The sequence below is a fragment of the Clostridium sp. J1101437_171009_A5 genome (assembly GCF_015547905.1).
GTDB classification, from domain to species: domain Bacteria; phylum Bacillota; class Clostridia; order Oscillospirales; family Oscillospiraceae; genus Pseudoflavonifractor_A; species Pseudoflavonifractor_A gallinarum.
Window position 1 is genome coordinate 221,235 of sequence record NZ_JADMVY010000001.1, and the last position, 56,688, is coordinate 277,922.

General features: G+C 61.8%; 51 protein-coding genes, 1 tRNA gene and 1 pseudogene (2 of these 53 running past the window's edge). 28 read left to right on the forward strand and 25 right to left on the reverse strand.

The window, feature by feature from the left end; genetic code table 11:
• Positions 1-960, forward strand: partial view of an N-acetylmuramoyl-L-alanine amidase family protein gene (locus tag I2C21_RS01215; RefSeq protein WP_195278293.1) — the 3' portion only. It extends 624 nt beyond the left edge of the window; only the last 960 of its 1,584 coding nucleotides appear in the window; its start codon lies beyond the left edge, outside the window; it ends in the stop codon at positions 958-960.
• Between the two features lie 72 nt (positions 961-1,032).
• Here I2C21_RS01215 and I2C21_RS01220 read toward each other — a convergent pair whose 3' ends face one another.
• From I2C21_RS01220 to tsaE, 5 genes are all read right to left on the reverse strand, one after another.
• Positions 1,033-2,697 carry a formate--tetrahydrofolate ligase gene (locus tag I2C21_RS01220; RefSeq protein WP_101693477.1) on the reverse strand — a complete coding sequence of 555 codons (1,665 nt, stop codon included), beginning with the start codon at positions 2,695-2,697 and terminating at the stop codon, positions 1,033-1,035.
• A 167-nt stretch (positions 2,698-2,864) separates the two neighbouring features.
• On the reverse strand, positions 2,865-3,947 hold the full coding sequence (gene eutH, locus I2C21_RS01225) for an ethanolamine utilization protein EutH (protein ID WP_195278294.1): 1,083 nt from the start codon (positions 3,945-3,947) through the stop codon (positions 2,865-2,867).
• A gap of 76 nt (positions 3,948-4,023) precedes the next feature.
• A complete protein-coding gene (gene upp / locus I2C21_RS01230; protein ID WP_101694001.1) occupies positions 4,024-4,653 on the reverse strand; it encodes a uracil phosphoribosyltransferase in 630 nt (209 codons plus the stop codon).
• Positions 4,654-4,673: 20 nt separating this feature from the next.
• Entirely contained in the window at positions 4,674-5,399 is a 726-nt protein-coding gene (gene tsaB, locus I2C21_RS01235) for a tRNA (adenosine(37)-N6)-threonylcarbamoyltransferase complex dimerization subunit type 1 TsaB (protein WP_235964259.1), read from the reverse strand.
• Positions 5,396-5,845, reverse strand: a complete 450-nt coding sequence (tsaE, locus tag I2C21_RS01240; RefSeq protein WP_186962788.1) for a tRNA (adenosine(37)-N6)-threonylcarbamoyltransferase complex ATPase subunit type 1 TsaE — start codon at positions 5,843-5,845, stop codon at positions 5,396-5,398. The genes tsaB and tsaE overlap by 4 nt, the downstream gene beginning before the upstream one ends.
• An 85-nt stretch (positions 5,846-5,930) precedes the next feature.
• Between tsaE and I2C21_RS01245 the strand changes: the two genes are divergently transcribed.
• The gene (locus I2C21_RS01245; RefSeq protein WP_286167179.1) at positions 5,931-7,214 is read left to right on the forward strand and encodes an FtsW/RodA/SpoVE family cell cycle protein; all 1,284 of its coding nucleotides are present in this window, start codon (positions 5,931-5,933) and stop codon (positions 7,212-7,214) included.
• Positions 7,215-7,289: 75 nt separating this feature from the next.
• Positions 7,290-8,627, forward strand: coding sequence for an S-layer homology domain-containing protein (locus tag I2C21_RS01250; RefSeq protein WP_193537617.1), 1,338 nt, complete (start codon positions 7,290-7,292; stop codon positions 8,625-8,627).
• Positions 8,628-8,691: 64 nt separating this feature from the next.
• On the opposite strand, the gene gltA is transcribed toward I2C21_RS01250, so the two are convergent.
• Complete coding sequence (gene gltA / locus I2C21_RS01255) at positions 8,692-10,086, reverse strand: NADPH-dependent glutamate synthase (RefSeq protein WP_193537619.1); 1,395 nt, start codon at positions 10,084-10,086, stop codon at positions 8,692-8,694.
• Positions 10,087-10,101: 15 nt separating this feature from the next.
• On the reverse strand, positions 10,102-10,962 hold the full coding sequence (locus I2C21_RS01260; RefSeq protein ID WP_186962791.1) for a sulfide/dihydroorotate dehydrogenase-like FAD/NAD-binding protein: 861 nt from the start codon (positions 10,960-10,962) through the stop codon (positions 10,102-10,104).
• 387 nt (positions 10,963-11,349) lie between these two features.
• On the opposite strand from I2C21_RS01260, the gene I2C21_RS01265 reads away from it, so the two are divergent.
• Positions 11,350-11,892: a beta-class carbonic anhydrase gene (locus I2C21_RS01265; RefSeq protein ID WP_195278295.1), complete on the forward strand. Its 543-nt coding sequence runs from the start codon at positions 11,350-11,352 to the stop codon at positions 11,890-11,892.
• A 10-nt stretch (positions 11,893-11,902) separates the two neighbouring features.
• Here I2C21_RS01265 and I2C21_RS01270 read toward each other — a convergent pair whose 3' ends face one another.
• The 8 genes from I2C21_RS01270 to I2C21_RS01305 form a co-directional block, all read right to left on the reverse strand.
• Positions 11,903-12,814 (reverse strand): sensor histidine kinase, encoded by a 912-nt coding sequence (locus I2C21_RS01270; protein WP_195278296.1) that lies wholly within the window; start codon positions 12,812-12,814, stop codon positions 11,903-11,905.
• Positions 12,815-13,180: 366 nt separating this feature from the next.
• Positions 13,181-13,936: an ABC transporter permease subunit gene (locus tag I2C21_RS01275; protein WP_195278297.1), complete on the reverse strand. Its 756-nt coding sequence runs from the start codon at positions 13,934-13,936 to the stop codon at positions 13,181-13,183.
• A gap of 23 nt (positions 13,937-13,959) precedes the next feature.
• Positions 13,960-14,715 (reverse strand): ABC transporter permease, encoded by a 756-nt coding sequence (locus tag I2C21_RS01280; RefSeq protein WP_195278298.1) that lies wholly within the window; start codon positions 14,713-14,715, stop codon positions 13,960-13,962.
• The gene (locus I2C21_RS01285) at positions 14,708-15,631 is read right to left on the reverse strand and encodes an ABC transporter ATP-binding protein (protein WP_195278299.1); all 924 of its coding nucleotides are present in this window, start codon (positions 15,629-15,631) and stop codon (positions 14,708-14,710) included. Before I2C21_RS01285 ends, I2C21_RS01280 begins: the two co-directional genes overlap by 8 nt.
• 103 nt (positions 15,632-15,734) lie before the next feature.
• Positions 15,735-16,430 (reverse strand): response regulator transcription factor, encoded by a 696-nt coding sequence (locus tag I2C21_RS01290; protein WP_195278300.1) that lies wholly within the window; start codon positions 16,428-16,430, stop codon positions 15,735-15,737.
• 18 nt (positions 16,431-16,448) lie between these two features.
• Positions 16,449-18,176 carry an Rqc2 family fibronectin-binding protein gene (locus I2C21_RS01295; RefSeq protein ID WP_195278301.1) on the reverse strand — a complete coding sequence of 576 codons (1,728 nt, stop codon included), beginning with the start codon at positions 18,174-18,176 and terminating at the stop codon, positions 16,449-16,451.
• A gap of 3 nt (positions 18,177-18,179) precedes the next feature.
• Positions 18,180-18,578: a Mini-ribonuclease 3 gene (locus I2C21_RS01300; RefSeq protein WP_195278302.1), complete on the reverse strand. Its 399-nt coding sequence runs from the start codon at positions 18,576-18,578 to the stop codon at positions 18,180-18,182.
• Positions 18,579-18,590: 12 nt separating this feature from the next.
• Entirely contained in the window at positions 18,591-19,820 is a 1,230-nt protein-coding gene (locus I2C21_RS01305) for a class I SAM-dependent rRNA methyltransferase (RefSeq protein ID WP_195278303.1), read from the reverse strand.
• A 145-nt stretch (positions 19,821-19,965) separates the two neighbouring features.
• On the opposite strand from I2C21_RS01305, the gene I2C21_RS01310 reads away from it, so the two are divergent.
• Positions 19,966-20,589 (forward strand): superoxide dismutase, encoded by a 624-nt coding sequence (locus tag I2C21_RS01310; protein WP_195278304.1) that lies wholly within the window; start codon positions 19,966-19,968, stop codon positions 20,587-20,589.
• A 41-nt stretch (positions 20,590-20,630) separates the two neighbouring features.
• Here the strand turns inward: I2C21_RS01310 and I2C21_RS01315 are convergent, their stop codons facing one another.
• Positions 20,631-21,479 carry a C39 family peptidase gene (locus I2C21_RS01315; protein ID WP_186962795.1) on the reverse strand — a complete coding sequence of 283 codons (849 nt, stop codon included), beginning with the start codon at positions 21,477-21,479 and terminating at the stop codon, positions 20,631-20,633.
• Between the two features lie 215 nt (positions 21,480-21,694).
• Positions 21,695-22,639, reverse strand: a complete 945-nt coding sequence (hprK, locus tag I2C21_RS01320; RefSeq protein ID WP_101693493.1) for an HPr(Ser) kinase/phosphatase — start codon at positions 22,637-22,639, stop codon at positions 21,695-21,697.
• Positions 22,640-22,844: 205 nt separating this feature from the next.
• Between hprK and rpmB the strand changes: the two genes are divergently transcribed.
• The gene (gene rpmB / locus I2C21_RS01325; RefSeq protein ID WP_101693494.1) at positions 22,845-23,033 is read left to right on the forward strand and encodes a 50S ribosomal protein L28; all 189 of its coding nucleotides are present in this window, start codon (positions 22,845-22,847) and stop codon (positions 23,031-23,033) included.
• A gap of 125 nt (positions 23,034-23,158) precedes the next feature.
• On the opposite strand, the pseudogene proC reads toward rpmB, so the two are convergent.
• Positions 23,159-23,971 (reverse strand): annotated as a pseudogene (proC, locus tag I2C21_RS01330) (pyrroline-5-carboxylate reductase); the annotation flags it as partial.
• A gap of 269 nt (positions 23,972-24,240) precedes the next feature.
• On the opposite strand from proC, the gene I2C21_RS01335 reads away from it, so the two are divergent.
• The gene (locus tag I2C21_RS01335; protein ID WP_101693498.1) at positions 24,241-25,434 is read left to right on the forward strand and encodes a coenzyme F420-0:L-glutamate ligase; all 1,194 of its coding nucleotides are present in this window, start codon (positions 24,241-24,243) and stop codon (positions 25,432-25,434) included.
• A 55-nt stretch (positions 25,435-25,489) separates the two neighbouring features.
• Here the strand turns inward: I2C21_RS01335 and I2C21_RS01340 are convergent, their stop codons facing one another.
• Positions 25,490-26,110: a flavodoxin family protein gene (locus I2C21_RS01340; protein WP_195278306.1), complete on the reverse strand. Its 621-nt coding sequence runs from the start codon at positions 26,108-26,110 to the stop codon at positions 25,490-25,492.
• Positions 26,111-26,279: 169 nt separating this feature from the next.
• Here I2C21_RS01340 and I2C21_RS01345 point away from each other — a divergent pair, with 169 nt between their 5' ends.
• The 8 genes from I2C21_RS01345 (at position 26,280) to I2C21_RS01380 (ending at position 32,782) form a co-directional block, all read left to right on the forward strand.
• Positions 26,280-26,591, forward strand: coding sequence for a hypothetical protein (locus I2C21_RS01345; protein ID WP_193537639.1), 312 nt, complete (start codon positions 26,280-26,282; stop codon positions 26,589-26,591).
• Positions 26,592-26,766: 175 nt separating this feature from the next.
• A complete protein-coding gene (locus I2C21_RS01350; RefSeq protein ID WP_186962800.1) occupies positions 26,767-26,976 on the forward strand; it encodes a cold-shock protein in 210 nt (69 codons plus the stop codon).
• A gap of 58 nt (positions 26,977-27,034) precedes the next feature.
• Positions 27,035-27,319 (forward strand): zinc-ribbon domain containing protein, encoded by a 285-nt coding sequence (locus tag I2C21_RS01355; RefSeq protein ID WP_101693502.1) that lies wholly within the window; start codon positions 27,035-27,037, stop codon positions 27,317-27,319.
• Positions 27,320-27,437: 118 nt separating this feature from the next.
• Positions 27,438-27,623, forward strand: a complete 186-nt coding sequence (locus tag I2C21_RS01360; protein ID WP_101693503.1) for a hypothetical protein — start codon at positions 27,438-27,440, stop codon at positions 27,621-27,623.
• A gap of 137 nt (positions 27,624-27,760) precedes the next feature.
• Positions 27,761-28,186, forward strand: coding sequence for a MarR family winged helix-turn-helix transcriptional regulator (locus I2C21_RS01365; RefSeq protein ID WP_101693504.1), 426 nt, complete (start codon positions 27,761-27,763; stop codon positions 28,184-28,186).
• An 18-nt stretch (positions 28,187-28,204) separates the two neighbouring features.
• Positions 28,205-29,950: an ABC transporter ATP-binding protein gene (locus I2C21_RS01370; RefSeq protein WP_195278307.1), complete on the forward strand. Its 1,746-nt coding sequence runs from the start codon at positions 28,205-28,207 to the stop codon at positions 29,948-29,950.
• The gene (locus tag I2C21_RS01375) at positions 29,934-31,757 is read left to right on the forward strand and encodes an ABC transporter ATP-binding protein (protein ID WP_195278308.1); all 1,824 of its coding nucleotides are present in this window, start codon (positions 29,934-29,936) and stop codon (positions 31,755-31,757) included. Before I2C21_RS01370 ends, I2C21_RS01375 begins: the two co-directional genes overlap by 17 nt.
• Before the next feature lie 170 nt (positions 31,758-31,927).
• A complete protein-coding gene (locus I2C21_RS01380) occupies positions 31,928-32,782 on the forward strand; it encodes an undecaprenyl-diphosphate phosphatase (protein ID WP_207730553.1) in 855 nt (284 codons plus the stop codon).
• A 115-nt stretch (positions 32,783-32,897) separates the two neighbouring features.
• On the opposite strand, the gene I2C21_RS01385 is transcribed toward I2C21_RS01380, so the two are convergent.
• Entirely contained in the window at positions 32,898-33,377 is a 480-nt protein-coding gene (locus I2C21_RS01385; protein ID WP_195278309.1) for a phage holin family protein, read from the reverse strand.
• Between the two features lie 240 nt (positions 33,378-33,617).
• Positions 33,618-33,851 carry a hypothetical protein gene (locus I2C21_RS01390; RefSeq protein WP_101693509.1) on the reverse strand — a complete coding sequence of 78 codons (234 nt, stop codon included), beginning with the start codon at positions 33,849-33,851 and terminating at the stop codon, positions 33,618-33,620.
• Positions 33,852-34,092: 241 nt separating this feature from the next.
• Here I2C21_RS01390 and pepF point away from each other — a divergent pair, with 241 nt between their 5' ends.
• The 5 genes from pepF to I2C21_RS01415 all read left to right on the forward strand — a co-directional run bounded on the left by pepF (position 34,093) and on the right by I2C21_RS01415 (position 38,433).
• Positions 34,093-35,898 carry an oligoendopeptidase F gene (gene pepF, locus I2C21_RS01395; protein WP_195278310.1) on the forward strand — a complete coding sequence of 602 codons (1,806 nt, stop codon included), beginning with the start codon at positions 34,093-34,095 and terminating at the stop codon, positions 35,896-35,898.
• Positions 35,899-36,049: 151 nt separating this feature from the next.
• A tRNA-Ala gene (locus tag I2C21_RS01400) sits at positions 36,050-36,125 on the forward strand.
• Positions 36,126-36,322: 197 nt separating this feature from the next.
• Complete coding sequence (locus I2C21_RS01405; RefSeq protein ID WP_195278311.1) at positions 36,323-36,961, forward strand: flavodoxin family protein; 639 nt, start codon at positions 36,323-36,325, stop codon at positions 36,959-36,961.
• A gap of 225 nt (positions 36,962-37,186) precedes the next feature.
• Positions 37,187-37,963, forward strand: a complete 777-nt coding sequence (locus I2C21_RS01410; protein WP_353654757.1) for a threonine/serine exporter family protein — start codon at positions 37,187-37,189, stop codon at positions 37,961-37,963.
• Positions 37,960-38,433: a threonine/serine exporter family protein gene (locus tag I2C21_RS01415; RefSeq protein WP_101693512.1), complete on the forward strand. Its 474-nt coding sequence runs from the start codon at positions 37,960-37,962 to the stop codon at positions 38,431-38,433. Before I2C21_RS01410 ends, I2C21_RS01415 begins: the two co-directional genes overlap by 4 nt.
• Before the next feature lie 83 nt (positions 38,434-38,516).
• Here I2C21_RS01415 and rpoN read toward each other — a convergent pair whose 3' ends face one another.
• Complete coding sequence (gene rpoN, locus I2C21_RS01420) at positions 38,517-39,875, reverse strand: RNA polymerase factor sigma-54 (protein WP_195278312.1); 1,359 nt, start codon at positions 39,873-39,875, stop codon at positions 38,517-38,519.
• Positions 39,876-40,166: 291 nt separating this feature from the next.
• Between rpoN and I2C21_RS01425 the strand changes: the two genes are divergently transcribed.
• From I2C21_RS01425 to I2C21_RS01435, 3 genes are read left to right on the forward strand one after another with little or no spacing between them, the layout of a single operon-like run.
• Entirely contained in the window at positions 40,167-40,760 is a 594-nt protein-coding gene (locus tag I2C21_RS01425) for a TetR/AcrR family transcriptional regulator (RefSeq protein WP_193537653.1), read from the forward strand.
• Between the two features lie 3 nt (positions 40,761-40,763).
• Positions 40,764-43,217, forward strand: coding sequence for an efflux RND transporter permease subunit (locus I2C21_RS01430; RefSeq protein WP_195278313.1), 2,454 nt, complete (start codon positions 40,764-40,766; stop codon positions 43,215-43,217).
• Positions 43,201-46,437 (forward strand): GLUG motif-containing protein, encoded by a 3,237-nt coding sequence (locus I2C21_RS01435; protein WP_195278314.1) that lies wholly within the window; start codon positions 43,201-43,203, stop codon positions 46,435-46,437. The genes I2C21_RS01430 and I2C21_RS01435 overlap by 17 nt, the downstream gene beginning before the upstream one ends.
• A 57-nt stretch (positions 46,438-46,494) precedes the next feature.
• Here I2C21_RS01435 and I2C21_RS01440 read toward each other — a convergent pair whose 3' ends face one another.
• A complete protein-coding gene (locus I2C21_RS01440) occupies positions 46,495-48,033 on the reverse strand; it encodes an O-antigen ligase family protein (RefSeq protein WP_195278315.1) in 1,539 nt (512 codons plus the stop codon).
• A 14-nt stretch (positions 48,034-48,047) separates the two neighbouring features.
• On the reverse strand, positions 48,048-49,151 hold the full coding sequence (locus tag I2C21_RS01445; protein WP_101693518.1) for a glycosyltransferase family 4 protein: 1,104 nt from the start codon (positions 49,149-49,151) through the stop codon (positions 48,048-48,050).
• A gap of 206 nt (positions 49,152-49,357) precedes the next feature.
• On the opposite strand from I2C21_RS01445, the gene I2C21_RS01450 reads away from it, so the two are divergent.
• Entirely contained in the window at positions 49,358-51,691 is a 2,334-nt protein-coding gene (locus tag I2C21_RS01450) for a polysaccharide pyruvyl transferase family protein (protein ID WP_195278316.1), read from the forward strand.
• Between the two features lie 92 nt (positions 51,692-51,783).
• Positions 51,784-52,662, forward strand: a complete 879-nt coding sequence (locus I2C21_RS01455; RefSeq protein ID WP_207730554.1) for a rhomboid family intramembrane serine protease — start codon at positions 51,784-51,786, stop codon at positions 52,660-52,662.
• Between the two features lie 47 nt (positions 52,663-52,709).
• Here I2C21_RS01455 and I2C21_RS01460 read toward each other — a convergent pair whose 3' ends face one another.
• Positions 52,710-53,915: a tRNA(Met) cytidine acetate ligase gene (locus tag I2C21_RS01460; RefSeq protein WP_195278317.1), complete on the reverse strand. Its 1,206-nt coding sequence runs from the start codon at positions 53,913-53,915 to the stop codon at positions 52,710-52,712.
• A 160-nt stretch (positions 53,916-54,075) separates the two neighbouring features.
• Between I2C21_RS01460 and I2C21_RS01465 the strand changes: the two genes are divergently transcribed.
• The 3 genes from I2C21_RS01465 to I2C21_RS01475 all read left to right on the forward strand — a co-directional run.
• Positions 54,076-55,272 (forward strand): acetate/propionate family kinase, encoded by a 1,197-nt coding sequence (locus I2C21_RS01465; protein ID WP_101693521.1) that lies wholly within the window; start codon positions 54,076-54,078, stop codon positions 55,270-55,272.
• Positions 55,273-55,377: 105 nt separating this feature from the next.
• The gene (gene deoD / locus I2C21_RS01470; protein WP_101693522.1) at positions 55,378-56,088 is read left to right on the forward strand and encodes a purine-nucleoside phosphorylase; all 711 of its coding nucleotides are present in this window, start codon (positions 55,378-55,380) and stop codon (positions 56,086-56,088) included.
• A 12-nt stretch (positions 56,089-56,100) separates the two neighbouring features.
• A protein-coding gene (locus I2C21_RS01475) for an NAD(P)/FAD-dependent oxidoreductase (RefSeq protein ID WP_195278318.1) crosses the window boundary here: on the forward strand, positions 56,101-56,688 show its 5' portion. Its footprint extends 1,032 nt past the window's final position; the window shows 588 of its 1,620 coding nt (coding positions 1-588); the start codon lies at positions 56,101-56,103; its stop codon lies off the right edge, out of view.

Genomic DNA, 56,688 nt, shown 5'->3' on the forward strand with positions numbered 1-56,688 from the left:
CCGACTCCCACACCGTCGCCGGAGCATGAGGACCGGGGCACCATCGTGCGCATTGAGCAGGATGACAACGCCCAGTCCGTCTTTATTGCCACAAACCACGTGCCGGAATACCGGGTGGTGGATCTGGGAAGCCGGGTCGCCGTGGATATTCTGGGCACGGTCATCGACCCGGGCAGCGGCAGCATCACCGTGGAAAACGAAGTGATCACCGCCGTCCGCTACGCCCAGCACGGGGACGACCTGGGATACAGCTATCCCCACACGGTGCGCGTGGTCTTTGACCTGGCGGAGGGCTTTACCTACTCGGAAAATATAACCGTAGAGAAGCAGGTGGGCGGCGTTCTGGTGACCTCCCACTATGAGGATGTGGCGCCTCCTCCGGACATTCCCACCGATCCCATCGACCCCTCCACGGCCACTATCGTGATCGACCCCGGCCATGGCGGCTCCGCCTCCGGCGCCTACTACGAGGGGATCATGGAAAAGGATCTCACCTTCCCCATCAGTCTCTATCTGCGGGACATTCTGGAGGACGAGGGCTACAACGTAATCATGACCCGGGAGAGTGACGTCTACATGACCCTCTCCGACCGCTGTGCGGTGGCTAATGAGGTGGACGCCGACCTCTTCATCAGTATCCACTGCAACGCCTTGGCCAACAACACGAATTACCAGGGGCTCATCACCTTCTATTCCACAGGCAGTACCAAGGGCCAAAAACTGGCCCAGGCCGTCCAGGACGCCACGGCGGAGGCCACCGGGGCCATCAACCGCGGCATCCGGAACAACTCCGACTATACCGTCCTGCGGCAGACCAAAATGCCCGCCATTCTGGTGGAGACCGGCTTTATGTCCTCCCATGAGGAGCTCATGCGCCTGTCCGACCCGGCCTACCAGCAGCTTCTGGCTCAGGGCATGGCGGATGGTATCATCCGGTACCTGAACTCTTCTTCCTCATAATTACAAAACAAAAAACCCTGTCCGGGCACTGCGCACCGGACAGGGTTTTTTTATGAACACGGAATGGAACGCTTAGAACAGCCCGGAGATCACGCCGTTCTCGTCGATATCGATCTTCTCCGCCGACGGCACCTTGGGCAGGCCGGGCATGGTCATGATATCACCGGTCAGTGCAACGATGAAGCCGGCACCCGCCGAGACCTTCAGGTTGCGCACTGTGATGCGGAAGCCCTTGGGAGCGCCCAGGAGAGTCTGATCGTCCGAGAAGGAGTACTGCGTCTTGGCCATGCAGATGGGCAGATTGCCGTAGCCCAGCTCGGTCAGCTGCTTGAGCTGCTTCTTGGCGTTGGGGGTCAGATCCACGCCCTCGGCCCGGTAGATCTTGGTGGCGATGGCGTTGAGCTTCTCCTCAATGGAGGCGTCTGACTCATAGCAGTAGCGGAACTGGTTGGGCTGCTCGCACAGACGGACCACTTCCTCGGCCAGGGCCTTGCCGCCCTCGCCGCCCTTGGCCCACACCTCGGACAGGGCCACGTTGACGCCCAGCTCCTTGCACTTGTCCTCCACCAGCTTGAGCTCGGCGGCGGTATCCGTGGGGAAGGCATTGATGGCCACCACGCAGGGCAGGCCAAAGACCTTGGTCACATTCTCCACGTGCTGGAGCAGGTTGGGAAGGCCGGCCTCCAGCGCGGTCAGGTTCTCCTGATTCAGATCGGCCTTGGCCACGCCGCCGTGGTGCTTCAGGGCGCGGACGGTGGCCACGATCACCACGGCGCTGGGCGCGAAGCCCGCGGCGCGGCACTTGATGTCCAGGAACTTCTCGGCACCCAGGTCGGCGCCGAAGCCCGCCTCGGTGACCACATAGTCGCCCAGCTTCATGCCGGTGTCGGTGGCCATGATGGAGTTACAGCCGTGGGCGATGTTGGCAAAGGGTCCGCCGTGGATGAGCGCGGGGGTGTGCTCCAGGGTCTGGACCAGGTTAGGCTTGATGGCGTCCTTCAGGAGGGCGGCCATGGCTCCCTCGGCCTTCAGGTCATGGGCGGTGACCGGCTTGTCATCCCGGGTATAGGCCACGACCATGCGGGCCAGGCGGGCCTTCAGATCGGTCAGGCTGGTGGCCAGGCACAGAACTGCCATGATCTCGGAGGCCACCGTGATGTCGAATCCGTCCTCACGGGGCACGCCGTTGGGCTTGCCGCCCAGGCCACAGATGATGTTGCGCAGCTGACGGTCATTCATATCCACCGCGCGCTTCCAGGTGATCTTGCGCACGTCGATATCCAGCGCATTGCCCTGCTGAATGTGGTTATCCAGCATGGCGGCCAGCAGGTTGTTGGCCGCGCCGATGGCGTGGAAGTCACCGGTGAAGTGGAGGTTGATCTCCTCCATGGGGACCACCTGGGCATATCCACCGCCGGCCGCGCCGCCCTTCACACCGAACACGGGGCCCAGGCTGGGCTCGCGCAGGCAGAGAACGACCTTTTTGCCCAGCTGATTCAGGGCATCGGCCAGTCCCACACTGGTGGTGGTCTTACCCTCGCCTGCCGGCGTGGGGTTGATGGCGGTCACCAGCACCAGCTTGGCCTTTCGAGGCATCTCTCGCAGGGGGTTGAGATCCAGCTTGGCCTTGGTGCGGCCATAGGGCTCCAGCATGTCCTCGGCAACTCCAAGCTTGGCGGCCACTTCTGCGATGGGCAGCATTTTCGCTTCCTGCGCGATTTCGATATCCGTTTTCATCGGAATACAGCCTCCTTTATCCATGTTCGCTTTCCGTTTGTTGTATGTAATCAATGGAATGTCCCGACTCCGGGAAACTCTGTTTCCATACTAGCACGGAAACGGAGGCATTGTCAAGACTTGGCAGTTTAGTTTTTGAAATTTTCTTCTCAAGGCATCCGACCCCCTTATTGTCCCTCCGACTTGACCCGCGGATAGAAGAGGGCCGCTGCGCCCAGCGCACACACGCCGCCCAGCAGCTTGGAGGCCACAAAGGTCGCCACCACCGGTCCCGGCTCCACGCTGGCGATAAAGGCCATCTGTCCCCCCAGGGCAAAGGCGCCCGACACGGAAAAGGCGGCGTTCATGGCCTTTCCTCTGGGGTCCATCTGGCTGAACAGAGGGAGCATGGAGAGACTGGTGGCCAGGCTCAAAATCAGACCCACCGCCGCGGACTCATTCACACCCATCCAGCCCGCAAGGCGCCGGATGGGTCCCTGGCACCAGGCCAGGATCAGCCGGGAGAGCACCATGGCCCCGCAGACCACCGCGGTGATCTTCAGCACCACCACAAGGGCCTCCTCCGCCAACCCCGGCTCCGAGAGATTCCACGCTGGGAGAAAGAGTCCCAGCACCACCAGCGCGAAGAGCACAAAGCTCAGCGCCCGCACCCCGTTGCCCAGCAGCAGAAGTACCCGGGTAGTGGGGCCGGTGGCCTTCCAGAGGGCCAGGCAGAGCCCCGCACAGACCAGCAGAATGGGGGCACAGGTCCTTGCCAGCTCCCCCCATCCCACGCCCAGCAAAATGCCTCCGCTCAGAAGGGCGGTAGGGAGGGTGACGATCCCCAGCACCAGTCCCCGCATCATGGCTCCCACCTCTTCCCGCCCGATCCCGGCCAGAGAGAGGGGCAGCACAAAGCTCAGGGCACAGCCCAATGTGGAGGAGACGATCACACCGGCAAACCGTCCTACCGCCGGATTCCCCGCCATTTCCCGGGCAATGGACCACCCGCCCAGGTCAGGGGCCAGGATGCAGCCCACCAGTACGCAGGGGTCAAAGGGGAGCACTCCGGCGAGAGCCGCCACCGCCTGGGTATTGCCCCGCACCGCGGTGATGCCCAGACAGTACAGCCCCACCAGGGAGATGGCCAGCCTGCCCATGGAGTCCACACCCCGTCCAAAGGGCTCCGCCAGTCCCATCCGGCCGCCCAGCAGCTGATCCAGCAGCCCCAGGGCCGCCAGAACCAGCAGAAACGCAATCAATCCATTCATATTCTCTCATCCCGCCATAAAAAGAGGGACGCCCCGCGCATATACCGGGGGCGTCCCTTCATCCAGTGTGATATTCTTACTTGGTGCCGAAGATACGGTCGCCCGCATCGCCCAGGCCGGGCACGATGTAGCCGTGCTCGTTGAGCTTCTCATCCACAGCGGCCACATAGATCTCCACGTCGGGATGATCCTTGTGGACCCGCTCGATGCCCTCGGGGGCAGCGATGATGTTCATCAGCTTGATGTGCTTGACATCATAGTTCTTGATGAACTGGATGGCCGCGGAGGCGGAGCCGCCGGTAGCCAGCATGGGATCGAGGATGATGATGTCACGCTCGGCAATGTCGTTGGGCATCTTGCAGTAGTACTCCACGGGCTCCAGGGTCTCGGGATCCCGGTACAGGCCGATGTGGCCCACCTTGGCGGCGGGGAGCAGCTCCAGAATGCCGTCCACCATGCCCAGGCCGGCCCGCAGCACGGGAACGATGGCCAGCTTCTTGCCCGCCAGGGTCTTGAACTTGGCGGTGGTGATGGGGGTCTTGATCTCGACCTCCTCCAGCGGCAGGTCGCGGGTGGCCTCATAGCACATAAGGGTGGCGATCTCGGAAACGACCTCCCGGAACTCCTTGGAGCCGGTGCGCTCATCCCGCAGGATGGAGAGCTTGTGCTGCAGCAGCGGGTGGTCCAGAATGTGTACCTTTTCCATGTCCATGGTATCTTCCCCTTTTATCTTGTTTTCTCAGCGGCTTCCTCCGCCCGGAGCCTTTCCAGCCGCTCCCGTTCCGCCTGAGAGAGGCGGTGGTAAACAGGGACCAGGCCCTGCGCGTCGGTCAGCGCCCCGGTTCGGGCCTGCTCCAGTGCCGCCCGGGCAACTCCCCAGGCGCTCTGATAGCGCAGATGGGGCGGCGCCAAATGGACATCCAGCCCCTGTTCCTTAAACGTAGTATAACATAAAAGCGCGCCGTCTCCAACCAGAATTTGCGGATTTTCCCTGTTTTTTAACTCGGCCGCCAGTTCCGGCAGGCCGATGGCCCGGTCGGGCGTGAGGCGCTCCAGTCCCTCTCCCGTTCCCTGGAAGCAGGCATTGTAGACCTGGCTGCGCCGGGCGTCCATCACGGCGCAGATCTCCCCGCCGGTGTGGGCCATGGTCCAGGCCATGGCCTCCAGGGTCGAGACCCCCGCACAGGGCTTTTCCGCCGGCCAGGCCAGTCCCTTGGCCGCCGCCACGCCGATCCGCAGCCCGGTAAAGGAGCCCGGACCAGCCGCCACCGCGATGAGATCGATCTCATCCAGGGTAGAAGCGCAGCTGTCCAGCATATGCTCCAGCATGGGCATCAGCGTGCGGCTGTGGGTCAGGCCGTTGTTCTGGAAGGACTGGGCGATCAGCTTCTCCTCCTCACACAGCGCCACGGAACAGGCCGTGGCCGAGGATTCCAGTGCCAAAATCTTCATGCTCTCCCCTCCTTCTCCGTGAGCGCGGGGGCCCCGGTGATGGTGAGGAGACGCTGGTCCTCTCCCGCTCCCCGGCGGATATCCACCCGGATACAGCCCGCTTCCAGGGCCCGCTCCACATTTTCGCTCCACTCTACGGCACACACGCCGCCCCGGGCCAGATAGTCCTCCCAGCCGATGTCAAAGAGCTCCTCCTCCGAGCCAAGGCGGTACATATCAAAGTGAAACAGCGGCAGACGGCCGCCCTCATATTCGTTGACGATGGTAAAGGTGGGACTGGTCACCCGCTCTGCGATGCCCAGGCCCCGGGCAAGCCCCCGGGTAAAGGCCGTCTTGCCCGCCCCCAGGTCTCCGGAAAAGGCCACCACCGACCCGGGTGTCAGCACCCGCGCCAGGGCCTCCCCCAGCGCCTCGGTATCGTCCACACAATTGGAAACATATTCCATGGATTCACGCTCCTTCAAACCGGGGATATTATAACATATCTTTGAAGAAAGCGCAAAACGGTTTACGTCTCTCCAAAAAGGTGATATGATAAGAGCCGTTCCTCGGAGCTTCCCGGCGGAAGCGCTCCGGATTTCTGATTGGTTCGATTTGGAAAGGAGGCCGTTTTCTCTGTCCTGGCTCACCGATTCCCTGAAAGAGTTTTTCCGCAAGGGCGACCTTGTGCTCCTCTCCCTCTGCCTGGCTGCCAGCGGCTTTGGACTGGTGCTCATTTACAGCGCATCCCGCTATACCGAGAGCACCCGCTTCATGCCGGTCCAGTCCATCGCGATTGTGCTGGGCGTGCTGGTCTATATTGTGATGTCCTCGGTGGATGTGGAGCTTTTTACCGAAAAATCCTGGAAGTTTCTTCTGGCCTTCAACATCGGCTTTGTGCTGCTCACCCGCACTCCCATCGGTGTGGACCACGGCACGGGCAACCGCAGCTGGCTCTCCATCCCCGGTATCCCCTTTGAGCTCCAGCCTGCGGAGATCGTCAAGCTCACCTTTATCCTGCTTCTGGCCTGGCAGTGCAGCCGCATCCAGAGCCGGGGGCATGACATCAGCTCCATTCCCTCGGTCATGCAAATCACAGGACATACCCTGATGATGTTCGGCCTGATCGCAGTGGCCTCGGGCGACTTCGGCATGGGACTCACCTATCTCTTCATCTTCGTGGTGGTGGCCTGGGTGTCCGGTGTCAAGAAGCGTTGGTTTGTCCTGGCCATCCTGCTCTTTGCCGCCATGGTGGTATTGATCGTTCTGTTCTGGGACAAGTTCAGCGGCATCTATTTCTTCCGCCGGATCAAGGTGGTGGTGGACCACATCACCGGCAACCCGGATACCCTCTACGATCAGACCATGGATACCGGGTGGCAGCAGACCAAGAGTATCACCGCCATCGGCAGCGGCCAGCTCACCGGCATGGGTTACCTCAATGGCAACCTGACCCAGAGCGCCTATGCCACCAGCCTGCCCGCCCGGTACAACGACGAGATCTTCGCCGTCTGTGGTGAGGAGTTCGGCTTTATCGGCTGCGTGTTCCTGCTCCTCCTGATGTCTTCCATTATCCTGCGCTGCATCTGGGTGGCCCGGCGGGCCTGTTCCCCCCAGTCGGCCTACCTGGTGATGGGATATGCCGGAATGCTCCTGGCTCAGGTGGGCGTCAACATCGCCATGTGCCTGTATATCTTCCCCGTGGTGGGTCTGACCCTCCCCTTCGTGAGCTACGGCGGCTCCTCCATCATCACCATGTTTGCCGCCATGGGCATCGTATCCAGCGTAAAAATGCGCTCCCTCCCCAGCTGGCTGCGGGACCGGAGCAAATTATAGGAAAAACCGCATAACCTCCTTGTTTTGGGAAAGACTGTGGGTGATCCCATTTTTCCAAACAAGGAGGTTTTTTCTTTGAAGCATTCCGCACTGACCCGCCGCCTGGTATCCCTGGGTGCGCTGTGCGCCCTCACCCTGACCTTCTCCCTTCCCGCCTCCGCTTTTCTGTTCTGGGGCAAGGAGGAGACATCGGTCGGAGAGGCCACGGTGGCCGCCTTTGCCAAAAACGGCCTGCCCGGAGAGTCCATCTCCTTCTCCGCCGAGGATTTCCGGGTGGACGCCGACGGAGATGTGGCCCTGGACGCCGTGGTCATCTCCTCCCTTCCCGACGCCGCAGCCGGCGTGCTCACCCTGGCCGGTATCCCGCTGAACGTGGGGGATTCCGTCTCCATGGACGCGGTGGATGGACTGCGCTTTCTCGCCTCCACTCAGCCCACCGCGGCCACCTCGCAGTTTACCTTTGCCCCGGTCTTCTCCAACGGTGTGTCCGGCCGGGAGGTGGAGGTAGGGCTCTACCTTCTCTCCGCTGAGAACAACACCCCGGTGGCCCAGCATCTGGAGCTCTCCACCTATAAAAACACCGTACTCACCGCACCGTTCTCCGCCACCGATCCCGAGGGAGATCTGCTCTCCTACCAGCTGGTCAGCAAGCCGGCCCGGGGCGCGGTGACCATGCCCGCCGAGGGGGAGAATACCTTCACCTACACGCCCTATGAGGGCAAGACCGGAAAAGACGCCTTCACCTACGTGGCCGTGGACTCGGTGGGCAACACCTCCGCTCCGGCCAAGGTGACCATCACCATCGAGAAGCCGGCCACCAAGGTCACCTATGCGGATATGGACGGCCACGCCGCCGCCAACGCCGCCATTCGTCTAGCCGAAGAGGGGATCTTTGTGGGGGAATGTATGGGGGACTCCTACTTCTTCCAGCCTGATCTGCCTGTGACCCGCAGCCAGTTCGTGGCTATGGTGATGGATACCACCGGGCTGGAGGCCCTGGAGGACGTGAGCCGCACCGGCTTTGCCGACGACACCTCCATTCCCCAGTGGGCCAAGCCCTATGTGGCCTCCGCCCTCAAAGCAGGACTGGTCCAGGGGACCCAGAGCGCCGACGGACAGGTGGTGTTCCAGCCCCAGGCCCTCGTGACCCGGGCCGAGGCCAGCGTACTGCTCAACCGGGTGCTCCAGGTCACCGACGTGGCGCAGCCCACTTTCGGCGTGGATCTGACCGGCGCGCCCGCCTGGGCGGTCCAGTCGGCGGCCAATCTGGAGAGCTGCGGCGTCCTTCAGGCCGAGTCCAACGGCACACTTACCCTTTCCAACACCCTGACCCGGGCGGAGGCCGCCCAGCTTCTGGTCGGTGCGCTCAACGTACTGGAAAACCGGGAGACCGGGAGCTTCCTTCCCTGGTAACATGCAAAAACGCGCCGCAGAGCTTTGACTCTGCGGCGCGCTGTTGTTTTAGGGGTCAGCCGGATTACTTGCCGTACTTCTCCTGCAGGTACTTGTCCATGGCGGCAGCGGCCTTCTTGCCGGCGCCCATGGCCAGGATCACGGTCGCGGCGCCGGTCACGGCATCACCGCCGGCGTACACGCCCTCACGGCTGGTAGCCATGGTCTCCTCATCGGCCACCAGGCAGCCCTTCTTGTTGGCCTCCAGGCCGGGGGTGGTGGAGCGGATCAGGGGGTTGGGGCTGGTGCCCAGGGACATGATGACGGTGTCCACTTCCAGCTCAAAGTTGGAACCGGGGATCTCCACCGGACGGCGGCGGCCGGAGGCGTCGGGCTCGCCCAGCTCCATCTTCACGCACTCCATGGCGCGGACCTTGCCGTGGCCGTCATCCAGGATCTTGACGGGGTTGTTGAGGAACAGGAACTCGATGCCCTCTTCCTTGGCGTGATGGATCTCCTCCCGGCGGGCAGGCATGGCCTCCTCATCCCGGCGGTAGACCACATACACCTTGGCGCCCATGCGCTTGGCGCAGCGGGCGGCGTCCATGGCCACGTTGCCGCCGCCCACGACGGCCACGGCCTTGGCGTCCTTCACGGGGGTGTCATAGCCCTCGCGGTAGGCCTTCATCAGGTTGATGCGGGTCAGGTACTCGTTAGCGGAGTACACGCCGGCCAGAGCCTCGCCGGGGATACCCATGAACATGGGCAGGCCGGCGCCGGAGCCGACGAACACGGCCTTGTAGCCGTCCTCAAACATCTCGTCGATGGTGTAGGTACGGCCCACCACCACGTCGCACTCCAGATCCGCGCCCAGAGCACACAGCTTGTCGACCTCGTTCTGCACGATGGCCTTGGGCAGACGGAACTCGGGGATGCCGTAGACCAGCACGCCGCCGGCGGTGTGGAAGGCCTCGAAGATGGAGACCTGATAGCCCTTCTTGGCCAGATCGCTGGCGCAGGTCAGGCTGGCAGGGCCGGAGCCCACCACCGCCACCTTGATCCCGTTGGATGCGGGCTTCTCGGGCATGGCGTTGACGTTCTCACGGTACCAGTCGGCCACGAAGCGCTCCAGACGGCCAATGGCCACGGGCTCGCCCTTGATGCCGCGGACACAGTGGCACTCACACTGGGTCTCCTGGGGGCAGACGCGGCCGCTGATGGAGGGCAGGGCGTTGGTGCTGGTGATGACGTCATAGGCGCCCTGGAAGTCGCCCTCGGCCACCTTGGCGATGAACTCAGGGATGCGGATGTTCACGGGGCAGCCGTTGACGCAGGGCTTGTTCTTGCAGTTCAGGCAGCGCTTGGCCTCGTCGATGGCCATCTCGGCGGTGTAGCCCATGGCCACTTCTTCAAAGTTATGGTTACGGACGCCGGGATCCTGCTCCGGCATCGGATTCTTCGTCATGCTCATGTTCGGCATTTTCTTCGACCTCCCTTAGTGAATCATGTTCTTGGCGAGCGTCTCCATGCGGCAGGTGTGGCGCTCTTTTTCCTTGGCCTCACGCTCGCGGTACACGGAGTTGCGGTTCATCAGCTCGTCAAAATCCACCTTGTGGCCGTCAAAGTCGGGGCCGTCCACGCAGGCAAACTTCATCTCGCCGCCCACCGTGACACGGCAGCAGCCGCACATGCCGGTGCCGTCGATCATGATGGGGTTGAGGCTCACCAGGGTGTGGATGCCGAAGGGCTCGGTGGTCTTGCAGACAAACTTCATCATGGGAACGGGGCCGATGGCGATCACAGCGTCATACTGGTTGCCGGCCTCGATGAGGGCCTTGAGCTTGTCGGTGACAAAGCCCTTCTCGCCGTAGGTGCCGTCGTCGGTGGTCAGGTAGAAGTTGTCACAGGCGGCCTTGAACTCCTCCTCCAGGATCACGATGTCCTTGGAGCGGAAACCGGCGATGACGTCCACCTGGATGCCCTCAGCGTGGAGGCTCTTGGCCTGGGGATAGGCGATGGCGCAGCCCACGCCGCCGCCGACCACGCACACCCGCTTCACATCGCCCAGCTCGGGGCGGGTGGGCTGGCCCAGGGGGCCTACGAAGTCCCGGATATAATCACCCTCATTGAGGTCGCCCAGCAGCTCCGTGGTCAGGCCCACCTTCTGGAACATGATGGTGATGGTGCCCTTCTCGCGGTCATAATCGCCGATGGTGAGGGGGATACGCTCGCCCTCCTCATCCAGACGCAGGATGATGAACTGTCCCGCCTGTGCCTTCTTGGCGATCATGGGGGCCTCGACTTCCAGCAGGGTCACGCTGGGATTGAGGACCTTCTTTCTCACGACTTTAACCATACCTTGATCTTTCCTTTCCTCCGACTCGGCCAATGCCCGCACGTTTCCAGACCATCCCGTTTCCCTTCGGTGGGGCTGGACAGCGGAGCCGGGGCCATCCGTCTCGTTTTCCGGCAGAACAGGGTCCCGCCGGACTCTCTAAACTCAACAAATAAGACTCATAAGTTTAATAAAAACAGCCTTCTGCTCCGTTTCAAGTCCTATGAGTTCTTATCCTCTAAGAAAAGATAGCAGTTTCCCATAACTTTGTCAAGAAATTATCAGAGCTTTTTCTCTATTTCTACAATCGCTCCGCAGGCAATCCGCAACACGCCGCCCGCTCTTTACATTGTTTTCCAAAAAGAGTATGATAATACAGTCAATCTCGTGAAAGGCGGTGGTCCTGATATGATCGATGAGATCCTGCGCTATAACCGCTCCTTTGTCTCTCAGGAGCGGTATGCCCCCTATCAGACCAGTAAATATCCCGACAAGCATCTGGCGGTCCTCTCCTGTATGGACACCCGGCTCACGGAACTGCTCCCCGCGGCGCTGGGACTGCGCAACGGGGATGTCAAGCTCATCAAGAATGCCGGCGCAGTGGTCAGCCATCCTTTCGGAAGCATCATGCGCAGCCTCCTCATCGCTGTCTATGAGCTGGGCGTGGAGGAGATCATGGTGGTGGGCCACTACGACTGCGGAGTGCAGCACATGGACGGCGAGGAAATGCTCCGCCATATGCGGGAGCGCGGCATCTCCGAGGACCGCATCCGCCTGGTGGAGAGCTGCGGCATTGACCTGCGCCGCTGGCTCACCGGCTTTGACAGTGCGGAGGACTCCGTCCGGGCCACTGTGGAGCAGATCGTCTCCCACCCGCTCATGCCGGACGGCCTGGTGGTGCGCGGTTTTCTGATGGACCCCGCCACCGGACGGCTGGACCCGGTCTCCTGACCGGAGAGCCTCACCCTCTCTCCCGCCACCTGGGCCAGGTGATCCGGATCTCAAAGCATGCCTGATCTCCGGATGCCGTAACAGTGCATCCCATCTGTTCCCCCAGGGTCTTGACAATGGCAAGGCCCAACCCGGTGTTGCGTCCGGTGCGCATCTTATCCGCCGTAAAAAACCGCTCAAACACCCGGGGCACATCCTCCGCCTCCAGCCCGGGGGCCGCATTGGCGAAGGAGCTGACGACCGTGCCCCCCTCCTGCCACAGACGGATGGACATGGGACCGGCGCCGTGGTCCAGCGCATTGCGCAGCAGATTGGTTCCGATCCGGAGCACGCCCCCCGGATCGGCCTGGACGGGGGGCAGGTCGGAGGGCAGATCCACCTCCATCTCAAACCCCGCCTCGGTAAAGTCGGTATAGAAGGAGGCCAGCAGCTCGGAAAAGACCGCCCTCAGGTCCACCCGCTGCTTTTCCAGCGGAAATTCCCCGCCCTCCAGCCGGGAGAGATCATAAAAGCTGGTGATGAGCCGCTGCAACGTCTGAGCCCGGCCCCGGATCACGCCCAGATATTCCGTCTGCTGTTCCTCGGTCAGGCCGCCCTCCTCCAGAAGCTGGAGGTAGCCCAAAATGGAGGTCAGCGGGGTGCGCAGATCGTGGGAGATGTTGGAGATCTGCCGCCGGAGCTCCCGCTCCCGGGCCCTTCCCTCCGCCCGCTCCTCCTGCCGAAGGGCCAGCAGCCGGTTGACCTCCTCCAGGAGGGCTTCCGCCGCGGCATTGGGGGCCTCGAGCCGTACCCGGGAGACGCTGTCCTGCTCCTCCAGCTGCCGAAGCTGCTCCACCGCCGAGCGGAGAGAGCGGTTCTGCATACGGCCCCAACACACCAGCACAATGCACAGCACCAGCAAGATTCCGCAGAGGATCCACATGGTCCTTTCCCCTTTCTTGAGGAGGGCCCACGCCTGTGGCCCCTTCCCCTTCCAAACAAATCGTGGCGCACCCGCTTTGCGCGGGTGCGCCTCAGCGTGTCGAAACATTCGACACGCTTCTCAAAAATGCAAGCATTTTTTCGAGGGGATGCAGGCCGTCGCGCGCATGGCCCAAAGGGCCACACACTTACAGCCTGAGCAGAGTGTTTTCCGACGTACACGCCGCCGGAAAACACGATTTGACTCCATTCCGCCATCTGCGGACGGCGGAACTCTGCGAGGCTCTTGCAGCACAAAGTGCAGAAATACACTTTATCGACAGCCTGTGGCGCACCCGCTTTACGCGGGTGCGCCTATTTTTTCTGTCTACCGGATGTCTTTCCGTTTCAACAGAGCCAATCCGGCCGCCGTGCTGGCAGCCAGCCATCCCAGGCCCACGCCCCAACACCAGACCTGATACGTCCAGGTCAGCCATCCGCTCAGAAACCGGGGCGTCAGAAGCAGAGAGGGCATAAAAACCGCCTCGGCAACGGTTGCCGTCCAAGAGGAGGTGTTGCCCGCAAAGAGGATGGCCACGAACACCAATAAAATGGGCTGTCCAAAGAAGAAATAAATATAGTATCCGCAGATCCACACCGCCGTGTTCCGGATGGCCAGCGCCGCCATATGGCAGACCCCCGCCATACCGCACCAGATGGGCACCGCACCCAGGACAGAAAAACCCAGCACCGCCAGATTGGTCCACTCCTGTTCCGGATCGTTGTGGTTCAGCAGCAGCCATCCCCCGACGAGGCAGGCCCCCAGCAGGATGGCACACAGGGCCAGCCCGGCCAGCAGGACCGCAACCAGTTTTCCCAGATAGATCCGGGTGCGGCTCAGGCCAAAGGCTACCTCATGCTTCAGGGTATCGGACGCGCCGTCATCCACCAGCATCACCAGCAGAGGTGCCACCAGAACGCCCGCCACCAGTACCACCGTGCATGCCGCCGCGAGATTGCTGTACTCTCTCCCGCTCAAAAGGACGGAATAGACCACCATGAGCAGAAAGAGAATGCCCCAGGTCAGAAAGAGCGCGGGGCGCTGTGTGAGCTTCCACAGCTCCGCCTTGACATAGTTGAACATATGGAAGCTCCCCCCTTTCCACCTCAGCGAATCTCCTTTTTCTGGAACAGGCCAATCCCGATCCCGGTGGCAGCACCGAACCAGACCAGTCCGGTGATCCAGCATCGGGCCAGATAGCCTCCATCAAAGGCATGATTTCTCAGGTCCTCCAGCATCACGGCGGGCATAAAGCCCCGCAGCGTCTCAAAGATCGGGTGGAACAGGATACCAAAGGCCTGAAACACACTGGGCAGGACCGTCAGGATCGCGACCCCCAGGAAGGCTCCCATGGTGGAGCTGCGCACATGGAAGTAGCAGGCCATCACCACCGCCTGGGCCGCCATCCACAGCGGCAGCGCCCCGGCCAGGCAGTAACCCACCGCGGCCAGCGCCTGCCCGTCTTCTCCGCTGTGGGGGAAGAGAAGCCAGCACCCCGCCAGATAGAAGCCCACCAGCACTGCGCAGGCCAGGACAGCCACCGCCAGGGAGACCAACAGTTTACCCAGATAGATCCGCTCTCTGGGCAGTCCGTAGGACACCTCATTTTTCAGTGTGGTATGCTTGTACTGGTCGGAAAACACCACATCTCCTGTCAAAAACGTGGCATACATACCAAAGGTCAGCAGCAGGGCCACGATCATACTGGTAGAGTAAAAGGAGACCTGCGGATTGCCCCAGGAATAGGTGCTCCAATACCCCCACAGGAGCACGCCCTCCAGGGACAGGCAGATGGCCAGGGCCACATAGAGATACTTGCGCCGGAACACCTTGAAACACTCGGCAGTCAGATAGTTACGCATGGTGGACACCTCCGATCAGGCCCAGGAAGTAATCCTCCAGATTGGCCCCCTGGGGCTCCACGGCGGAGAGGCCCACGCCCGCCTCTACCAGGGCACGGGTGACCTCTCCCGGCCGGTCCAGATGACTGTAAAGCCGGATGACCGACGGACTGAGCACCTCAAAGTCCCGGGTTGCCAAATCTTCCTCCAGGACCCGGGCCGCCTTGGCGGCATCGTCCACCCGCAGCTCCAGACAGGCCCGGCACTTCTCACTCAGCCGCGCGGCAGAGATCTGCTCCAGCAGCACGCCGTGGTCGATGAACCCGTAGCAGGTGGCCAGGTTGGCAAGCTCGCTCAGAATGTGGCTGGAGATCAGGATGGTGGTCTGCCGGTCCCGGTTGAGCTTCAGGAGCAGGTTCCGGAATTCCACGATCCCCTCCGGATCCAGGCCGTTGATGGGCTCGTCCAGGAGCAGGAGGTCGGGGCGGTTCATCAGGGCCAGCGCCAGGCCCAGGCGCTGCTTCATGCCCAGAGAAAAATGCTTGAACGGCTTGGTCCCGGTATCCGTCAGTCCGGCCGCCTCCAGCGCCTCGTCCACCGCATTCCTCCCCGGGATGCCCCGCTGAATGCGGTAATACTCCAGATTCTGACGGGCGTTCAGATAGGGATAAAAGCTGGGGGTCTCCACCATGGCCCCGGTACGGGCGCGCATACGGGCGTTTTCCCGCTCATCCCGTGCCCCAAAGAGGGAGATCTCCCCCTCGGTTGGGGTGGTCTGGGCGGTGATCATCCGAATGATGGTGGTCTTTCCGGCGCCGTTGCGTCCGACCAGGCCGTAGATCTGTCCCCGTTCCAGGTCCAGATTGATATGATCCGCGGCCAGCGCATGGCCGTAGCGCTTGGTAAGGCCCCGGGTCGTCAATACTTGTTCTGCCATACAGGCATCAACCCTTCCTTTTTGATTGTGATGCCATTGTAGCAGCTCGTCCATAAAGCCGAATAAAGCAAAGATTAAGAATGTCTAAACTCTGCCCGGGGACTCACTCGTTCTCCTCCGCCATTTTGAACCCAATGCCCCAGACCGTCTTGATATAGTCCCCCTTGCTGACCTTGTTCAGCTTGGAGCGCAGGTTGGAGATGTGGACATTCACCGTATTATCATCCCCCATAAACTCCCCGCCCCATACCTGCTCATAGAGCTGTTCCCGGGTAAAGACCTTTTTCGGATGGGCCATCAGCAGGGCCAGGATCTCAAACTCCCGGGCGGTCAGGCTGGCGGGCTTTCCGTCCACGGTGACGGTCACGCTCTCCCGGTCCAGGACCAGCGCGCCGTGGGTGAGGACCTGCCCCGCCCCGCCGCCGGAAAACTTCTTGTACCGCCGCAGCTGGGCCTCCACCCGGGCCAGGACCTCCGCGTTGTCAAAGGGCTTGGGGATGAAATCGTCCGCCCCCAGCCGCAGGACGTTCACCCGGTCCTCCAGGCCCGCCTTGGCCGAGAGGACCAGGATGGGCATGGTCTTTTTCCGGCGCATCTTCTGGATGAATTCCTCTCCGGTCAGACCGGGGAGCATCAGATCCAGCAGCACCAGGTCATAGTTGTACTGGGTGGCCCAGAGCTCCGCCTCACTCCCGGAAAAGGCGGGGCGGCAGTCGTATCCCGCGTTCCCCAACACCGTACAGAGCAGGCGGTTGATGTCCGGGTCGTCCTCTACCACCAGAATGTGACAGTTCTCCATGGCACTTTCCTCCTCTTATTATTTTACGCGCAGACGCTTCACCAGTTCCCCGTCCGGGTCCACATAGGCGGTCTCATAGGTGGTATAGATCACCATGCCGGGCCGGGCCCCCGCGGGCTTTTTCACATACTTGACCGGCGTATAGTCCACCGGCACCTTTTTTCCCTCCCGTCCCTGGGAGAACCAGGCCGCCAGCACCGCCGCCTCGTGGAGGCTCTGCACGTCGGGGGTCCCTCCCTCGGTCCAGAGGATCACGTGGGAGCCGTGGATCTTCTGAGTGTGGAACCAGATGTCGCTCTTGAAGGCCATCTTGGTGGTGAGCTGGTCGTTCTGACTGTTGTTCTTGCCCACCGAGATCCGCAATCCCGCGGAGGAGCGGAACTCCATGGGCTTGCCCGACACCCGCTTCTCCCGCTTGGCGGCCGTCTTGCCCCGGCGGAGGTAGCCGGTGTCGGCCAGCTCCTGCCGGATCTCCTGCAAATCCCGCTCGCCCTCGGCCAGGGTGATGTTCTCCAGCACACTGTTGAGGTACTCCAGCTCCTTCTCACCCTTTTCGATCTGGATGGTGAGCATCTCCTCGGCGGTCTTGGCCTTGTTGTAATCCTTATAATATTTGGCAGCGTTCTGCTGGGGAGTGCGGAGGGGGTCCAGCCGGATCTCCACCTCCCGGCACTCCGGGTCATAGAAGTCCACCGCCCGCAGTACGCTCTGTCCCTTGTGCATGGCATGGAGATTGGAGGTGATGATGTCCCCCAGCTCCCGCAGCCGCTCCCGGTCCAGGGTGGCCTCCAGCTCCCGCTCCTGGTTGGCCAGCTTACGGGCCACCCGGTCCCGGGCGCTGGTCACCGATTTGATGAGGTCCTGGCCCCGCTGGCGCACCCGCTCAGCCTGATCCCGGGTCTCATAGAATGCGTCCAGCATCGGAGAGAAGCGCTCCTGACGGCGGCACTCAGTCTCCGGTCCGTATTGGAGGATGGGCAGAAAGGTAAAGTCCACCGCCCGGCCCTCCCGCACCAGCAGATAGGGCGCAAAGCGCTTTTCCTGCACCTCCGTGCGGAATTTCTCCAGCTCCTCCCGCAGTGCGGCGGGATCCTCCCCGGCCCGGAAGACCAGTTCCCGGGCAATGAGGGGGGAGATGCCCGTAAAGGCGTCCAGCAGGAGCTTGTCCAGACTCTTCCCCATGGGATTTTCCAGGGCGGCGGCCCGCTCCTCCTCGGAGCAGGCGAGCAGGTCCAGCTTGTCCGGCGCAGGCGGCAGGCGGTAGAACATCCCGGGCAATACCTGCCGCTGGTTGGAGGCAAGGTCTCCGTCCACCCGGCGCAGGCAGTCCACGATCCGCCCCTCCCCGTCCAGCAGGATGAGGTTGGCCCGGCGGCCCATACACTCCAGGATCAGGCGCCGCTCCACCCGGTCACCCAGCTCGTCCAGGACCTCCAGCCGGAAGTCCAGCAGGCGCTCCATGGGGGGCTGGACGATCTCCAGGATACGGCCCCCCGTCAGATGCTTGCGCAGGAGCATACAAAACATGGGGGGCGTGCCCGGGTTCTCCCGGCTGACGGTGGTGAGCTGGGCCCGGGGCTGGTTGGGGCTGGCCGAGAGGAGGAGCTTTCCGTTCCCCTCGTTTCCCCGTACGGCCAGCACCACCTCGTCCCGGCCGGGCTGATATACTTTATCGATGCGCCCGCCCACCAGGGCGTCGCGCAGCTCCTCCGCCACGGCGGAGAGGCAAATGGCGTCCAAGGGCATGGGTCACTCCTCCATCATATGGGCAAAGAGCTCGTTGAGCCGCTCGGTCCGCCCCTGCAAATAGAGCCAGCCGAAGAGGGCCTCCAGTCCGGTGGCACTCTGGTACTCGGCCCGGCTGGCCTTCTGGGGGACCGAGTGGGGGCTGGTGTTGCGTCCCCGGCGGTAGACGTCCCCCTCCTCCTCGCTGAGCAGGGGGAGGATCCGCTCCACCGCCTTGGCCTGGGCAGGGGCGGCCACATAGCGGACGGTGGCCTTGTGGAGGCCCCGGGCGCTGGCCTTGCCGTGCAGGCACAGCCAGGAGCGCACCATCACCTCAAAGACCGCGTCCCCCAGATGGGCCAGGCCCAGGTTGCTGATCCCGGCGATCTGGTCGCGGGAGGCATTCAAGTGAAAATAATCCATGGTCGTTCTCCTTTATACCACCTGGAACAGGTAGAATTTCAGGTAATTGGTCTCGGGTACATTCCACAGGATGGGATGGTCGGGCGACTGCTGGCGGGCCTCGATCTGCCGCAGCTGTACGCCCGCGTCCCGGGCCGCGCTGTGGAGCATCCGCACGAACCGCTCCTCATCCATGAAGTGGGAGCAGGAGCAGGTGGCCAGATAGCCGCCCCGGGGGAGCAGCTTCATGGCCCGGTAGTTGATCTCCTTATAGCCCCGTGCGGCGGCGTCAATGGTCTTGCGGCTCTTGGTGAAGGCGGGCGGGTCCAGGATGATGAAGTCGTAGAGATGGCCCCCCTTCTCCTCCAGAGCAGGCAGAAGGTCGAACACATTGGCCGCCGTAAAGTCCATGATCCCCTCCAGGCCGTTGCGCCGGGCATTCTCCCGGGCCATCTCCACCGCCAGCTCAGACACATCCACGGCGGTCACATGGGCCGCGCCCCCCTTGGCGGCGTTCAGGGCAAAGGAGCCGGTGTGGGTAAAGCAGTCCAGCACCCGCTTGCCCCGGGCCAGCCGGGCCACAGCCTGGCGGTTGTACTTCTGGTCCAGGAAAAAGCCGGTCTTCTGTCCGTTCTCCACGTCCACGGCGTACTCCACACCGTTTTCCACGATGGCGGTGCGGGGACTCTCCGGGACCGGGACTCCCTCCAGATGGAACCATCCCTTGTTCTCCGCCAGCCCCTCGTGGGCCCGGATGGCCACGTCGTTGCGCTCATAGATCCCCCGGATGGTCTGTCCGTCCTCGGTCAGCACTTTATAGATCAGGGGGAAGATCATCTCCTTGCGCAGCTCCATTCCCAGCGAGAGGGTCTGGGTCACCAGCAGGTCATGGAACCGGTCCACCGTGAGTCCGGGGAAGGAATCGGCCTCCCCGAAGATGATGCGGCAGCAGTCGGTATCCTCCCCCATGACCGTCTTGCGGTACTCCCAGGCGTAGCGCACCCGGCGCTCCCAGAAGGCCTCGTCAAACCGGTCGTTGGCATTGCGGGAGATGAGACGCACCCGGATCCGGGAGGTCTCGCTGAGAAATCCCGTGCCCAGGTAGCGGCCCTTTCCGCTCACCACATCCACCAGAGCGCCGTTCTCATACGCGCCCTCGATGGAGACGATCTCCCCGTCGTACACCCAGGGGTGTCCGCCCAGCAGGGCTCGCTCTCCCTTTGGCGTGATGGTCACTTTCGCATATCCGCGTTCCTGTTTCATGGTCCCAGTCTCCCTCTTGTATGGCTTGCGGCAGACCCGCATATATTGGTATCTCACAGGGGGCGCACCCGGCGCGCCTGTAACGATTTAGTATACCGCAAAACCACCGGAAACACAACCGCCCCCCTGAAAGGAGTATGCAAGGATGGATCTGCGCTATCCCTACACCCTTCCCCCACTCCCCTACGGCTATGACGAGCTGTGTCCCGCCATTGGGGAGGAGACCCTCTGCTTTCACCACGACAAGCACCTCCGCTCCTACGTGGAACAGCTCAACCGGGCGCTGGAGGACTGCGAGGCCGGCCGGAGCAAGACCCTGGAGGAGCTGCTCCGGGACCTGGACAGCCTGCCCGCCCAGGACCGTGCCCCGGTGGGCCGCAGCGCCGGCGGGGTGTACAACCACCTTCTGTATTTTGCCGGTCTCTCTCCCAGCGGTGGAGGAGAACCTTCCGGAGCACTGGCCGAGGCCATCCAGAGGGATTTCGGGTCCTTTTTCGCCTGGAAGCGGCAGATGGCGGAGACCGCGCGCACCCTCTTCGGCTCGGGCTACGCCTGGCTGGTCTCCGACCGGGAGGGCGCGCTGTCCCTCCTGGCCCTGCCCAACCAGGACTGCCCCCTCACTCTGGGCCTGCGCCCCCTGCTCTGTCTGGACGTGTGGGAACACGCCTACTATCTGGACGTGCGCAACCGCCGGGACGACTACGTGGAGCGCTGGTTCTCCCTGCTCGCCTGGCCCCTGGCCGAGGCCCGTTACACCGCCCCCTGGTAGCGCAAAAGCCCCCGGGACCTATGTGGTCCCGGGGGCTTCCATCAAGCCTCCGTGGGAGTGGGGACGATAAAGAGCATATCGTTTCCGCCCTCTTCCTCGGTGAAGGAGTCATACATGGTGAAGTTGTAGTAGAACCGCTCGGCGGGATAGATGCCGTAGCCGTCCTGGTTGTGGTCGGTGGTGTCGTAGGAATCGGCCACAATGATGACGTCGTCCTGGGTGGTCTCGGTCCCCATGGTGTCATAGCCGATGATGACCTGCCAGTGGCCGCCCCAGTCGTTCCAGGCCACCAGGATGGGCTTGCCCTCGCTCAGCCACTGCTGGAAGGTCTCCAGCGTGACCTCGCTGTACACATCCTCATAGTCCAGGCTGGTAATATATTCAAAACCGCCCACGCCGTCCAGAATATCCATGGCCTGCTTCAGAGTGGTGCCCGGATACCCTGCCATCTCGCCGGTGAGCTCATGGCGCAGCGCGGCCAGGCTCTCCTCATTCCAGTCGCCCAGCTTGCCGTAGTAGTCCATGGCCATCAGGATGGCGTCTACGCCGCAGCTCCACTCGCTGGTCTGCTGAATGGTCTTGAACTTGGGCAGGATGGTAAGGGTATCGGTGGATTCCATATTGTAGAAATCCGGATGCTTGAAGTAGGGGGAGTCCTCGTGATCTCCCGCCCGCTCGACGGAGTCGGCTCCGTCCTCGGGGGAGAGGTCCACGGCGTGTTCGATCTTCATCTCATCGCTGAAATTCTCCGCGGTCTGGGCCGCAGTCGGTTTGGCATCCGCAAGGGATGTCGTGTCCGCCCCGGAAGTCTGGGCCGCTCCCGCCGCGCAGCCGACCAGCGTGGTCAGCATCAGGGTGGAGGCCAGAGCCAGAGTGACAGGTTGTTTCATTTCTCGATCTCCTTTGTTGAGGGCATGTTGCCCTATTCCGATTTCACGCCAAATTCTGGACGCGATGGCTGTTATTATACGGCGTGTGCCGCCCCAGTGCAATGCACATTTTTTCCAAATTATGCTCCTCATTTTTGCATAATATTTCTATCAATATGAATAAAAAACAGACCAGGCAACGAGTCGCCCGGTCTGTCTCTTATTGTATCGAAGGCTTAGAAATTTCCCATCGCCTGGTCAAAATGGCTCTCGATCTGCTTGGTGAACTCCAGCGCGGAGTTGAAGCCCATCTTTTTGTGGCGGTTGTTCATGGCCGCCACCTCAATGATGACCGCCAGGTTACGGCCCGGCTTCACGGGAACGGTGATGGTGGGCACCTTGACGTCCAAAATGTCCACATAGAGCTCGTCCAGTCCCAGACGGTCATAGACCGCATCCTCGCGCCAGGGCTCCAGGTTGATGACCATGTCGATCTCGGTCTCTTCCTTAATGGCGATCATACCGAAGATGCGGCGCACATCCACCACGCCGATGCCCCGCAGCTCGATATAGTGGCGGATCAGCTCGGGAGCGGTGCCCATCAGGCTCTTGTTGTTGACCCGGCGGATCTCCACCGCATCGTCCGCGATCAGACGGTGGCCGCGCTTGACCAGCTCAATGGCGGTCTCACTCTTGCCCACGCCCGAGTCGCCCAGCAGCAGCACGCCCTCGCCGTAGACCTCCACCAGTACGCCGTGGCGGGTGATCCGGGGGGCCAGATGGTTATGCAGGGACGTGACGATGGCGCTGATGAGTACCGACGTGGTCTCATTGCTGCGCAGCACGGTGCGGTTGTATTTCTCCGCCATCTCCATGCACTCGGGGAAGGGCTCCATCCCGCGGGCGATGATGAACGCCGGAATCTCGCTCTGGAAGAGGGTTTCAAAGCGGATGCTCCGCTCCTCCGAGGTGATGCCGTCCAGATAGGTGCTCTCTACCAGGCCGATCACCTGGATGCGCTGGGCATCAAAGTAATCAAAAAATCCCGTCAGCTGAAGACCGGGGCGGTTGATATCCTCCGTGGAGATGGGAAGATCGCGGTACCCCTCCGCACCCCGCAATACCTCCAGATTGAATTCATCAATGAGACTACCTAGCTTGACGCTCAACGGCGTAGACATGGCTGGTCCCTCCCTGCTCGTGTAATGAGTCGCGCGTGTCTTAATATGGGATTAGTATACCACGTCTTCCAGCCCTTTGGCAACTCTCCCACAAGATGAGATCGAGTTTTTTTAAATTCCCTCTTGCATTTTCTCCTCTTTTCTGCTATTATATCGTTCGATGCTTTAAGAAGCGTGATATCTGCAAGCGAGGAGGTTTAAGCGAATGGCTAAATGTGAATTCTGCGACAAGGGCGTTGTGTTCGGTATCCAGGTCTCCCACTCTCACCGCCGCTCCAATCGTCCCTGGAAGCCCAACGTGAAGCGCGTCAAGGCGGTTGTCAATGGTACGCCCAAGCACGTCTATGTGTGCACCAGATGCCTCCGTTCGGGTAAGGTCACCCGCGCTGTGTAATTTGATTACCACAGAAAAGAAGATCATGAGTCTGTACCGTTTCGGTACAGACTCATTTCTTTTTTCCACGCCAAAACGGGGCCGGATCCGCTCTTTGGAGCGGTCCGGCCCGTTTTCCGATTCGGTTATGCCTTGCCCAGGGCGGTGTTTTTCTTCCAGGCGGCCTCCACTGCATCCAGCACCGCGCCGCGGAAGCCATGCCGCTCCAGCGCCGCCACCCCCTCAATGGTGGAGCCGCCGGGCGAGCACACCGCATCCTTGAGGGCGCCCGGATGCTCCCCGCTCTCCAGCACCAGCGCCGCCGCGCCCAACATGGTCTGGGCCGCAAACACCATGGCCTGCTTCCGGGGCAGGCCCGCCAGCACGCCGCCGTCGGCCATGGCCTCCAGGAAGGGATAGACAAAGGCCGGTCCGCATCCGGCCACCGCCGAGAAGGCGTCCATCAGCCGCTCCTCCAGCCGCTCGATCCGGCCGGACCCGGCCAGGATGGTCTCCACCGCCGCCAGGTGCTCCTCCGCCACGCCGGGGGCGGCGCACAGCGCGGTCATCCCCTTTCCGATGGCGCTGGGGGTGTTGGGCATGATACGCAGGATGGGGACCCCTTCCGGGGCCCAGGAGGCCAGAGTCTCGGTAGTGAGTCCGGCGGCCATGGATACCAGCACCTGCCCCTGGGTGAGGACCGGGGCGATCTCCTCCAGCAGCTGGCGCACCATGTGGGGCTTGACGCCCAGGAAGAGATAGCGGGCGCTCTCCGCCGCCACCCGGTTGTCCTCCGCCACGGAGCAGCCGGTCTCATCCGCCAGGGCCTGGGCCTTGGCCCGGGTCCGGTTGGAGAGGATCACTTCTTCCGCCCCCACCGACCGGCAGGCCGCCCGCACCAGCGCACCGCCCATATTTCCCGTTCCCAAAAATGCTGCCTGCTTCATCCTGCAAGACCTCGCTTTCTTTTTTTGACCAGTTTACCACACCGTCCCCGTTCCGGCAATGCTTTCCAATCTTTGTTCAAGCAGTAAACAGCCCCGGCATAGCCCATACCCCCTGCCTTTCGCTGCCCGCTGGCCCCTCTCCCCTGTTTTTCCCGGGAGGACTGCAATCCGTCCAGTTTTTATTTTACATTTTCCGAGAATTATAGTATAATAGTTGTGCTCTTCTGTCAGAAGAGCACAATCTGTGTTTTGATTTGAATGAGTAATAGGAGTGTTGCAACATGAGCCGGATGGTCGGCACCATTTCCAGGGGCGTCCGGGCCCCCATTATCCGCAGCGGAGATGATCTCTCCCAGATCGTGCCCGCATCCGTCCTGGAGGCCGCCGCGGAGGACGGTTTTTCCGTCCGTGACCGGGACATCATCGCGATGACGGAGGCCATTGTGGCCCGCGCCCAGGGCAACTACGCCTCGGTGGACCACATTGCCGCTGACGTGCGCGCCAAGCTGGGCGGCGAGACCATCGGCGTCATCTTCCCCATCCTCAGCCGCAACCGCTTTGCCATCTGCCTGCGCGGCATCGCCAAGGGCGCCAAGAAGGTGGTGCTGATGCTGAGCTATCCCTCTGACGAGGTGGGCAACCATCTCATCGATGTGGACGTGATGGATGAGAAGGGCATCGATCCCTACCAGGACGTGCTCACCCTGGAGCGGTACCGGGAGCTGTTCGGGTACACCACCCACCCCTTCACCGGCGTGGACTATGTGGCCTACTACGCCGACCTCATCCGGGAGAGCGGCGCCGAGGTGGAGATCATCTTCGCCAACGATCCCCGCGCCATCCTCAAGTACACCAAGAACGTCCTGGCCTGTGACATCCACACCCGCAAGCGCACCAAGCGCCTGCTCAAGGCGGCGGGCGCCGAGCGGGTCTTTGGTCTGGACGACATCCTGACCGCCCCTGTGGACGGCAGCGGCTACAACGAGAAGTATGGTCTGCTGGGCTCCAACAAGTCCACCGAGGAGACGGTGAAGCTCTTCCCCCGGGAGTGCCAGGACCTGGTTGAGTCCATCCAGAAGATCATGCTGGAGAAGACCGGCAAGCACGTGGAGGTCATGGTCTACGGCGACGGCGCCTTCAAGGACCCTGTGGGCAAGATCTGGGAGCTGGCCGACCCGGTGGTCTCCCCCGCCTACACCGCCGGTCTGGAGGGCACCCCCAATGAGCTCAAGCTCAAGTACCTGGCCGACAACGACTTTGCCGACCTGTCCGGCGAGGCCCTACGGGACGCCATCAAGGCGGAGATCCAGAAGAAGGACGGCAGCCTGGTGGGCAAGATGGTCTCCGAGGGCACCACTCCCCGCCGTCTCACCGACCTGATCGGCTCTCTGTGCGATCTGACCTCCGGTTCCGGCGATAAGGGCACCCCCATCGTCTACATCCAGGGTTACTTCGACAACTATACCACCGAATAACCGCAGAACAAAAAGGCCCCCGCGGCAAAACCGCAGGGGCCTTTTCTCCATTTGCTCAGCGGATGAAGTTGGTCCGCGCCTCCCGCTCGGCGGCCGGGGGCTCCACGCCCTGGGCCCGGCCCAGCTCGATGCAGCGCAGCAGCCAGGCCATATTCCGCCCCAGATTGCGCATGATCTGAAGTCCTTCCCGGTCCTGCTGCACCTCTTCCGGCCGGGTTCCATGGACCATGGGCCAGTAGGTAGAGGAGACCACCGGCATCTGGGAGATGGTGAAGTACTTGGTCAGCTGGTCCAGCGAGGCCGTCGTGCCCGCCCGCCGGGCCGAGACCACCGCCGCAGCGGGCTTGTGGGCAAAGCACTTTCCAGCATAGAAGGCCCGGTCCAGAAAGCTGGTGAGCGCGCCGTTGGCCGAGGCATAATAGACCGGGGAGCCGACGATCAGGCCGTCCGCCCCTTCCATCTTCTCCAAAAAGGAATTGACCTCTCCGCCGGGGAGAACACATCCCTTTCCGGCGGCGCACCCGCCGCAGCCGGCACAGCCGTGGATGGCCTGCGTCCCGATCCAGAAGATCTCGGTCTCCACGCCGCACTGCTCCAGCATATCGGCCGCCTCCCGCAGCGCTGTATAGGTACACCCTTTTTCGTGGGGGCTTCCGTTGAGCAACAATACCTTCATATTCGCTTCCTCCTGTTCTGATGGGGCGGTGGGATGGCATCCTCCTCCGCCTCCCTCCTATTATATATATGGAGGGGGACACATTGAGACCACTCCCTCCCATCGTCTGCTCCCATTATACCGCACTTTCCCGCTTCCGTACAAATCCAATCCCGGAGGTATTCCACTTATGCCCGACGATATTGTCACATCCATTCAAAAGATGCACCAGGGTATGGTCACCTTTACCGCGGAGGAACTCCTCCAGATCTATGAGACCGCCCGCTCCACCGATCTGGAGGCCCTCCGCTCCGCCGCCCGGACCCTCTATCCCGACCGGAAGGACGACCGGGGCCTCCCCCCCATCGCCGTCTGGGAGGGGGGTGGACGTGCCTTCCCCTATGGTCCCCACGGGGATTACTGCCGCCCCGCCTTTACCATCACCAGCCCCCTGTGCCGGATGCTGGGGATCATGGAGGACGGGACCCCGCACTTCTATTGATCCGGGCCTCTCAAAAAGGAAAAAACTTTTCCTTGACAAGTCTATCCCGCCGTGCTATACTAAGCAAGTATTCAAATGTAGTAATTGATCGGCGCCTATGGAGTCAATTTTTCATTTTGACTTCATAGGCGCCGTTTTTTTGCTCAGTTATCCTGCTGGAAAGGAGGTATGTTCCATGCAAGGTACTGTCAAATGGTTTAACGATGAGAAGGGCTTCGGCTTTCTCTCCAACGACGGCGGCGGGGAAGATGTGTTTGTGCATTTTTCCGCCATCCAGACCGAGGGTTTCAAATCCCTGACTGAGGGCCAGAAAGTCACATTCGAGGTCGAGCGGGATCCACGGGATTCCCACAAACTGCGCGCAGCCCGCGTCTCCCTGGTGTAAGGGAGTGCACTTACACCGAACCCATTGAAATTTTTTATATTTAAAAGAGGTATGTTTTATGTTCCAAGACAAGATGATCGTTTGCAAAGATTGTGGCCAGGAGTTCACCTTTACCGCCGGTGAGCAGGAATTTTTCGCAGAGCGCGGCTTCCAGAACGAGCCCCAGCGCTGCAAGTCCTGCCGTGATACCCGCAAGGGCGGCGGCGGTTCCAGCAGCCGGGACAGCCGTCCCGCCCGCCAGATGTATGATGCCGTTTGTGCCTCCTGCGGCGTCTCCTGCAAGGTGCCCTTCGAGCCCCGCAATGACCGCCCGGTCTACTGCAGCGATTGTTTCCGCCGCTGATCCCAGATGCCGCGCACCCGAATCGGGTGCGCGGCATTTTTTGTGCATGGGATTGGAGATTCTTTTCACGGTTGTAAGCTCCCCGCTCTGGATATACTAGCGATGAGGTGATTTGATTATGAGACCATCCTTTTCGCCCGACGCGGCCTTCCAGAGCTGTCTGCAATCCCATCCTTCCGCCGCGCGCTTCTATCAGAATTGTTCTCCCCAGCAGAAGCAGGCTATCCTGAATCAGCTCCACCAGCTCAGCACACCCCAGCAGGTGCGCTCCTTCGCGGCCCATCTGCCCAGCGCGGCACTCTGAGCACGTTTCCTCTCTCCCGCCCCGCGGACATTGGTCTGCGGGGCGGATCGTTTGTCCCGGCGTATTGACTTTTCTCCCCCGCCCTCCTATAATCATTACATGTCAATAATTGATATATCAACAAAGGAGGTATCCCGATGGAATATGCCGTCCATGTTCTGCTGGCCCGCACCACCCACGCCGTGCAGAACCATCTTCGGCCTCACCTGAGTAAGCTGGGCCTCTCCCTGGGTCAACCCAAGATCCTGCGCTGTCTGGTCCATCTGGGCCCCTGCTCTCAGCGGATGCTGGCCGACTGCTGTGAGGTGGACCCCTCCGCCATCTGCCGCATCCTGGATACATTGGAGCGGGATGGCTTTCTGACGCGCCGTCCCTCTCAGACCGACCGGCGCACCGGCGAGGTCTCCATCACCGACAAGGGCCGGGAGGCCTTTGCCGCCTGGGAGGACCAGTGTCAGACACTGGAGGATCAGATGCTGCACGACTTCTCCCCGGAGGAGCGCGCCCAGCTCCGGGACTTTCTCACCCGCGCCTACCGAAACGTGGGCGGACGCCTGCTGTGAGTGGGGGAGGAATGCGGTATGAAAGACTTGAAGCATATTTTTTCCTATCTGAAACCCTATCGCCGGGATCTCTTTCTGGCCATCTTTCTGGTCTTTGTGGAGTGCGTCTTTGAGATGCTTATCCCCCTGCTCATGACCGACATGGTGGACATCGGAGTGGCCAACCACGACATTGCCTTTCTTCTCCAACAGGGCGGAAAAATGGTGCTCTGCGCCGTCCTAGCCCTGGTGACCGGTCTGCTCTACGCCCGCTATGCCGCCCGGGCGGCCTATGGCTTCGGCGCGGAGCTGCGCCAGGCGGAGTACCGCCGGCTCCAGGACTACGCCTTCTCCAACCTGGACCGCTTCTCCACTCCCTCCCTGGTCACCCGCATGACCACCGATGTCACAGTCATGCAGAATGCGGTGAACGCCGGCCTGCGCCCCCTGGTCCGCAGCCCGGTCATGCTCTTTATGGGAATCGGTCTGGCCTTTTTCCTCAACCCGAGCCTGGCCCTGGTCTTTGTGCTCACCGCCCCCATTCTGGGCATCATTCTGGCTCTCATCGTACACAAGGTCAGCCCCCTCTACCGCCAGCAGCAGCAGGCGGTGGACCATGTCAACGGCCGCCTGCAGGAGAGTTTCACCGCCATCCGGGCCATCAAGGCCTTTGTCCGGGGCAGCTATGAGACCGAACAATTTTCCAAGGTCAACGATGAGCTGACCGACGCCAGCCGGGACACCTTCCGCCACGCGGTCCTCAACCTGCCCGCCTTTCAGGCGGTGATGTACACCGCCATCGTGCTCATCCTCTGGCAGGGCGGGAAGCAGATGCTGGTGGGCGGAATGCTGGTAGGCGATCTGACCGCCTTCCTGAGCTATGTGCTCCAGGTGATGAACTCCCTGATGATGATCTCCAACGTATTTCTCCTCCTCACCCGCTCCCTGGCCAGCGCCCGGCGCATCCGGGAGGTACTGGAGGAGGTCCCCGCGCTCACCGACGCCGCCGCTCCGGTGGGGCCGGTCCCCAATGGGGAGATCGATTTTGAGGATGTGTCCTTTCAGTATGTGCAGGGCGCGCAGACCTATGCCCTCTCCCATGTAAACCTCCACATCCCGGCCGGGGCCACGGTGGGCATCCTGGGCGGTACCGGAGCGGCCAAGACCACACTGGTCCAGCTCATTCCCCGCCTCTATGACGCCACCCTAGGCACCGTCCGGGTGGGCGGACACGATGTGCGGGACTATGACCTGGGTACGCTCCGGGACGCGGTGGGCATCGTTCTGCAAAAAAACGTCCTCTTTTCGGGCACCATCCGGGACAATCTGCGCTGGGGCGACCCGGATGCCGACGACGATACCCTCTGGCAGGCCTGCCGCATGGCCTGCGCGGACGAGTTCCTCTCCCGGATGCCCGACGGACTGGACACCGATCTGGGACAGGGCGGCGTCAATGTCTCGGGCGGGCAGAAGCAGCGCCTGTGCATCGCCCGCACCCTCCTCAAGCGGCCCAAGGTCCTGATTTTTGATGACTCCACCAGCGCGGTGGACACCGCCACTGAGGCCAGCATCCGCCGAGCCCTCTCCTCCCTCTCCGATGTGACCAAGATCATCATCGCCCAGCGCGTCACCTCCGTGATGCAGGCCGATCAGATCATTCTCCTGGAGGACGGCAGGGTCCACGCTGTGGGCACCCACGATCAACTTTTGCGGAGCGATCCCATCTACCAAGAGATCTATGCTTCCCAGATGAAAGGAGGTCAGAACGATGGCCAAGCCCTTTAACGGAAAACGCCCCCAGGACCTGGGGCAGACCCTGCGCACCTTCCTCTCCTATCTGGGCCGGCACCGGGTGCTGCTCATCCTGGTGGGGATCCTGGCCGCGGTCAGCGCCTCTGCCAGTCTCCTGGGCACCTATATGATCAAACCCATCGTCAACCAGGTCATGGAAGAGGGCAGCCTCTCCGGTCTGGCCGTGGGGGTGGCCATCGCCGCCGCCATCTATGCTACCGGGGCCCTGTCCACACTGGGCTACACACAGATCATGGTCCGGGCGGCCCAGAAGGTCCTCAGCGACATCCGCCGGGATCTCTTCGCCCATCTCCAGACCCTCTCTCTGCGCTTTTTTGACAGCCAGCGCAAGGGGGAGCTGATGAGCCTGTTCACCAACGACGTGGATACCATCTCCGATGCCCTGAACAACAGCTTTGCCATGCTGATCCAGAGCTTTATTCAGGTGGTGGGCACGCTGGCCCTTCTCTTCCTCCTCAACTGGCGGCTCTCCCTGATCGTGGTGGTGGGCTACGGCGGAATGTTCCTCTACATCCGGTACAGCGGCCAGCGGAGCAAATACTACTTCAAGCGGCAGCAGGAATACCTGGGCGAGCTGGACGCCTACATCGAGGAGATGGTGGCCGGACAGAAGGTGGTCAAGGTCTTCCGCCATGAGGAGGCCAACCTCCAGGGCTTCCTGGAACGCAACGAAAACCTGCGCCGGGCGGGGACCAGTGCCCAGAGCTTTGCCGGTACCATGATCCCCGCAGTGGTCAGCATCTCCTATATCAATTACGCCGTCATCGCCGTTCTGGGCGGGATCATGGTGATCCTGGGCTGGTCGGATGTGGGCAGCCTGGCCAGCTATCTGGTCTTTGTCCGTCAGTCCGCCATGCCCATCAACCAGTTTACCCAGCAGGGGAATTTCCTCCTGGCCGCCCTGGCCGGAGCGGAGCGCATCTTCGCCGTCATGAAGGAGGAGCCGGAGATCGACCAGGGCTCTGTGGAGCTGGTCCGCACGGAAGGAGGTCTTTCCCCGTGGGCCTGGCGGGACCCGGCCCAGCCCGGTGCGCCCGACGTGCCCCTCCGGGGGGATGTGCGCTTTGACCATGTGCAGTTTGGATATGAGCCGCGGCAGACCATCCTCCACGACCTCTCCCTCTACGCCAAGCCGGGTCAGAAGATCGCCTTTGTGGGCTCCACCGGCGCGGGCAAGACCACCATTACCAACCTCATCAACCGATTTTATGAGGTGAGCGGCGGCACCATCACCTACGATGGGATCGACGTCCGGCGCATCCGCAAGGACCACCTGCGCCGCAGCCTGGGTATGGTCCTCCAGGACACCCACCTCTTCACCGGCACCATCGCGGACAACATCCGCTTCGGCAAGCTGGATGCTACGCAGGAGGAGATCGAACGGGCTGCCGTCATCGCCAACGCCGACTCCTTCATCCGACGGCTCCCCCAGGGGTACGATACGCTGGTCACCGGGGACGGCGCCAACCTCTCCCAGGGCCAGCGGCAGCTTCTGGCCATTGCCCGGGCGGCGGTGGCCGATCCCCCGGTGCTCATTCTGGACGAGGCCACCTCCTCCATCGACACCCGCACTGAGTCCCTCATCGAGCAGGGAATGGACCGGCTGATGGAGGGCCGCACCGTCTTTGTCATCGCCCACCGCCTCTCCACCGTGCGCAATGCCGACGCCATCCTGGTTCTGGAGCAGGGCCGGGTGGTGGAGCGGGGCAGCCACGCCGAACTGCTGGCGCAAAAGGGCGTCTACTACCAGCTCTATCACGGCATGTTCGAGCTCTCCTGACCCTCGCTTTCTGCGGAACTGTTTGGGGGCGGGGACCATTTGGTCCCCGCCCCTTCTCTTTTCTGTGGCGCAATCCGCCCGGTTCTGCTTGTTTCTCCCGGCGCGGCATGGTATACTTGGCAGTTGACCGGTGTTTCCGGTCAGACCCCGTCATATGAAAGGAGCGTCCCATGTTTATTCTGGAACTGTTCAAGTCCCTGCTGTTCGGCGTTGTGGAGGGCATCACCGAATGGCTGCCCATCAGCTCGACCGGGCATCTCATTCTGCTGGATGAGTGCATCCAGCTGCGCGTGTCCACCGAATTTATGGATATGTACCGCTATGTCATTCAGCTGGGCGCCATTCTGGCCGTCCTGGTCCTCTTTTTTCACAAGCTCAACCCCTTCTCTCCCCGGAAAAATACCTTGCAGCGCACCCAGACCTGGACGCTCTGGGGAAAGGTCGTGCTGGCCTGTATCCCCTCGGCCGTCATCGGACTGCCTCTGAACGACTGGATGGACGCCCACCTGATGACCCCCTGGGTGGTGGCTGCCGCCCTGATCGTCTATGGTGTGGGCTTCCTGGTCATTGAAAACCGGCATGCCGCCCCCACTCTGCGCCGCACGGACGATCTCTCCTGGAAAATCGCCCTGTACATCGGTCTCTTCCAGACCCTGTCCATCATCCCCGGCACCTCCCGCTCCGGCGCCACGATCCTGGGCGCCATTCTCCTGGGCTGTGCCCGCCCGGTGGCCGCGGAGTTCTCCTTCTTCCTGGCGATCCCCACCATGGTGGGGGTCAGCGTGCTCAAGCTGGGCTCCTTCTCTGCCAAAAAGCTGATGGCCGGTCAGGCTCTCTTTACCGGAGAAGAGGCCGCCATCCTGCTGGTGGGATTCGTGGTCTCCTTCCTGGTCTCTCTGCTGTGCATCCGCTTCCTGATGGACTTCGTCAAGAAGCATGACTTCAAGCCCTTTGGCTGGTATCGCATCGTTCTGGGTGTGATCGTGCTGCTCTTCTTTGGCGCCCGCGCCCTTCTGGCAGCCTGATCCATCCACTCCTGCTTGGCAGCTATCATATCTCAACAAGATTCTTATTGCACAAAAAAGATCCACCGTTCTCCCGGTGGATCTTTTTCTTTTTAAGATACTTTTGCTCTGTATTCTATTTCTTTTCCTCCGTGGGGAGGCTTTCTCCTACCTGGTCCACCGCGTTCTTTCCCGCCTCCAGCAGCTTGGGCAGCCAGCGTGGGACCGGCGCGCCCATGGCCATGGCATTCTCCCCGATGGAGCCAAGCTCCGTAATGCAGTACCACACCAGCACCAGTGGACAGACCAGTCCGCGGTAGGTCATGGGAAGCTGGATGACCGGAAGCTGGTCCAGCACCAGGCAGATCAGCAGATCCGCCCCGGCGGCCACTAAAACCACCACGATCATACCCGCCTTATGCCAGATCCCGTCCCGGGCGGTCTGGGAGGACCACTTTCCCGCCTTGGCCGCCGCAGCCGAGCCTGTGATATAGTCCAAGCACATACAGCCCAGCCAGCCCACAACGAGCCAGCCCAACCACCCCCAGAAGGCGGTCAGACCGCCCAACAGAGCGGTCCCGGCGGCTTTCCACGCTTTCACATGATTCAGATCCATATCCATCACCTCCTTTCACTCCACTTGTGCCATAGCATGGAACGGCCCGCCGCAGCCAAGTTCCCTCCGGACCGGAGGCCGGCGCATACCCTCTATGGCAATGCTATGCTCCGCACAGCGCGAAGGTGTGCCGCGGCAGAACCTCTCGGTACGTCCCATGTTCCAATCCATCTCCATCGTACCTTCCTCTCTTTCCTCATTTCTCCGCCCTTTGGCGGTCCAATCTCCCCTCTCGGGGCTTCAGCAGATGTACTTGCGATTGCGCCAGTAGGACGGCTCATAGTAGTGGCGCAGGGTGTTGCCGATCTCCCGCGTCTCCCGGAGCATCTGACGCAGCAGCCGAAGATCGTGCTCCATCGCCTTCTGCTCCTCGGGCAGCAGCTCCGGCAGGAGGCGGCTGCGGCAGGCAATATCCTGTTTCAGCCGCTCCGCCTCCTCCAGATACCGCTCTGATAATTCCAGCAGTGTTGCCATATACTCCTCCCTTTTAGCTCTTTTTAAGATACTTTTTGTTTGAAAAAAAGAGCCATACAAAACCTTTCTTAAATATCTTGTCAGGATACCAATAGTATACTCAGCCAAAAGCATCTTGTCAAGATACTTTTGAGTTTTTCTTTGCCCATTGTGATATGCACTCCGCCGTGTTACCATACTAATCGTGTGGTGTACCCTGTTTTCCAACCCACCTTATCATTCTGAAAAGGAGGCTCTCTTCATGCCTGACCATAAAACGATCCCCCTCCGCAGTGAAATTCCGGAGGCCTATACCTGGAATACTGCCGACCTCTATCCCAAGGACGACGCGTGGCATACGGATGCCCAGCTCCTCCGCACCCAGATCGACACCCTGGGCAGCTATGCCGGGCGTCTGGGCTCCGGCGCGGATACGCTGTACGACTATGTCACACTGGAGCAGGAGGCCGGCGAGCGGCTCTCCAAGCTGTTGGACTATGCCCAGCGCAAAAGCGACGAGGATACCCGCGTAGACACCTATCAGGCCATGGTGGGCAAGGCCATGTCCCTCTATGTGGACTTCCTGCGCGCCACCGCTTTTGAGACGCCGGAGGTCCTCTCCATTCCGGAGGAGCAGCTGGAGGCCTTCTATGCCCAGAAGCCGGAGCTGACCCTCTACCGCCGCTATTTCCACAACATCCAGCGCCGCCGTGCCCATACCCTCTCGGACGCCGAGGAGCGGCTCCTGGCCGCCGCCGGTGACATGGCCCAGGCCCCGGATGACATTTTCTCCAAGCTGACCGACGCCGATCTCACCTTCCCCCCGGCGGTGGACAGCCAGGGGGTGCAGCACCCTCTCTCCAACGCCTCCTACACCCTCCTCATGGCCAGCGAGGACCGCGCCCTGCGCAAGTCGGCCTTCGAGGGGCTGTATGCCTCCTACGGCGGAATGAAGAATACCCTGGCCGCCACGCTGTCCTCCCAGGTCAAGCAGCTGCAATTCTTTGCCACCGCCCGCAAATACCCCAGCGCCCTCTCCGCCTCTCTGGACGCCAATCACGTTCCGGAATCGGTCTATCACACCCTCATCCGCACGGTCCGGGCCAATTTGGACAAGATGCACCGGTATGTCCGCCTCCGCCGGAAGCTGCTGGGGGTGGATGAGCTGCATATGTATGATGTGTATGCTCCCATGGTCTCGGGCGGTGTTACGGCCTTTCCCTACGACCAGGCCAAGGAGACCGTCTACCAGGCTATGGCTCCCCTGGGGGAAGAGTACCAGGCCATCCTCCGGGAGGCGCTGGATCACCGCTGGATCGATGTGTACGAAAACGTGGGGAAGCGCTCGGGCGGATACATGTCGGGTGCCATGGTCCATCCCTATATTCTCCTCAACTATCAGGATGATCTGGACAGCATGTTCACCCTGGCCCATGAGCTGGGGCACGCCGTCCACTCTTACCGCTCCAACCGGGACCAGCCCACGGTCTACCGGGACTATGTGATCTTTGTGGCCGAGGTGGCCTCCACCTGCAATGAGGCCCTGCTGATGGAGCATCTGCTCGCCCGTACCTCCGACAAGCGCTCCCGCGCCGTCCTCATCAACCATTTCCTGGAGCAGTTCAAGAGCACCCTCTACCGGCAGACCATGTTTGCGGAATTTGAGCTGCGCATGGGCGAGCTCGCCGCCCAAGGGGAGACCCTGACCGCCGACCTCCTGTGCCGGGAGTACAAGGCCCTCAACGAGGCCTATTTCGGTCCCGACATGGTCTCGGATGACGCCATCGCCCTGGAGTGGTCCCGCATTCCCCACTTCTACTACAACTACTATGCCTTCCAGTATGCCACCGGATATTCCGCCGCCATCGCGCTGTCCCGCCGCATCCTCTCCGGCGGGCCCCAGGCCGTGGAGGACTATCTGCACTTCCTCTCCGGCGGATGCAGCCAGGACCCCATCGACCTGCTGAAGGGCGCCGGGGTGGATATGACCTCCCCCCAGCCCATCCAATCCGCACTGGACCTGTTCGATCAGCTGCTGGATGAGATGGAGTCCCTCATGGAGGCGTAATTTTCCCAAGGCTCCGGGCGGACAAATGGGTCTGCCCGGGGCCTTTCCAAATTTATCTGTTCTTTTTTCAATTTAGGGTTGACAAACGCTCCGTGAAACGCTATAATATCCAACGTTGAGTCGCCGATCCGGCGGCGCAGTAAGTAAATATGGGGGTATAGCTCAGCTGGGAGAGCGCTTGAATGGCATTCAAGAGGTCAGCGGTTCGATCCCGCTTATCTCCACCATGAAAAGACTTGAAACTTCGGTTTCAAGTCTTTTTTCGTTGGGTGCTCTGCTAAATTGCACAAGTTTTACACTTCTCTTTTGGCTGCTCCTAGAAAATTTCACAGATACCACTTGCTTTTTTTTACACTTCGTCGTATACTCTTATTATGACTTTTGCCTTTTGGCAAACGGAGAATATGAAAGGTAGGGAATTCGGATGGACAAAGTCAAGCTTTTGTTGGTTTGCGGCAGTCCCCGCCCAAAGGCGCGTTCCGCCACCTACGCCGGTCTGATGGCTGCGATGGAGGGAGCTCAGAGCATCGATGGGGTCGAGGTGGAACTGGTGGAGCTCTTCGGCCGGAAAATCGCACCCTGCATCCATTGCAACAAGTGTCTGCGGGACGACTCGGACCGCTGCACGGTATTCCACGATGATATGGATGAACTGTATGATAAGTTCTTCCAGGCGGACGGCATCATCATCGGCTGTCCGGTCTATGATATGAACGTCACTGCCCAGCTGGCACAGTTTTACAGCCGCTTCCGCTCTTCCTGGAAGCTGAGCGTCGACAACACCTCTTTCTTCCAGTACAAGGTGGGCGCCGGTATCGTGGTGGGCGGAACCCGCAACGGCGGACAGGAGGCGGTGCTCCGCTCCATCCACAATCTGTTTTCCACTCACGGCATCAACATCTGCCCCTGCGGCGGCGGAATCTACGGCGGCGCCATGCTGTGGAATCCCGGTGACGGCTCCACGACCATGGACGATCCCATCGGCATCGATAACTGCCGGACGCTGGGCCGGAAGGTGGCCCAGGTGGCCAAGGCCCTCAAGGCCGGACACGAGATGGTGTAAAAAACGGCCGGGAACACACACTTTTTCCGATCTGAAAAAACCGGGGACAGACTGTCTGTCCCCGGTTTTTTTCACGTCCGTGTAGGGCACGGAGCTTCTCCCCCGCCCTGGTCGAATTCCTCAGAATCCGCTGTGATACCGCCGGCTTTTTCTCCACTTGACAAAGCGGTCGGTTTCTAGTACCGTTATACCCGCAAAGGGAGTGGAAAAAGGAGTGGGGGCTCTGTGAGTCAAAAGGAATTGTTTGATCTGGTCCTTCTGTTGGGGGAGACCATGCTCTCCAACGGAGGAGAAATTTTTCGCACCAATGAGCTGATGGTCTACGCCGCCCGGCAGTTCGGTCTGCGGGAGTGCAGCGTCTTTACCATCGCCAACGGTATTTTTGTCTCTGCCATTGTGGAGGGAGAGCTCTATTCCTGTCAGGTACGGCATATTCCGCTCACCCCCATCCACCTGGAGCGGGTGGAGGCCATGAACGATCTCTCCCGGCGGATTGCGGCCGGTGTGGTTGGTCCGGAGGAGGCCAAGGCCGAAGTACACCGCATTCGCGCCATCAAGGGCGCGGGGCCAGTGGCCCTCACCCTGGCTTCCGCTCTGGGCGCCGGCGGATTTGGCTTTCTCTTCGGCGGAAATCTGCGGGACTGCGCCATGTCCGCCCTGGCCGGGCTGCTGCTCTATGTGTTCATCCTCAATTTCTGCAACCGCTTCCACATCCGCAAGGTGATGACCAATATCCTCAGCAGTGCGCTGGTCACGCTGTTCTGCTGCGTGGCGCTCCACCTGGGGCTGGGAGACCATCTGGACAAGATGATCGTGGGCGCCATCTTCCCTCTGGTGCCCGGTGTGCCCCTTACCATTGCCGTACGCAATTTTATGGAAAATGATTATATCGCCGGTCTGGTCCGTCTGACGGACGCCGTACTGGTCGCCGGCTGTATCGCGGTCGGCGTGGGCTACGTCATCACGACCTGGAATACGCTCTTTGGAGGGATCGTTCTATGAATCTCACCCATTTTCTTCTGGAGCTGGTGGCCGCTGCGGTGGGCACCGTCGGCTTTTCCATTCTGTTTCAGGTAGCCCCTCGTCATTTTCCCTTCTGCGGCCTGGTAGGGGCCATCGGCTGGCTGGTTTACCGGCTGGTCCAGTGGAGCTCCGACTCTACGCCTCTGGCCACCTTTCTGGCCACCCTGGTCCTGACCGCATGCGCCCGGTGGTTCTCCACCCTGCGGCGGACGCCTACCCTGGTCTTTCTCCTCAGCGGTATCTTTACACTGGTGCCCGGAGCCTATATCTACTATACCGCGTACTATATCTTTATGAACCAGCCGGATGAGGCAGTGGCCCAGGCCTATACCACGCTGATGTTTGCCGTGGCCATCGCGCTGGGAATTTTGGTGGGCTACTCGCTCCCCGCCCGGCTCTTCGGCTGGCGGCGCAACGTCAATCCGCAGGACGGAAACAATCCGCAATGACCTTCGCCCTCTGTTTAGAAAAGCGTCCCGATCTCTCTGTGTCGATACACAGTGGAAGATCGGGACGCTTTTTTCCATTCCGTTTAGGCAAAGAGCTTTCGGCCGCTGGTACAGGGGATGTTCATCTCCTCCCGGTATTTGGCCACCGTGCGGCGGGAGATCTGACAGCCCTCCTCGGTCATCAGCTCACACAGATGCTGGTCGGAGAGGGGCTTATGCTTGTCCTCCTCGTCGATCAGCCGGCGCAGAAGGGCCTTGGCCGTATCGGGAGACATGCCCTCGCCGCCCTCCCCCAGCTTACGGGAAAAGAAATAGGAGAGGGGATAGAGCCCCTTGTCACACTGGAGGTACTTGTCCTTCACTGCCCGGCTCACCGTGGACTCATGTACCCCTACCACCTCAGCCACGTCAGACAGCGCCAGCGGCAGCAGATGCCCCGGTCCCTGGCGGAAAAATTCCTCCTGGAACTTCAAAATGCATTTCGCGCAGGACAGCAGCGTACTGCGCCGCTGCTCGATGCTCCGCATGACCCATTTGGCCTGGCGCACTTTATCGGACAGATAATTCTGTACCTCCTGCTCTCCGCATTCCCGGAGCATCCGGGTATAATACCCGCTCAGGCTCAACTCCGGAAAGCACTGGTCATTGGGATATACTTCAAAATGGTCATACTCCCACACCACCCGGAGATCGGGCGTGATGTAGTGGGGCGCCTCCCGACCGGCAAACCCCGCGCCCGGGCGCGGATTCAGGGTGCGGATACGGTCACAGGCCGTCCGCACCTTCTGGGCATCGGCTCCCACACGCCGGGCGATCAAGCCGTACTGGTTGCGGGCCAGCGGCTCCAGACATTCCTGGGCGATCCGCAGGGCAAGCAGATCTCTGGGATAGAGCCGCCGCAGCTGGATACACAGGCACTCGGACAGATTGCGCGCGCCCACCCCCGCAGGCTCCAGACTCTGGAGCTGACGCAGTCCCTCCTCCAGATCGGCCATCGGCAGACCGGAATCCTCGGCCAGGACTTCCAGTGATTCATCCAGCCAGCCGCTGCGGTCCAGACTCTCGGCCAGGAAGATCACACTCTCCCGGATGGCGGGATCCAACTCCATCCCGCGGATCTGAAAGAGGATGTGCGCATACAGCGTCTCCTCCTCCCCCTGGTCCACGCCGTAATTCTCCAGCGGGCGGTCCTCGTCATCCTGTTGGTAGTAAGTACGGTTCTGCCGGTCATTGCTCTCCAGCCACTCCAGCTTCCGCCGGAGGAGCTCCCCGTCCTCTTCCCCCGAGTCAAAGCGGTCCTCCCGCTCCAGCACCGGGTTCTCCTGAAGGGTCTTGTCCACAAATTCCATCAGTTCCTGTGTCCCCATCTGGAGGATCTCCATGGACTGCATCATCAGGGGAGAGAGCGTCTGTGTCTGTTTTTGTACAAGGTTCAGTTCCATTCATCTCACCACTTGGCGGCAGCCCCATGGCACCGCATCTCTTTCTCTACCAATTCTCTTGCTTTTTTGCCTAATAAATCCAGCTAATATACCGGATTCCTGCGCTATTCTCGACATAGTATAGCATGGCCCTGTACATATTTCAATTCCCATTTATGAGTTGGCACATAATTTGCTGTTTTCCCATCCGTTTGATAAGATAATCTACATTCGTTGTTTATCTTGACATGTGTTGTTTTGCGTGCTATGCTATCTCACACCATCCCAGGCACACCGGAAAGGAGCATCCCTATGACGCAAACAATCCGCCGTTCCAAGGAGGACCTGCGGCAAAAACGTACCCGGCACCTGCTGGTGCAGGCTCTGGTCGCACTGCTGGAGGAGCAATCCTTCTCCTCCCTCTCCGTGGTGGACATCTGCCAGCGCGCCATGGTCCACCGCACGACCTTCTATGCCCATTTTGAGGATAAACAGGCGCTGCTGCACTATACCATCGAAAGCATCCTCCAGGAATTTGAGATCTCGGCAGCCTCTCCCTCCCTCTCTCCGCACGACTTCTTCCTGGCCGTGGCCCACAGCGCGCTGGTTTTTCTCAGCCAGCACCGCAGCCTGTTCCAGGTGGGACTGGGCACGCAGGATCACTTCGGCGCCCTGGCGCTGGAATCCACCCTGTCTCAGCGCATGTCCCAACATTTGACCCAGCCCTCTTTTCAAGGTATTTTGGGCGATCTGAATCCCGAAATCACGGCTCATTTCTATGCCGGCGCAATGGCGAGCCTCGTCTACTGGTGGGTGGAGCACAATATGCCCGTGACCGAAGAGGTCCTGGTACGCCATCTGGACCACTTCCTGCCCGGCCGATCCATCTGTGCGGAGAAAGGCTGACCGATGTCTCAGAGTAAAAACAGTGAAACCTTCCTTATCAAGCTCGCCCGCTTCATCGTAGACAAGCGCAAGGCGCTCTATCTGGTCTTTCTGGCGGCCAGCATCTTCTGTGCTGCTTCCATCAACAAGGTGCAGATCAACAATGACATCACCTCCTATCTCCCCGCCGACACCGAGACCCGCCGGGGCCTCACCATCATGGAGGAGGAGTTCGTCACCCTGGGCACCGCAAATGTCATGGTGTCCAACATCACCTTTGAGCAGGCAGATGCCCTCTCACAGCATATTTCCCAGATCGAAGGGGTCTCCGAGGTGGTCTTTGATCACACAGAGGAGCACTACAAGGACTCCTCCGCCCTCTTCTCCGTCACCTTTGACGGGGAGGAGACCGACCCCGATACCGTGGCGGCCATGGAGTCCATCAATACCCTTCTGGAGGGCTATGACGCCTATCCCTCCACCACGGTGGGCCGGGATATTTCGGTCAGCCTCCAGAAGGAGATGTCGGTCATTCTGCTCATCGCGGCGGCCGTCATCGTGATCGTGCTGACCTTCACCTCCAAGAGCTATATGGAGGTCCCCGTTTACCTCATTGTCTTTGCCGTGGCCGCCATTTTGAACATGGGGACCAACTTCATCTTCGGCACCATCTCCTTTATCACAAACTCCATTGCCATTGTCCTTCAGCTGGCGCTGGCCATTGACTACGCCATCATCTTCTGCCACCGCTATATGGAGGAGCGGGACAACGGACTGGACGCCCGGGAGGCCGACATCACCGCCCTCTCCAAGGCCATTTTGGAGATCTCCTCCTCCAGCCTCACCACCATCTCCGGTCTGGTGGCCCTGATGCTCATGCAGCTGCGCATCGGCTTTGATATGGGCATCGTCCTGGCCAAGGGCATCGTATGCAGCATGCTGTGCGTCTTCCTGCTCATGCCCGGTCTGCTGATGCTCTTCCATACCCCCATCGAGCGCACCCGGCACCGGAATCTGGTTCCCAAGATCACCTTCTGGGGCCAGGGCGTGGTCAAGCTGCGTTTTCTGCTTCCCCCCATCTTCCTGGTGGTGGTGATCGTCTGCGCGGTCCTCTCCAATGGCTGCGACTATGTCTTTATCGACACGGACACCGACTTTGACAACAAGCCCGAGTGGCGCATTGCCGACGAGAAGGTGGCCGACACCTTTGGCCAGACCAATACCATCGCCCTTCTGGTCCCCCGGGGCGACTACGAGAAGGAGGGCCAGGTCCTCCGGCAGGTGGAAGCCCTCCCCAACATCACCTCGGCCACGGGCCTTGCCAATATCGAGGTGGAGGACGGTACTTATCTGACCGACCAGCTCACCCCCCGCCAGTTTGCAGAGCTGGCCGGCGTGGATGTGGAGCTGGCCCGGCTTCTCTATCAGGCCTACGGCCTCTCCAACGAGGAATACGGGGCCATCTTCCAGGACGTGGACCAATACACAGCCCCCCTGGTGGACGTCTTTGAGTTCCTGTTAGAGCAAAAGGACAAGGGCGTGGTCTCCCTGAGCGGAGAGCAGGCCCGGGAGGTGGAGGACCTCCAGGAGACACTGGACGCCGGGCTCAAGCAGCTGCGGGGCGAACACTGGTCCCGCCTGGTCTTTGTGGCCGATCTCCCCCAGGAGGGCGAAGAGACCTATGCCCTCCTGGATCAGATCCGCAGCATCGCCAAAGCCCACTACGGTGACGATGTGGTGCTGGTGGGCAACTCCACCAACGCCTTCGACCTCTCCAGCTCCTTCTCCGGTGACAACCTGAAGATCAGCATTTTGACCGCCCTGTTCGTCATGGTCATCCTGCTCTTTACCTTCAAGTCCGCCGGACTTCCCATCCTGCTGGTGCTGACCATCCAGGGCTCGATCTGGATCAACTTCTCCTTCCCCGCTCTCACGGGGACCAACATGTTCTTCCTCAGCTATCTGGTGGTCTCCTCCATTCAGATGGGCGCCACCATCGACTACGCCATCGTCATCACCAACCGCTATCTGGATCTCAAGACCCGGATGGACCGCAGGGAGGCGGTGGTCCAGGCCCTGAACCAGAGCTTCCCCACGGTACTCACCTCGGGCAGCGTCATGTCGGTGGCCGGCTTCCTCATCGGCAATATCTCCACGGACGCCACCATCGGCTCGGTGGGGCTGGCCCTCGGACGGGGCACCCTCACCTCCATCCTGCTGGTCATGACCGTCCTGCCCCAGCTCCTGCTGCTGGGTGACGCCCTCATTGAGCGCACCGCCATCACCCTCAACCGGGACCGGAAGCAGCGCTTCAACCAGGGCACCATGCGCCTGGATGGCCATGTCCGGGGGCATGTCTCCGGCTTCATCGACGGCGAGTTCAAGGGCGTGCTCCACGGCAGTGTGGACGCCCTCATCGAGAGCCATTACCAGAAACCCGATCTCTTACAGGAGGAAGACCATGAAGACCATCCTTAAACGTTCCGCGGCGGCGCTGCTCTCCCTGGTCCTCTGCCTGAGTCTGCTCCCTCCCGCCTGGGCTGCCGGGGATACCCTTTCTATCTCCAGCATCACCGATTTTCTAGACTTTGCTCAGTCCTGCCAGAGTGACGCCTATTCCAAAGGGCTGACCGTGGAGCTTCAGACCGATCTGGATCTCTCGGGCAGCGGATTTACCTCTATCCCGGTCTTCTGTGGTACCTTCCACGGAAACGGCCACAAGATCACTCACTTCTACCACACCCAGCGGGGTTCCCAGGCCGGCCTGTTCCGCCGCATCGAGGCGGGCGCGGTGGTCTCCGATCTGACGGTGGAGGACGCCGTCCTCGCCCCGGATGGGTCCCGCTCCGATGTGGGAATTCTGGTTGGACAGAATCGCGGCACACTTGCTAACTGCACCGTCTCCGGCCAGGTGGAGGGAGAGAGCCGGGTGGGCGGACTGGCCGGCATCAACGAGGCCGGCGGCGTGATCCGCGGCTGCACCAACCAGGCCGAGGTAAAGGCCTCCGCCGACGCCGGTGGAATCGTCGGGCACAACGACGGGCTCGTGGAGCACTGTGTGAACCACGGCCCCGTCAACCAGGACGGCGAAGCCAGCGCACCCAGCAACACCGGCGGCATCGCCGGCCGTTCCACCGGCACCATCCAGTTCTGTGAAAATGACGCCGACCTGGGATACCCCCATCTGGGCTACAACACCGGCGGCATCGTGGGGCTCCAGAGCGGAGCGGTGGTCTCCTGCCGCAACACGGGGAGCATCTTCGGCCGCAAGGATGTGGGCGGCATCGTGGGACAGCTGGAGCCCCATGTGGAGCTCTCTTTCGGGACGGACCCCATGGAGGAATTGGATGCGGCCCTCTCCAACCTCTCCGGGCAGATGCAGACCCTCTCTGACCAGCTCAGTGACGCCGTTGGAGACGCCGCCCAAGATACCCAGGCCATCAGCGACGCCATGGACGCCATCCGGGATCGGACACATGCCGCCGGTACCGAGGGAATGGAAGATGCGGATGCCGCCATCCAGACCATCTATACCGCCTCACAGTCCATGGGCCAGGCCCTGGACCTCCTGCTGGACTGCACCGATTCCTTCCGGGCCGACGCCGAGCGGCAGCTCAGCGCCATGGACAAATCCATCTCGGACCTGCGCACCGCGGCCGATCACCTGGCGGGAGATGCCGATGCCGGTCTTACCGACGCCTTTGACACCCTGGAAAGTGACCTCTCCCGCATCCAGCGGGAGGTGGACCAGGGGATCGGCGGCAATCTGGACGCCCTCCACCGCGATTTGGAGCAGCTCCAGAACTTTGTGAAAGATGTGGCGCGCATCGTCAGCGGGGATGGCTCGCTGAGCGAAAAGCTCGCCGCCCTGCGGGAGGCAGCCGATGCCATCCAGAGCGTGGACATCCGCGGCCATCTGGACGGTATCCGCACTGCCATCGGCAACATCGCCTCCATCAGCAAGAGCCTCAGCTCTTCCCTCAACCGCATCTATCAGGACACCAGTGACGACCTTCAGGAGGACTGGGACGATGCCGATGCCGCTCTCTCCGCCCTGGACAAGGCCACCGATGCCCTGCGGAAGAGCGCTTCCGCCTATGGGCAGTCCGCCAGTGACTCCCTCCATACGGTGAGCACCCAGACCGATCTCATCTCTGACACCCTCAAAGCCTATTGGGACACCGCCAGCGACAAGGGACAGAGTGCGGCCGACGACATTGATGCCCAGCTCTCCCTGATCCACGACCAGGTGGAGAAGATGACCAGCGGCGCCTCCTCGGTCAATCAGGACGTCCACACCACCACGACCGCCATCCTCACCCAGCTGGATGTGGCCCGGGCCGCCATCCGGGCGCTGACCGACCAGCCGAAAAAGACGGTGGAGGACATCTCCGCCGACCATGCGGACACCGGTCCGGGCCGAATCAGCACCTGTACCAATACCGGCGTCATCCAGGCCGATGCCAATGTGGGTGGGATCGCCGGTATGGTCTCCCTGGAGCTGGGGGAGGACCCGGAGCAGGATCTGGACCTGGAGGATGAGCAGGTCCTGGTGGACACCACAGTCCTGCTCACCGCCACCGTTCTGGGCTGCCGCAACGACGGAGATATCACCGCCAAAAAGGACTCGGCCGGCGGCATTGTTGGCCGGGGCGAGGTAGGCGCCATCCTCCAGTGCGTCAGCCGCAGCCGCGTGGAGACGGATGACGCCGGACAGGCCGGCGGGATCGCCGGGCTCTCCCGCTCGGTCATCCGGGACTGTGCCGCCCAGGCCGAGCTGAAGGGCGGCGACGCCCTGGGCGGGATCGCCGGCGAGGGCCGGGACATTTCCGGCTGTCTCGCCATGACCGTCATCGACAGTTCCGGCGAACAGCTGGGCGCCGTGGCCGGGACCGCTGACGGCACGGTCTCTGAGAACTACTTCCTCCAGGAAGAGCTGGGGGGCGTGGACGGCATGAGCTACACCGGCCAGGCCGAAGGGCTCTCCTACGAGGCCTTCTCCGCACTGCCCGATCTGCCCGCCGATTTTCTGGACTTCCAGGTCTCCTTTGTCTCCAACGGAACGGTGATCCGCTCCATTCCTGTGGAATACGGCGGCAGCATAGACCCCTCGAACATCCCCGACGTCCCCGTCTGGGAAGGGCGCTACGGCACCTGGGAGGACTTCCCCCAGGTCAATCTCCGCCGCAGCGTCACGGTCCACGCGGTCTATGACAACTGGACCACCACCATCTCCTCGGGCGGCACACAGCCCCTGCTCCTGGCCGAGGGCAGCTTTTCACCTGCGGCCCGTTTGAGCATTGCCGACTGGAACTGTGACGCCGCCCTGCTCCCCTCCGGCCTCAAGGTGCTGGACAGCACTTCCTACGACATCACCGATCCCGACGCGGAGGTCCCCTCCCAAGTCACACTGCGCCTGCGCAGTGAGGATCCCTCCGCCCGGGTCTTCCTCCTGGAGGACGGAGCTCTGACCGAGCTGGATGCCACCGTGGACGGCAGCTATCTGGTCTGTTCCGCGCCCTCCTCCGGTTCCCTCCTTCTGGCCGTCAAGCCGGGTCCCTCCCTCCCCCTGCTGATCGGCTGCGGCGGGGGCGTCCTTCTTCTGCTGGCCGGCGGCCTGCTCCTCTTCCGGCGTCGGCGCGGCACGCCCCGGAGCACTCCGGCGGCCGAAACCGAGCAACCTTCCGCACCGGTATAAGAACAAAAAAGCGGGCCGTCTGCTTTCCGGCAGACGGCCCGCTCTCTTGCACTCTGTTCAGTTTTCCTCCCGGCGGGGCATCCGGGAGAGCTTTACGCAGGCCATGATGACGCCCACCAGGAACCAGTAGATAAACATATTCCGGGGATAGAACCAGGTGTACTCGGCAAAGCCGATCACCAGAATCCCGCAGAAGGCTCCCAGGGCGGCGGCCAGCATATGGCGCACTCGCTTGTCCATGGTCTGATAGTACTGCTTCACGCCGGTCTTGAGGGTGTAGGCCAGCACAGCCAGATAGCTCAAAAAGCCCCAGATTCCCGTCTCGCCCCACATCTGGAGGTAATTGTTGTGGGTGTGGATGGGGAAACTTCCATCAAACATGGCCGGGTAGGCGTGGAAGGCCTGCTTCATCACGTCGGAGCCCAGGCCCACGCCCTTGTACCAGTAGTCGTTCATCAGATCCCGGGCCGCGTCGTAGATGGCAAAGCGGTACCGGGTGGAGGAATCCTTCATATTGCCGATGGTGAGGATCCGGTTATAGATGGTCTCCGGCAGGAAGGGGATGGCGCACAGGCCGGCCACCAGCATCACCGGCACCAGGCGCCAGTTCTCCAGGGCGATGAACACGCACACCGCCAGGGCCAAACCGATCCAGCCCGAGCGGGAGTAGGTCAGGCCGATGGCCGCCAAACAGGGCAGCAGCGCCACAAAGGACCAGAGTTTTCCACGCCAGGTCTTGGCGGCCATCAGAATGCCCAGATCCAGCGGGATGAGCATGACCAGAAGCTCGGCGAAGTTATTGGGGTTATCAAAGAAGGAGTAGACCCGCCCGGGCATGCCGTAGTTGACGGTCATGTCCTGCTGGGAGGCCACGATCTCCACGCCCACATAGCCCTGATAGCAGCCATACAGGGCGGCCACCGTGATTCCGGCCACCGCCAGCGCCACCATCAGCCGGAGCTGCTCATACCGCTTCACCGAGCTGACCACCAGCACCACGATGAGGAAGGAGATCACATGGAACGAGAAGAAACGCATGGACAGGCGGGTGGACAGACTGGCCACCAGCGCACAGCCGATGCACATGAGATAGAAGAGCATATAGGGCCCGAAGATGGCGCTCTCCAGATGGTGCTTGGGCCGGGATGCACTCCCCACCACAAAGAGGGCGGTCACACCTACCGCGCCCAGCAGGCCGTAGGCATTGTTCCAGATCTGGTGGGGGGCGATCAGCATCACCAGCAGGAAGAGGCCCATCAGGAAGAAGCTGGCCCCGCCCATGGCGGAGAGGGCACGGAAGACCAGGCTTCCGTCCCACACCCCCTTCCCCACCCGGTAGATCCACCGGACCAGGGTACAGGGCAGGTTTAAAATCAGGGTGAAGAGAGAGCAGGATACGCTCTCCCGCCAGCTTTTGGGCAGGGTGCCCTCCCGCCAGACGAACTGGCACAGGGCGCTTCCCTGCACCCAGCGGCAGATGGCCCGGCCCATCCGGGCAAACACCCGCCCCACAGCGCTCTCCCCCCAGGCCCCGGCAAGGACCTGCCAGATTCCCAGAAGGAAGCGCAGCAAGATACTGTTTTCTGCAATTGACATGGGATTCTCCTTTTTCAGCGTTTCCGTGCGGCCTCATAGACGGCATAGGTCTTTTCCATCCACTTGTGGATCTCGAACTTCTCGTCGATGGTCCGCAGCGCCCCCTCGCGGCACCGCGCCAGCAGGCCCGGGTCCTCCATCAGGCGCTTCATGGCCTCCGACATGGAGACCGGATCGTCATACCGCACCAGCGCGCCGCAGCCGGCCTCGTCGTTGACGATGTCCCGGTTGCCGCCCATATCGGTGGCGATGACGGGCAGTCCCGCCGCCATGGCCTCGATGATGAGATAGGACAGGGCCTCGTGCTCCGAGGCGTTCACATACAGGTCCGAACCCTTGTAGAGGTTCTTGATGTCCTTGCGGAAGCCGATGAACTTCACCTGCTCCTCCAGACCCAGTTCTTTCACCTGGGCCTTGGAGGGCTCCAGCAGGGGGCCGTCTCCCGCCAGCACCATGGTGAAGGGCACCGCCGTGATGGTGGTCAGCCGCTTGAGGGAGTCGATGAGGTATTTGTGCCCCTTGTCCTCGGCAAAACGGGAGGCGCAGAGCATCACGAACCGGTCCTCCGGGATGCCCAGCTCCTGCCGCAGGGTGGACTCCGACCGGTCCCCGGCCCATGCCGCCGGGTCCACCGAGTTGAAGATCACCTGGATCCGATCCCCGGACCAGCCGTTGGCGATGAGCTGTTCCTTTCCCTTGTTGCACACGGCGATCATCTGATCCTGCCGCTTGTCCATCCAGCGGTTGGACAGGCGGGTCAGGGCATCGTTGGCCAGCACGAAGTGGTTGGTGTATACCACCCGGATGTGGGGGTTGTACTTCTTGGCCAGTAGGGCGGTGTAGTGCTCCCGCAGGTAGTGGCAGTGGACCAGGTCGATCTCCCACTCCCGGCACAGCTCGGCCAGCTCTTTGGCCGCCTTGAAGTCAAAGCGGCGGCGCATCTCCACCCGGCGACAGGGCACGCCCATCTCCTCCAGACGCTCCACCAGGAGCCCGCCCTCGTTGTAGGCGAAATAGGCCTCCACCCGGGTGTGGTTCAGATAGCGGACCAGCGTCTCTACATACCGCTCGGTGCCGGCCTTCCCGGCAAAGTTGAGCAGATAGAGGACCTTCATCATAAAAAGGACCCTCCTTTTCTTTCTTGATTGATGTGGACAGAAACCCACGCTCTTTATTTTACCGTCAACCACTCGGTTTGTCCACTCTTTCTTCCCGATTCTCCTCTTCCCACCGGTTTCCCGATTTGTCTTGAAGGGTATGATAGGTATATGGTATAATAGAGAGCTAAATGCCGTGGAAAATAATACAGGAGTGACCCTTGATTATGAAAACAGGTCTTATCACCTTCCATTTTGCCCACCATTACGGGGCTCAGCTTCAGGCCTACGCCACCATGCGGGCCATTCAGGGCCTGGGCCACGACTGCGAGATCATCGACTTCCGTCTGCCCCACACCACACGCACCAATGAGCTCTTCAAGCGCTCGGCCTCGGTGCGCGCACTGGCCTCTGACGCCCACACCGCCCTCCACTACGGCGCCTTCAAGGCCCGCTATGACCGCTTCAATGCCTTTGTGGAGGAGCAGATGAATCTGAGCCCCCGCCGTTACACCTCCTTTCAGGAGCTGAAAAACGATCCGCCCGCCTATGACGTCTATGTGGCGGGCAGCGACCAGATCTGGAACCCCTTCATCTACGCGGACAAGCAGTTTGAGCCCGCCTTCCTGCTGGACTTTGTCCGGGAGGGTCGGAAGATCTCCTACGCGCCCAGTCTGGCCACCCCCACCCTTCCGCCCCCCTATGACGCCCAGTTCCGGCACTATCTCTCCAGCTTTGACGCCCTCTCCGCCCGGGAGAAGCGGGGACAGGTACTCATGAAAGAGGTGGCCGGACGGGATGCCCGGCTGGTGCTGGACCCCACCCTGCTCCTCACCGGCGAGCAGTGGGGCGAGCTGGCCGTGGCTCCCAAGATCCAGGGGCCCTACATCCTGTGCTACTTTGTCTCCGATCCCGGAGAGGTGGCTCCCTATGTCCAGGCCCTGGCCGAGCGCACCGGCTGGCCCATCGTGCAGCTGGCCGGTGCCCGGCGGAAGCTCCCCGGCGTGAAGGAGCTGGTCTTTGACGCCGGTCCCCGGGAGTTCCTGGGCCTCTTCCAGCATGCCGCCTGCGTGTGCACCAACTCCTTCCACGGTGCGGTCTTCTCCCTCCAGTTCGACCGCCCCTTCTTCACCTCCATGTCCCCCAAGGAGCGGGCCAACCCCACCTTCTCCCGCATTTACAGCCTCCTCTCCCGGCTGGGCTGCGCCGACCGGGTCATCGGCATGGCGACTACCGCCCCCGTGGACGCCCCCATCGACTACGACCATGTCCATGAAAAGCTCACCGAGGCCCGCAGCGACTGTCTGGCCTATCTGAAGGCCGCCATTGAGGGCACCCCCATTCCCCCCGAGCAGACGGATGAGCCCACCGCGCCCGCCAACCGGCCCACTCTGTGCGCCCCGGCGGCCTGCACCGGGTGTACTGCTTGCGCCTCGGTCTGCCCGGTGAACGCCATCTCCATGCAGCCCGACCACGAGGGCTTCCTCCGCCCCGTGGTATCCGACGCCTGTGTGCTCTGCCGGAAGTGCGAGGGAGTCTGTCCCGGCCTGCATCCCCGTCCCGCCGCCGACAGCGATGCTCAGCCCGATCCGGTCCACGCCGTCTGGTGCAAGGAGGAGGCCGTGCGGCAGAAGAGCACCTCCGGCGGCTTCTTCACCGTTCTGGCCCGGGACACCTTCCAGCGGGGGGGCGTGGTCTTCGGGGCCGTGCTGGAGCAGGGCCGCATCGTGCGCCATGCCGCCGCCCGCACCGAGGCGGAACTGGCCCCCATGCGGGGCTCCAAATACGCCCAGAGCGATCTGGGCGACACCTTCCGCCAGATCAAGGATCTTCTGGAGCAGGGAACGCCCGTGCTCTTCTCGGGCCTTGCCTGCCAGGTGGACGGTTTGAACCGCTATCTGGGCCGGGACTACCCCCAGCTCACCACCGTGGATCTGGTGTGTCACGGCGTACCCTCCCCCGCCGTCCTCCGCGCCTTTGTGGAGGAGCTGGAGCACACCCACGGTAAGCAGGTCATGGGCCTGCGCTTCCGGGACAAGGAGCACGGCTGGCAGACCGCCCACCTCACCGCGGAGTTCTCGGACGGCAGCCACTGGACCGAGGTGCTCTATCGCACCACCTTCGGCCGGGGCTTCGGCATGGGACTCTTCCTGCGTCCCTGCTGTGCCCAGTGCGCCTATACCAACACCCACCGGCCGGCCGACTTCACCCTGGGCGACTTCTGGGGCCTGGACCCCAAGCTGGAGCTGCCTACCGACCGGAGCAAGGGCATCTCTCTGGTGCTGGTCAACTCGGGCAAGGCGGAGGAGCGTTTCGCCGCCCTGGCCGACCGGTTCGGCCAGGTGGAGCGCCCCCTCTCCGAGGCAGTGGCGGGCAATCCCCGTCTGGCTTCCCCCAGCGTGCCCAGCCCCAAACGCGCCGCCTTCTTTGCCTCCTTCCGCACCCGTCCCTTTGAAAAGACCGCGGCCCAGTTCCTCTCCCAGCCCCCGCTGCCCTACCGCATGGCCTCCAAGGTCCTCACCCCCCAGATGAAGCAGGTCATCCGAAAGGTTTTGAAGTAGGACTGAAATATTTACAAATTGTTCTGGATTTTTCCGTTTCACCCTGCTAGGATAGGGTAGACTCTGGACAATACTGTTTGGGAGGTATTCGTTTGCGTTCGATCGACACTTGGCTGGACCGCTTCTGCTACAAACATCCGCGGTTCGGGATCCCCCATCTCATCAACTATATCATCTTCGGCAACGTCATCGTCTATGTGCTGGACATGTTCTCCAGCGGTATGGCCAGCGCCCTGCTGGGACTGGATTTTGGGGCCGCCATTCTGAATCTTCAGCTCTGGCGCCTGGTCACCTTTGTCTTTGTGCCCGAGGCCTCCAGGCCGATCTGGTTCGTGGTCGCCATGTTCTTCTATTACTTCCTGGGCAATACCATGGAAGAGAGCTGGGGAAGTGCCAAATTCACCCTGTTCTACCTCTGCGGCGCGGTACTCACCTTCCTGGCCAGCATCGTCACCTATTTCTGGACCGGCGGCACCATGGGCTATATGATCAGCCTCGGTTCGGTCCATGAGACCCTGTTCCTGGCCTTTGCCACCCTCTATCCCGACGCTCAGATCCGGGTGTACTTCATTCTGCCCGTCAAGGCCAAGTGGCTGGCTGGCTTCTATGTCTTCCTTCAGGTGTGGAACATCGTCAGCATGAACCGGGTGTTCCTGCCCATTCTGCTCCCCGTTCTGCTGCCCATGCTGATCGCCGCCTGGGTCAACTACGCCATTTTCTTCTGGTCGGATATCAGCCGCCTGTTCCGCCGTGCCAACGCCCGGCGCCGCCATCAGGCCTCGGCTCAGACCGTCAATTTCAAGAAGGCCACGCAGCAGGCCCAGCAGAAAAAGGGGTACATCCACAAGTGCGCCGTGTGCGGCAAGACCGACACGGACTACCCTGATCTGGAGTTCCGCTACTGCTCCAAGTGCAACGGCTACTACTGCTACTGCAAAGAGCACATCAACAACCACGTGCATATCCAGTGATAAACAAACGGGTCCGTTCCCCTGGAGGGAACGGACCCATTTCTTGTCTATGGAACGACGCTGTATTCTGTTTCCCGCAGGACCACCGGGCTGTGCCGCCACTCCTCCCCACAGGGCGGGACCGCCTCCAGGCACAGTCCGAAGCGGTCGGTACACCGGCTCTCCAGTGCGAAGAGGGCCCGCCCCTCCGGGGAAAGTGCCCGTGCGTGGGCCGGTTTCGTGAGGATGGGGAGGGTGGCCTTTTCCTTCATCTCGGCCAACAGCGCCCTGCCCCGGTGGTTGAAGCCCAGCACCCGCAGATAGGGCACATGCACGGGCCGGTCCCGGGCGGTCAGACCCAGAAAGGCCCAGGTCACCATCCGCCGCAGCCGGGCGTGGGTATAGCGCCGGGTCTTGGCCAGGGTCAAAAATTCCTCCACCGTGCCCGCCGCCCGGCCGCAGCGCACCAGCCGCTCGGGCAGACCCTCTCTGGCCCCGCTGTCGGGGAGGAGGGCCCAGTCTCCCTCCTCCATGGTACGCAGACGGTCCAGCACCAGGCGCTCGCACCGCGCTCCGTCGGCCAGGTTTCCCTGCCAGGGCTGGGTGAGAAATGGCTCTGCCGCCCCGCTCTCTCCTGCCCGCAGCAGCTGCCGCAGATGGGACGCCGAGGCAAAGCCCTCCGCCGCCCCGCCGTCATGGGCCACGCCCTGCCGCTGCACGGTCATGGCCTCCCACCCGGCCGGGAGAAAGCGGAGGTACTCGATCCCCAGGTTGTCGTTGGGCCGGGCCAGGCAGTCCGCCCCGTCCGGCCGCCCCTGTTCCTCCAGCAGCGCGGCAGCCGCCGCCTGCCGGGCCACCGGAAAGGCCATCCCCGTCCCCGCCAGACGGCGCACCTCCCGGTGGTACTCCTCCCGGTTCAGGCAGTCGGCCGCCGCCCGGAGGGACTCCAACTCCCCGCTCTCGCTGCCGAAGGAGAGGGTATCCACCACTCCCGTCCCGGCCAGCACCTCCACCGCCCCCCGGGCAAAGGCCTCGGCCGAGGCGCAGGCCCACAGGGTGGGGAGCTCCAGCACCAGATCGGCGCCCCCCCGCAGGGCCAGCTCCGCCCGGCGCCATTTGTCGGTCAGCGCACACTCCCCACGCTGAACCCAGTGCCCGCTCATGGCGCACACGATGGCCCGCTCCCCGCCCAGACGGCGGCGGGTCTGGGCAATATGCCAGGCGTGTCCCGTGTGAAAGGGGTTATATTCGGCTACTATTCCAACTGCGCGCATAAAAAGGGGCCTCCTTGAAAAAAATCCTATCACATGGGGCAAAGCGGGGTTGTTCTTTCCAGAAAAATACGCTAAAATACATATGTTACAGCTCTATTCTACAATACCTTCCCCCCGGCACACAAGCCGGGGAACCCAAAATAAAGGAGAGTTATGTGTCATGAAGGTTCTTGTTATCAACGCGGGCAGCTCCTCCCTGAAGTATCAGCTGCTGGATCCCAGCACGGAGGAGGTCCTGGCTCAGGGTCTGTGTGAGCGCATCGGCATCGACGGCCGTCTGACCCACAAGATCCCCGCCACCGGCGCCAAGCACGTGTTTGAGATCGCCATGCCCACCCACGCCGAGGCCATCCAGGCCGTTCTGGACGCTCTGACCAGCGCGGAGCACGGCGTCATCAAGAGCATGAGCGAGATCGAGGCGGTGGGCCATCGCGTGGTCCACGGCGGCGAGAAGTTCGCCTCCTCCGTCAAGATCGACGAGGCCGTGATGGCCGCTCTGGAGGAGTGCATCCCCCTGGCTCCTCTGCACAACCCCGCCAACATCACCGGCATCAAGGCCTGCGAGAAGGTCATGCCCGGCGTGCCCATGGTCGCCGTGTTCGACACCGCTTTCCATCAGACCATGCCCGCCAAGAGCTACATCTACGCTCTGCCCTACGAGTACTATGAGAACGACAAGGTCCGCCGCTACGGCTTCCACGGCACCTCTCACAAGTACGTGGCCGGCCGTGCCGCCGCTATGCTGGGCAAGAAGCCTGAGGAGCTCAAGCTGATCTCCTGCCACCTGGGCAACGGCTCTTCCATCACCGCCATCGACGGCGGCAAGAGCGTGGACACCACCATGGGCTTCACCCCCCTGGCCGGCGTGCCCATGGGTACCCGTTCCGGCGATCTGGATGCCGGCATCCTGGAGTACCTGATGAACAAGTACAACATGGACATCAAGGAGATGCTCACCGTTCTGAACAAGAAGTCCGGCGTGCAGGGCATTTCCGGTGTGTCCTCCGACTTCCGTGACCTGGAAGAGGCTGCTGCTCAGGGCAACCAGCGTGCCGCCCTGGCTCTGGAGGCCTTCCAGTACAGCGTGCGCAAGTTCGTGGGCGCTTATGCCGCCGCCATGGGCGGGGTGGACGCCATCATCTTCACCGCCGGCGTGGGCGAGAACGACGCCGCCACCCGTATGGCCATCGCCTCCGGTCTGGAGTTCATGGGCGTGAAGATGGACGCCGAGGCCAACAACGTCCGCGGCAAGGAGGCTGTCATCTCCGCCGCCGACTCCAAGGTCAAGGTCCTGCTCATCCCCACCAACGAGGAGCTCATGATCGCCCGCGACACCGCCGAGATCGTCGGCAAGTAAATTTCTTGCATCGCAGCATCCCCGCGGTCCCAGTCCGGCCGTGGGGATGTCTGTTTTTTCCCACTTCCCCCAAATCATACACTCACTGACAAGGAGGATCTCACTATGTCCACTCCCCATATCGAAGCCGAGCGCGGCGCTTACGCCAAGACCGTTCTCATGCCCGGCGACCCCCTCCGGGCCAAATTCATTGCCGAGACCTTCCTCACCGACGCCGTGCAGGTCAACGGCGTGCGCGGCATGCTGGGCTTCACCGGCAAGTACAAGGGCGTCCCGGTCTCCGTCCAGGGCAGCGGCATGGGCTGCCCCTCCATGGGCATCTACTCCTATGAGCTCTACCACTTCTACGACGTGGAGAATATCATCCGCATCGGCACCACCGGCTCCATCCGGGAGGACCTGAAGGTGGGCGACCTGGTCATGGCCATGGGTGCCTGCACCACCTCCAACTTCGCCGCCCAGTACCACCTGCCCGGCCTCTTTGCCCCCACCGCCTCCTTCCCCCTGCTCAAGACCGCGGAGGCCATTGCCTCCGCCCGGAAGGATCTCCACTGCGTGGTGGGCAACGTGCTCTCGGCCGATGTGTTCTATGACGATGTCTCCCCCGTGGAGGACTGGCGGAAGATGGGCGTTCTGGCTATCGAAATGGAGGCCAACGCCCTCTACTGCAACGCCGCCCGGGCCGGAAAACAGGCCCTGGCCATGTTCACGGTCTCCGATGAACTCCTCACCGGCGCCAGCGCTTCCGCCGCTGAGCGGCAGACTGCCTTCACCGCCATGATGGAGGTGGCCCTGGACACCGCCGCCGCCCTGTAAGGACTCCGCCCCATGATACAGATCAGCAATCTCTCCCTCCCCGTGGGCGGCGGGGAGGAACAGCTGCGCAAGCGCGCCGCCCGCGTCCTGAATCTGCGCCCAGAGGACATCGGGGAACTCCGGCTCATCCGCCAGTCCATCGACGCCCGGAAAAAGAACGACGTCCATCTGGTCTGCACCGTCCAGGTGGCGGTGGACCGGGAGGAGAAGGTCCTCAGCCGCTGCAAGTCCAAGCAGGTCTCCAAGGTGGAGCGGAAGCCCTACCGCTTCCCGCCGGTGCTGCGCCGCTCCTCCCTGCCGCCGGTGGTGGTGGGGATGGGGCCGGCCGGACTCTTTGCCGCCCTCTATCTGGCCCGGGCCGGAATCCCCTGCATCGTATTGGAGCGGGGCCGGGACGTGGACCAGCGCGCCGCGGATGTGGAACATTTCTGGCGCACCGGCGCCCTCTCCCGCACCTCCAACGTGCAGTTCGGGGAGGGGGGCGCGGGCACCTTCTCGGATGGCAAGCTCACCACCGGCACCCATGACAGCCGCATCGGCACCGTGCTGGACACCCTGGTGGGGGCGGGCGCGCCCGCCGACGTGGCCTGGAGCCACAAG

What these genes read in the sequence shown, in the direction of transcription:
- I2C21_RS01220 (WP_101693477.1), bottom strand. Translation starts at nt 2,697, where the DNA reads ATGAAAACGGATATCGAAATCGCGCAGGAAGCGAAAATGCTGCCCATC.
- eutH (WP_195278294.1), bottom strand. Translation starts at nt 3,947, where the DNA reads ATGAATGGATTGATTGCGTTTCTGCTGGTTCTGGCGGCCCTGGGGCTG.
- upp (WP_101694001.1), bottom strand. Translation starts at nt 4,653, where the DNA reads ATGGAAAAGGTACACATTCTGGACCACCCGCTGCTGCAGCACAAGCTC.
- tsaB (WP_235964259.1), bottom strand. Translation starts at nt 5,399, where the DNA reads ATGAAGATTTTGGCACTGGAATCCTCGGCCACGGCCTGTTCCGTGGCG.
- tsaE (WP_186962788.1), bottom strand. Translation starts at nt 5,845, where the DNA reads ATGGAATATGTTTCCAATTGTGTGGACGATACCGAGGCGCTGGGGGAG.
- I2C21_RS01245 (WP_286167179.1), top strand. Translation starts at nt 5,931, where the DNA reads ATGATAAGAGCCGTTCCTCGGAGCTTCCCGGCGGAAGCGCTCCGGATT.
- gltA (WP_193537619.1), bottom strand. Translation starts at nt 10,086, where the DNA reads ATGCCGAACATGAGCATGACGAAGAATCCGATGCCGGAGCAGGATCCC.
- I2C21_RS01260 (WP_186962791.1), bottom strand. Translation starts at nt 10,962, where the DNA reads ATGGTTAAAGTCGTGAGAAAGAAGGTCCTCAATCCCAGCGTGACCCTG.
- I2C21_RS01265 (WP_195278295.1), top strand. Translation starts at nt 11,350, where the DNA reads ATGATCGATGAGATCCTGCGCTATAACCGCTCCTTTGTCTCTCAGGAG.
- I2C21_RS01270 (WP_195278296.1), bottom strand. Translation starts at nt 12,814, where the DNA reads ATGTGGATCCTCTGCGGAATCTTGCTGGTGCTGTGCATTGTGCTGGTG.
- I2C21_RS01275 (WP_195278297.1), bottom strand. Translation starts at nt 13,936, where the DNA reads ATGTTCAACTATGTCAAGGCGGAGCTGTGGAAGCTCACACAGCGCCCC.
- I2C21_RS01280 (WP_195278298.1), bottom strand. Translation starts at nt 14,715, where the DNA reads ATGCGTAACTATCTGACTGCCGAGTGTTTCAAGGTGTTCCGGCGCAAG.
- I2C21_RS01285 (WP_195278299.1), bottom strand. Translation starts at nt 15,631, where the DNA reads ATGGCAGAACAAGTATTGACGACCCGGGGCCTTACCAAGCGCTACGGC.
- I2C21_RS01290 (WP_195278300.1), bottom strand. Translation starts at nt 16,430, where the DNA reads ATGGAGAACTGTCACATTCTGGTGGTAGAGGACGACCCGGACATCAAC.
- I2C21_RS01295 (WP_195278301.1), bottom strand. Translation starts at nt 18,176, where the DNA reads ATGCCCTTGGACGCCATTTGCCTCTCCGCCGTGGCGGAGGAGCTGCGC.
- I2C21_RS01300 (WP_195278302.1), bottom strand. Translation starts at nt 18,578, where the DNA reads ATGGATTATTTTCACTTGAATGCCTCCCGCGACCAGATCGCCGGGATC.
- I2C21_RS01305 (WP_195278303.1), bottom strand. Translation starts at nt 19,820, where the DNA reads ATGAAACAGGAACGCGGATATGCGAAAGTGACCATCACGCCAAAGGGA.
- I2C21_RS01310 (WP_195278304.1), top strand. Translation starts at nt 19,966, where the DNA reads ATGGATCTGCGCTATCCCTACACCCTTCCCCCACTCCCCTACGGCTAT.
- I2C21_RS01315 (WP_186962795.1), bottom strand. Translation starts at nt 21,479, where the DNA reads ATGAAACAACCTGTCACTCTGGCTCTGGCCTCCACCCTGATGCTGACC.
- hprK (WP_101693493.1), bottom strand. Translation starts at nt 22,639, where the DNA reads ATGTCTACGCCGTTGAGCGTCAAGCTAGGTAGTCTCATTGATGAATTC.
- rpmB (WP_101693494.1), top strand. Translation starts at nt 22,845, where the DNA reads ATGGCTAAATGTGAATTCTGCGACAAGGGCGTTGTGTTCGGTATCCAG.
- I2C21_RS01335 (WP_101693498.1), top strand. Translation starts at nt 24,241, where the DNA reads ATGAGCCGGATGGTCGGCACCATTTCCAGGGGCGTCCGGGCCCCCATT.
- I2C21_RS01340 (WP_195278306.1), bottom strand. Translation starts at nt 26,110, where the DNA reads ATGAAGGTATTGTTGCTCAACGGAAGCCCCCACGAAAAAGGGTGTACC.
- I2C21_RS01345 (WP_193537639.1), top strand. Translation starts at nt 26,280, where the DNA reads ATGCCCGACGATATTGTCACATCCATTCAAAAGATGCACCAGGGTATG.
- I2C21_RS01350 (WP_186962800.1), top strand. Translation starts at nt 26,767, where the DNA reads ATGCAAGGTACTGTCAAATGGTTTAACGATGAGAAGGGCTTCGGCTTT.
- I2C21_RS01355 (WP_101693502.1), top strand. Translation starts at nt 27,035, where the DNA reads ATGTTCCAAGACAAGATGATCGTTTGCAAAGATTGTGGCCAGGAGTTC.
- I2C21_RS01360 (WP_101693503.1), top strand. Translation starts at nt 27,438, where the DNA reads ATGAGACCATCCTTTTCGCCCGACGCGGCCTTCCAGAGCTGTCTGCAA.
- I2C21_RS01365 (WP_101693504.1), top strand. Translation starts at nt 27,761, where the DNA reads ATGGAATATGCCGTCCATGTTCTGCTGGCCCGCACCACCCACGCCGTG.
- I2C21_RS01370 (WP_195278307.1), top strand. Translation starts at nt 28,205, where the DNA reads ATGAAAGACTTGAAGCATATTTTTTCCTATCTGAAACCCTATCGCCGG.
- I2C21_RS01375 (WP_195278308.1), top strand. Translation starts at nt 29,934, where the DNA reads ATGGCCAAGCCCTTTAACGGAAAACGCCCCCAGGACCTGGGGCAGACC.
- I2C21_RS01380 (WP_207730553.1), top strand. Translation starts at nt 31,928, where the DNA reads ATGTTTATTCTGGAACTGTTCAAGTCCCTGCTGTTCGGCGTTGTGGAG.
- I2C21_RS01385 (WP_195278309.1), bottom strand. Translation starts at nt 33,377, where the DNA reads ATGGATCTGAATCATGTGAAAGCGTGGAAAGCCGCCGGGACCGCTCTG.
- I2C21_RS01390 (WP_101693509.1), bottom strand. Translation starts at nt 33,851, where the DNA reads ATGGCAACACTGCTGGAATTATCAGAGCGGTATCTGGAGGAGGCGGAG.
- pepF (WP_195278310.1), top strand. Translation starts at nt 34,093, where the DNA reads ATGCCTGACCATAAAACGATCCCCCTCCGCAGTGAAATTCCGGAGGCC.
- I2C21_RS01405 (WP_195278311.1), top strand. Translation starts at nt 36,323, where the DNA reads ATGGACAAAGTCAAGCTTTTGTTGGTTTGCGGCAGTCCCCGCCCAAAG.
- I2C21_RS01415 (WP_101693512.1), top strand. Translation starts at nt 37,960, where the DNA reads ATGAATCTCACCCATTTTCTTCTGGAGCTGGTGGCCGCTGCGGTGGGC.
- rpoN (WP_195278312.1), bottom strand. Translation starts at nt 39,875, where the DNA reads ATGGAACTGAACCTTGTACAAAAACAGACACAGACGCTCTCTCCCCTG.
- I2C21_RS01425 (WP_193537653.1), top strand. Translation starts at nt 40,167, where the DNA reads ATGACGCAAACAATCCGCCGTTCCAAGGAGGACCTGCGGCAAAAACGT.
- I2C21_RS01430 (WP_195278313.1), top strand. Translation starts at nt 40,764, where the DNA reads ATGTCTCAGAGTAAAAACAGTGAAACCTTCCTTATCAAGCTCGCCCGC.
- I2C21_RS01435 (WP_195278314.1), top strand. Translation starts at nt 43,201, where the DNA reads ATGAAGACCATCCTTAAACGTTCCGCGGCGGCGCTGCTCTCCCTGGTC.
- I2C21_RS01440 (WP_195278315.1), bottom strand. Translation starts at nt 48,033, where the DNA reads ATGTCAATTGCAGAAAACAGTATCTTGCTGCGCTTCCTTCTGGGAATC.
- I2C21_RS01445 (WP_101693518.1), bottom strand. Translation starts at nt 49,151, where the DNA reads ATGATGAAGGTCCTCTATCTGCTCAACTTTGCCGGGAAGGCCGGCACC.
- I2C21_RS01450 (WP_195278316.1), top strand. Translation starts at nt 49,358, where the DNA reads ATGAAAACAGGTCTTATCACCTTCCATTTTGCCCACCATTACGGGGCT.
- I2C21_RS01460 (WP_195278317.1), bottom strand. Translation starts at nt 53,915, where the DNA reads ATGCGCGCAGTTGGAATAGTAGCCGAATATAACCCCTTTCACACGGGA.
- I2C21_RS01465 (WP_101693521.1), top strand. Translation starts at nt 54,076, where the DNA reads ATGAAGGTTCTTGTTATCAACGCGGGCAGCTCCTCCCTGAAGTATCAG.
- deoD (WP_101693522.1), top strand. Translation starts at nt 55,378, where the DNA reads ATGTCCACTCCCCATATCGAAGCCGAGCGCGGCGCTTACGCCAAGACC.